Below are 57,465 nucleotides of genomic sequence, written 5' to 3' on the forward strand. Positions count from 1 at the left end.
CAACCTATTACTTCGTACCGGACTTCTAGAACTTCAATCTCCCGAACACCCACCGGACTCTGAAATCGAATCAAATCGCCTTCTCGGGCCTTGATCAAGGCACGGGCAAGAGGCGAAATCCAGCTGATGCGCCCTTGTGCCACATCCGTTTCGTCCACGCCGACAATGGTGTATGTGTTCTCAACGCCGTCGGCCTCGGCGATTGTTACCCGAGCACCAAAGAATATCTGGTCGTTATTGCCTTGACGCAACGGATCTACAACTTCGGCGTTCTCGATACGCTTGGTAAGGAAGCGGATACGGCGATCTATTTCACGCAAGCGCCGCTTGCCATATATATAGTCGCCATTTTCGGAGCGGTCGCCATTCGATGCGGCCCAGGCAACCACTTCAACAACATGCGGGCGCTCACGCTTGACCAGATGCTCGAGCTCGTCTTTCAATCGAGCATGACCCGACGGGGTAATGTAATTACGCGTTCCGGGAGGTAGCTTCAGTGAAGGCGAAACATCTTCTTCATCGTCACTGTCGCTCTCCCGCACAAACGCCTTGTTCATCAATAGCCGATGCTGTAATGCTCGACGTCGACACGGATCAATTCGCGCCCGAGCAGCGCTGCTGTGTTCTTGGCAAACTGCTCAGCCCAAGTACGCTGGTCGCGAAAGCGCTCTTCACCGGCGTATTTGGCGACACTAAGAATGCGGTCTACGGCGAGAATCTTGCCAGTCGGAGTCGCTACGTCGCACTCCAGAACGGTGAACTCATGGTCAAACCACTGGCGCGCCACGTCGGATGGTGCCCCGCCCGGGAATTTGAATTCGAATTCTTTTTCCTTGCCGAACGAGACAATTACATGATGTTGCATTTCTCTCTCCTCCACGAATCGGATCAAGGTATTCTAGCAAAACAACCGAAGCAATCAGGAGTCGAAAATGTCCCTTCATCCGCTGACTGATGCGGAGATCAGCCAGATTCATGCCCAGTTGCATGAACTGCAGGTGGAGCACCGCGACCTGGATCAGGTTATTACGCACCTTATTGAGAACCCGCCACCTGAAGACTTACTCATTCCCCGACTGAAAAAACGAAAGCTTTTGTTAAAAGACCGGATTATTCAACTGGAGGAGATGCTGGTACCCGATATCCCGGCTTAGTCACTATTCGGTGGGATACGGAAGAATATCCAGTAGACGGCGCCAATCACTCCAGCCACTGCCAGCTCCCATAACACGGGAATGGTCCATACGACTCCTGCCAGCACAGCCAGCAGGAGGGTAAAGACAGCAACTTTCAAGATCAAAGAATAATCGAGCCGATATACCAGGCAAGTGCTGCCATGGCCGCACTGCAGGGGATGGTCAGAATCCATGCCCAGACGATCCCGCCTGCCACTCCCCAACGGACAGCCCGAGCGCCACGCGTTGAGCCAACACCGGCAATCGCGCCAGTAATGGTGTGAGTTGTAGAAACGGGGATGCCGAATGCGGTAGCCAAAAACAGCGTGATTGCACCACCGGTATTGGCGCAGAAGCCGCGGGCCTGGTTGAGCTTGGTGATGCGATTACCCATCGTCTTGACGATGCGCCAGCCACCGAACATTGTCCCGAGACCCATTGCGGAATAGCAACAGAGAACGACCCACCCGGGAATCGGGTCGCTGGTCGTCGAGATACCGGCAGCGATCAGCAGCATCCAGATGATGCCGACCGTTTTTTGCGCGTCGTTCCCGCCATGTCCCAAACTGTAGGCTGCCGCCGATATCAACTGGAAGCGGCGAAAATGCTTATCGACCTTGCGTGGCGCCATGTTTCGACAAATCCACGACACGATCACCATCAAGGTGCCGCCGATCATGAAACCGAGGAATGGCGCGACGAAAATGAAGGCGACGATTTTCAGGACGCCGGAAGAAATCAGGCTGCCCACGCCCGCCTTGGCAATGGCGGCGCCAACCAATCCACCCACCAGCGCATGCGACGACGACGACGGAATACCGTAATACCAGGTAATGACATTCCAGATGATAGCGCCGACCAACGCACCAAAGACCACGTAATGATCGACTATCGACGGATCGATGGTGCCTTTCCCGATGGTCGAGGCAACTTTCAGCTGAAACAGGAAATAAGCCAGAAAATTGAACCCTGCAGCCCAGATAACCGCTTGGTGTGGCTTGAGAACGCGGGTGGAGACAATGGTGGCAATTGAATTGGCCGCATCGTGAAAGCCGTTCATGAAGTCGAACAGCAAGGCGACAATCACCAGGGTTACGACGACCCCGAGACTGATATTAAGCGTATCCATGCCGAGCGATCCGCTCAGGAATTTTCGAGGACGATGGCTTCAACCGTACCGGCCACGTCCTTGCAGCGATCGGTCACTGATTCAAGCAATTCGTAGATTTCCTTGAGTTTGACGACTTCACGCACATCCGGTTCTTCGCGGAAGATTTTGGACATGGCGCTACGCAACGAGCGATCGGCTTCAGATTCCAACTCGTCGATTTCATGACAAAACTTGAGGATGGCCGGCGCGTTGTCCATGCTGTGCATCAGCTTGATGACTGACTGCACACAGACGCAGCAGTTCTCGGTGACGATGGCCATGGCCTTGGCATCCGTTGGAACACGGGTGATGTCATACAACGAGATCGACTCGGCGACGTCCTGCATGACGTCGAGAATATCGTCCATGCCATTGATCAGCTGATGGATTTCATCGCGATCAAAAGGCGTGATGAAGGCCGTATGCAATTGCGCCAGCGTATCGTGGGTAATGGCATCCGCCTGGCGTTCGAGGGAGTCGATTTCCTCAGCGAACAGCGTTGCCTGCTCAGGATGGTCGACCAGGGCGGCGATCATGTTGGACAAGGCCTTTCCACCTTGCGCAATCAACTCCGCATGCGCATTGAAAAGATCGAAATACTTGCCCTCCCTGGGCATCAGACGAGCGAACATGACAGTCCTGTTAAGTTTTTATTACAACCGTAGAATTCTATCACTCCGGCCCCCGCCACCAAATGCCCAGTTGGCAACGAATAAAGCTCTTGCCGCTAAAATACCGCATGGACATTCCCCCCCTTCCCGCCGACGCATTTGGTGACCGCTTCTCGCTTGACGAGTTGCCTTTGGCCCGGCCACCGGCCGGCTACGCGGTGCAGATGCTCGACACCGACAAGCTGCTCGATCGGCTGACTGGGGCTTTCCTGCCTGTCCGCTCCGAACAACTTGACGGGCTGTTCGCCAGCTTCGACGCCGCCTACGCCGCGGCGCAAGCCTGGGTGAAAAAACACTGCCAACATCCCGACGACCACCGGCTGGCCATCGTGCCGGCCAGTTTTGATTACCTATTGAACCGCCACGTCCTTATATATGGCGTTCTCTGCGGTCAACCCTGATTTTTGCCCAAATTTGGAGCTACCAATGACACTATTCCAAACACGCCAGCTTGGCCGCAGCGACTTTGTTGTTCCCGAAGTCTGCCTTGGCACCATGACTTTCGGCGAACAAACCAGCGAAACCGATGCCCATGCCCAGCTCGATTTTGCGTTGGCTGCCGGCATCGGCTTCATTGATACCGCCGAGATGTACGCCGTGCCGCCGCGCGCCGAAACCTGCGGCGCCTCGGAAAGCATCGTCGGGCGCTGGCTGAAGCGTCAGCAACGCGATCGGGTCCAGATCGCCACCAAGGTCGCCGGCCCCAGCCGCAACCTGGGCTGGATCCGCAAAGGCCCGCCGGCGCTCGACCGTGCCAATATCCGCGCCGCCCTCGACGGCTCGCTGCAGCGCCTGCAGACAGATTATGTCGATCTCTATCAACTGCACTGGCCGGAACGCAACCAGCCGATGTTCGGCCAGTGGCAATTCGATCCGAAAAACGAACGGGAAGGCACGCCGATCCGCGAGCAGCTCGAAGTGCTTGGCGAACTGGTCAAGGAAGGCAAGATTCGCCAGATCGGCGTCTCCAACGAACACCCGTGGGGCATCATGGAATTCACCCGGCTGGCCGACGAACTCGAACTGCCGCGCATCGTTTCGACGCAAAACGCCTACAGCCTGCTCAACCGGACCTTCGAGACCGGTCTGGCCGAAGTCTGTTATCGCCAACAGGTCGGACTGTTGGTCTATTCGGCCCTGGCCTTCGGCCATCTGACCGGCAAGTATCTGGCCAACCCCAACGCCGCCGGCCGCATCACCCAATGGCCGACGTTCGGCCAGCGTTACAGCAAACCGAACGTCGCCCCCGCCGTCCAGGCCTACGTTGAACTCGCCGACAAACACGGCCTGACGCCGACGCAACTGGCCCTCGGCTTCACGCGTTCGCGTTGGTTCGTCGCCAGCACCATCATTGGCGCCTCCTCGCTGGCGCAACTGAAGGAAACGCTGCCCGCCATGCAGACAACGCTGTCGCCAGAAATACTCGCCGAAATCGACGCCATCCACCTGCGTTACACCAACCCGGCGCCCTGATGGAATCGCTTTTTGCCCGTCTGGCCGAAGCCCTGGCCGCTTCTGAAATTGGCCCAAAAATCCGGTTGACCGTGGCAATCGCCGCCGACTGGCAGGCCGGCCAGCTGAATTGGCATGACAGCACGCCGGTCACGCTGGTTTGCGGCCGGCCAGCCAAGCCCGAACTGCTGCCCCATAAAGATGTACCGAACCGCAACCCGGGCACGCTGGAAGGTCGCGCCCGGTTGCTCCACGCCATCGTGCACATCGAGTTCACGGCGATCAACCTTGCCCTTGACCACGCTGCCCGCTTCCGCGGCCTGCCGCAAGCCTATTACGCCGACTGGATCGGCGTTGCGGCGGAAGAAGCCGAGCATTTCGAACTACTGCGTAGCCGCCTGCAATCGCTCGGCTACGACTACGGCGACTTCCCCGCCCATGCCGGGCTGTGGGACATGGCCGAGAAAACCACCGACGACGCTCTCGTTCGCATGGCGCTCGTCCCGCGCCTGCTCGAAGCGCGCGGCCTCGACGCCACACCGCCGATCCAGATGAAACTCGAGCAGGTTGGCGATCATGAAAGCGCCCGCGTTCTCGACATCATCTTGCGCGACGAAATCGGCCACGTCGGCCTCGGCGATCGCTGGTACCGCCACCTGTGCGCCGAACGCGGGCTCGAGCCGGAAAGCAGCTATCGCGACCTGCTAACGCGCTATCAGGCGCCATGGCCACAGGGAAAAATGAACGAGGCAGCGCGCCTCGCAGCTGGCTTCAGTGCTGGTGAACTGGCGGTCCTCGCAAAAAAAAGGTAGAATAATCAGTTCAATGCGTTGATGTTTCGCCCGCAGTCATTCCGAGCAGCCACCGGTCTCGTAGGTTCTTGTGCAGGATTCACCCCATTGATTCGTTCCCCGGCATGGCTGCGTCGGGGTCACCCAGGCCGCCCGACCATCGGGCCAATCCGTCGCCGGTTATAACAATGTGAATGGCGACGATGAAAGGAAACAGCATCTATGTCGTCTACTCCCGACAGCTTCGCCGATCTCGGCTTAAGCGAAACGCTACTTAAAACCCTCATCGAAATCGGCTACGAAACTCCGTCGCCGATCCAGGCCCAATGTATCCCGGTCCTGCTCGAAGGTCATGACCTCATCGGCATGGCCCAGACCGGCACCGGCAAGACCGCCGCCTTCGCCCTGCCGCTCATGGAACAGATCGACGTCAAGCTGATGAAGCCGCAGGCGCTGATCCTGACGCCGACGCGCGAACTGGCCATCCAGGTTGCCGAAGCCCTGCAAACCTACGCCAAGAACCTGCCTGGTTTCCACGTCCTGCCGATCTACGGCGGACAGAGCTACACCATCCAGCTCAAGCAGTTGTCGCGCGGCGCCCACGTCATCGTCGGCACGCCGGGTCGCGTCATGGACCACCTTGAGCGCAAGACGCTCAACCTCGACAACCTGAAGACTATGGTTCTCGACGAAGCCGACGAAATGCTGCGCATGGGCTTCATCGACGACGTCGAGTGGATTCTCGAACGCACCCCGGCCCAGCACCAGACCGCCCTGTTCTCGGCCACCATGCCGGAACAGATTCGCCGCGTCGCGCAGAAGTACCTGGTCGAGCCGCGCGAAATCAAGATCAAGTCGGCTACTGCCACCGTTGCCGCCATCCGTCAGGTTTACTGGCAGGTTTCCGGCATGCACAAGCTGGACGCCCTGACCCGCATTCTCGAAGTTGAAGAAGACTTCGACGCCGCCATCATCTTCGTCCGCACCAAGACCGCCACCGTCGAACTGGCTGACAAGCTGTCGGCTCGCGGTTACGCTGCCGCCGCCCTGAACGGCGACCTCAACCAGCAGATGCGCGAACGCGTCATCGAGCAGTTGAAGTCCGGCGCGCTCGACATCGTCATCGCCACTGACGTTGCCGCCCGCGGCATTGACGTGCCGCGCGTCAGCCACGTTGTGAACTACGACATCCCGTACGACACCGAAGCCTACGTCCACCGCATCGGCCGTACCGGCCGCGCCGGCCGCACCGGCAACGCCATCCTCTTCGTCGCCCCGCGTGAAATCCGCATGCTGCGCACCATCGAGCGTGCCACCCGTTCGCCGATCGCGCCGCTGACGCTGCCGAGCCGTGCCGACGTGACCAACAAGCGCGTTTCCGACTTCAAGCAAAAAGTCGTTGAAGTGCTCAACGCCGAAGGTCTCGATTTCTTCTCCAACATCGTCTCGCAAATTGCCGAAGAGCAAAACGTCGGCGCCGAAGAAGTCGCTGCCGCGCTGGCCATGATGGCCCAGGAAGGCAAGCCGTTGCAGATCGCCGGCGAAGACCCGCGTCCCGCTCCGGCCCCGTCTTTCGACAGCCGTGACAGCCGTCCGCGTCCGGGCAGCTTTGACCGCGACGAGCGCAAACCGCGTGCCGACCGTGGCGACAAGCCCAGCTTCGAAAGCCGTGGCGAACGTCCGCGTCGCGAAGAACGCCCGACCCGTTCGGCCCCGAGCGGCGACATGGTGCGTTACCGCATCGATGTGGGTCGTGACCACGGCGTTCAGGTCAAGGACATCGTCGGCGCCATCGCCAACGAAGCCGGCATTGAAAGCCGCTTCATCGGCCGCATCGCGTTGTACGACGAGTCGAGCACGGTCGAACTGCCGGCCGGCATGCCGGGCGAAGCCTCCAACGCCCTGAAACGCACCCGCGTCCGCGGCGTGCCGATCAACCTGCGTCCTGATGAAGGCCGTCAGGATGGCGGCGCCAGCGCCGAACGCAAGTTCGACGGCGAACGCAGCTTCAAGAAAAAGAGCTTCGACCGCTAATCACTCCCAAGCGGCAAGACACCCAAGGCCACGGCAAGTCCGTGGCCTTTTTCTTGTCCGGAATTTCCTGAACTGGTGATCTGGCATCGCCAGGAATTTCATTTTTGGCCCTTTTTTCCGGTTGACCGTGGGATTAACCAAAACGCCTATTTGATAACCATTCCTATTTACAAGCACCCAAACACCACCTATGATGAGAACCGTTCTCAACAAAAGGGCATCGACAATGCAAAGCCTGCTGTTCAATACCCTGCTGGCCGGCCTGCTCTTCTGGCTGCTCATTGCCGGCATTTCAAACTGACTTTCCGGCAAGGAGCGATCATGCCAAGCAGCGAACTGTGGGCCGGGGCCTTGAGCCTGGTGCTCATCCATCACGAAACCGGCTGTCAGCAGTCGGCGCTCAACGCCGCCCGTTTGCTCGAACGGATCGGCGACATGACGGATATCGACAGCGAAACCCGAAATCTCTGTGAACGGGCCAGCAATCGTCTCAATTCAGGCAAGGAGCTGCACCATGCTCGCACCGCTTAAAAACCGCCGACAACTCGAACGCGACAGCGCCGACCCGCAGGGCGACCTCAACCTGCCCGCCGCCGAGGAATCGGCCAGCCACATTGCCCGGCTCGAATCGGAAGTTGCCGCGCTCAGCCTGGCCCTGCGCCACGCCCGTCGGGCGCAACGCAAAAGCGCCACCGAGGCGACACGCAAGATCATTGCGCAGGACAACGAAATCAGTCGCCTGAACGAACTCACCGCCAGACTGCGCCAGCGTTTGAGAAAATTCGAGGCGGGCCAGAGCGTCATCGAACTGGGTTGCCAGTTTCAACAGTTGGGCGCCGCCAGCAGCGAACACGACGATGCCCAGCACCGCGTCTGGTTCCTCGAAAAGACTATCCGCGCCGCCCACGCCGAATGCCAGCGCCTGGCCGGCGAACGCGACGCACTGGCGATCAAGTTCAACTGCCCGCTGGCCGACAGCCTGTAGCGCCAACGCCAGAGAGCCTTCCATTCACGCAGAAGCGGCTGACCTTCCACGGTCAACCGGAAAAATGCAGCAAATTTGAAGCAGCCAGCCAACCGGGCGCCCGGCCAGCCAGCGAGTCATCGCCAAGGAGCCCGGACATGCAGGACCATCCTTTTCACGTCGCCGGCGGTTGTTTCAGCGCCGCCCAACCCGCCGCCAGCGAAGCATTTTTTCCGCTGACCAAGGCCAAGCCACCAGCCGACGTAGCCTGCGCGCCGACGGCCGGTTCGCGCCGGCGCAAGCTGTGGGAAATTCCGCACAAATTTCATTGCCCGGTCATCGGCGTCTGTTTTGGCGTCGACGAACTGCGCGGACTGATGGCCAAGGCCCTCGAGTTTCCGCGCGAAACCACCGATTTTGTCCTGCACACGACGGCCGTTGGCGCCTGCGAAACCCGTAGCCGACTGGCCGATTTGCTGCACAAGCAACTGGAAAAACGTTTTCACCTGAGCATCCGCGCCTTTTCCCGCGCCAAGGACGCAAGCGCCTTGGCCCGGCTATGGCGCGAATCGGCCGATTCCGGCTGCGATGTTCCCGGCGCGCTGTGGGCCTGCTGGACGCATCCGGCCTGCGACCCCCTCCTCGAACAGGACATCTACGGCGACATCCACATGCTTCAGCACCAGATCGGCAGCGGCACACGGACCGATCTGGCCACGCTGAAGGCACTGAAATCTGAAAATGGCCAATTGCAACGTTTGCTCGACGAGGCACGCCGCGAGATTGAAAAGCAGCGCGCCGAGAAATCGCTGGAAACGCAGCGGCTCGGTCAGCGTATTACCGAACTGCGCATCGACCTCGCCGGCAAGGACGCCTGTGCCGCCAATCTGGCTGGCCAACTCGACACGCTGCGCCAGAGCCTGCCCGACCTCAAGGAGCGCCAGGCGCTGGCCCGCCGGGCCACCGACGCCGAAGCCCGGGCCTGTGCACTGACAGCGCAGGCCGGCGAACTCGGCCGGGAACTTGAGCACCTGCGGGGATTGGTCAAACAAGCCGATCAAACGATCAAGTTTCTGCTGGCCGACGGCAATGAGCCAGCCGCCGCACCGGACGCCAAGGTGGACGAGGTGTCGGCCCATCTATCGGGCAAATGCATTCTCTGCGTTGGTGGCCGTTCCGGCTCAATCGACGCTTACCGCCAGGTCGTCGAACAGCGCGGCGGCCGATTCCTGCATCACGACGGCGGGCTGGAGGAAAGCCTGCACCGCATCGACGGCTTCCTGGCCGCCGCCGACCTCGTCATCTGCCAGGCCGGCTGCATCAGCCACAACGCCTACTGGCGCGTAAAGGAACAATGCAAACGCACGGGCAAACCCTGTCTGTACATGAAAAACAGCGGCGCCTCGAGCCTTTCCCGGCTGATCGACCTGAATCAGAACGAAGCGCAGCCAAGCAGCCCGGCAGCTTAGCCAAGCTGCTTGTCCAGCCAGTTCAGCAATATCGCGTAGAGAATCTCGGGGTCGACCGGCTTCGGAACAAAATCGTCCATGCCGGCCGCCAGGCAGGCCAGGCGATCCTCCTGGAAGGCGTTGGCGGTCATCGCCAGAATCACCGTGTGCTGCCGCCCCGGCAGTTCCCGAATGGCGCGTGTTGCCTTGAGGCCATCCATGACCGGCATCTGGACATCCATCAGGATCAGGGCGTAATCGGTGGCGCCCGCCATGGCAACGGCCAGCGCGCCGTTTTCAGCAATATCGACCTGCCAGCCAAGCGATTCATGCAGCAACTCAAGGGCAACCACGCGGTTGATCTCGTCATCCTCGACCAACAGGATACGGGCGTTGCCATGCCGGGCTTTCAACTGGCGCTCGGCCTCGGCGCCGGACAGCCTGACAGACGGGCCTTCCACGTTGTCAGCCAGGGTATTCCGGGTCAGACGCAAGGTCAGTGAAAAAATGCTCCCCTCCCCCGGAATGCCCTTCGCAACGACATCGCCCCCCATCAGCCGGGCGAGCCGTCGGCAGATCGCCAGGCCGAGGCCACTGCCGCCATGCTGGCGGGTAGTTGAACTGTCGGCTTGTTCAAAAGGCTCGAAAATACGTTGTACGGCATTGGGTGAAATGCCAATGCCGGTATCGATGACATCAATCGCCACCAGTACATCGCAGGCGCTTTCCTCGGCAATGACCGCGCGAACCGTGACGCCACCCCGCGTAGTGAATTTGATGGCATTGCCGACCAGATTGAGCAGTATCTGCTGGACACGCAAGGAATCGCCGAGCAGCGGGATATCAAGCAACGTTGACTGGATCTCGCGCTTCAGCCACAAGCCCTTGTCCTGGGCGCGCTCGCCGAGCAGGCTGTCGATATTGGCGAACACAGTGCCGAGCCGGAACGGGGCGTTTTCCAGCGCCAGCCGGTCAGCTTCGATTTTCGACAGGTCGAGCACATCGCCAAGCAAGGCCAGAAGATGATTCGCCGCCTGGTTGATCCGCCCCAGGTTTTCGGTCTGGGCCGGATCAACGTTATGGCGGGCCAGCATGTGGGTCAGTCCGATAATCGCGTTCATCGGCGTGCGCACCTCGTGGCTCATGTTGGCCAGAAAAGCGCTTTTCGCCCGGTTGGCCGATTCGGCGACCTCCTTGGCCTGCGAAAGCTCGGCCGTTCGATCGGCCACCAGCGACTCCAGATCATCGCGATGGCGCAACAATTCGGCCCGCGAGGCTTCCCGCTCAGTCGCCCAGCCGGCCGAAATCCAGCCTCCCCAGGCAATACCAGCCAGTCCGATAAGCCAGATGAGCAAATGGCTGAAGCCCAGACTCAAGCGCGAATTGTCAATTTGCTCGAGATAAGGCGCCAAAGGCAGATTGAGCCCGGTAGCGCCGCGCATGTCGCCGGTCTTGTAGCCGAGGATGGCGTGGCACTTGTCACAACCCGGTTCCATCATCATCGCCCGCAGATAACGCAAGTACGGCTTGCCGTTGACCGACTCCACTGCCCAGACCTCTTTTTTATCGCCGCGCACAAAGGCCTCGAGCTGGCTCTTTTCCCAGGCATCCGGGGCATTGCCGGGATTCAGGTAACGGAGCCCGGTAATGCGACCGCGAATACCATAGTCGGTGGCATACAAATCCATCATCTGGCGCAACATCGAGGCCGGATTGAGCAGGGTCAGCTTGCTCCCGTCAGAGGTCGTTACGTCCCGACCCGGCACATGCGACAGCCAGGGTACCGACTTCTGGGTTTCCGTGAGCGGCACATAAACTCCGCCATGCATCGTCCCCCAGCGGCGAAAAGTGATGTCCTTGTTGAGGTTGGCACGCGCCTCGGCGTAGGCCATCCCCATCGCCTGATCCCGGACATTGAGGAAATTCCATACCATCGACAGGGCCAGAACAAACGTCCACATTGCGGCGGCCAACAGCGCAAGGCGAACTGAGCGAGTTTTTTCGGCCATGATGCTATCGAGCTTCGATTCAAGGAATGAAATCGTCTTGAATCTAGCATGAAAACAGCATGACCAAGCAAACTAGGTCACATATGCCAAACAAATTTATGACTCGTCAATCAACACCCAGTGATTATCCACTGCCATTTTTTCCGGCCAGGGCAGCAAGGCCGGCTTGGCGCTCGGGTGCCAGCGAACCAACCCGAGAGCCGTAGACACCAGTACGCCGCCGCCTGGCTGGGGGCCTTCCCAGCCGGTCAGGGCATAGGCTTCCTGCAATTCGACGATGCGCGTCAGTTTGTCCGGCTGGCCGGGGTGCCACAATTGAGCCATGCCGACCTGGTTGCTCGACAGGGCAAAACCGCCGTTGTAAGCCGGGGCGATATCACCAGCATAGCCAGCGCCATCGCTGACCCGGGTTGGAACGGTCAGATCGTCGCCATCGAGTACGGCGAGAATCGGCGCCGCGGCGCGAGCGACCGGGTCGTCATGTTCGGCCTGCATGGCGACGCCGAGCAACTTTCGCCCGCCGGCCGGCCAATGGCTCCAGGCCAGGTGACGCAGGCTCAGGCGGCGGTCGTCCAGCGTCCATTGGCGGAGCAGGCGGCCGCTCTGGCCGTCGAGGCGGACCAGCGAGGCATCCATGCGATGCAGATCGTATTTTTTGTCGGCGGCCGTGCGCGGGATGCCGCCGTTGGCAACCATCAAATGCCCGGCGTCGTCGACCAGCAATTGATGCGGCTCCTGGCCGTGGCTCTGCCATTCGGCCAGCTTCTTCAGGCTTTTGCGGTCACGCACGCCGATCAGGCCGCGGCCAGTCTTGCTGTCGGTTTCTGTCGTATAGATCACGTCGCCACGCGGGCTGACGACCACGTGGCCATTCAGCCGCGCGGCAGAAGACTCCCCGGCGATGTCGATTTGCTGCGCCACTTGTCCATCAGGGCCGATGCGCATGAGCCAGCCGCCGGGACGCACGCCGGTCACCAACAGGCTGCCATCCGCCTCCGGCGTCAGGCCGTGCGGGCGGGTCGGCAAGGCCACGGCGTGGCGGATTTCCAGCTTCTTGCGCGCCCAGTCTGCCGCCATCACACCAGCGTAATAGGTATCGCCGGAATTCGGGCCGCGCCAGGCGGCGGCGATCGAGGCGCCTTGCGGCCCCTGCCCAGCCCAGGCAAAACCGGCCTGCGGCAAGACGGCCAGCGCACCAGCCATTTTCAGAAACTCGCGTCGTGTCGTTTTCATGCTTGATCCATCATTCCTGCGGTCAACCGGAAATTCTGCCCAAAAACAAAATGCCGGCTGGTTCGAAAAAGCCCCGTCCACAGACGGGGCTGCTCAGCCACAACTTAGAACTTGAACTCGCCACTCAGGATGAAACGGCGTGCCTGGCCGGGAACGGTGAAGCCACCGTTGTCGTAGAGCGCGTCGTAATACAGCTTGTCAAAGATGTTCTGGACATTGAACTTGATCGCGTATTTCGGCTGCTCGTAGGTCACCATCGCATCCCAGCGGATGTAGGACGGCACGGTGTTCGGATTGAAAGCCGCCGTGCCGGTCGGTGCGCCGCCGTAGCGCTTGCTCTTGTACTCAGCACCGCCGCCGACCTTGAAGCCCATCGGCAGGCGATAGGTTGTCCACAGGTTGACCGTCCGCTTCGGCGTATTGCGCGGCTCCTGCCCGACAAAGTTCGGGTTGCCGTTACCCGGCGCAACCTGGAGGATTTCTGCGTCGATCAGAGACAGGCCGCCGAAGACCTCCCAGTTGTCGGTGATGCGACCGGCCAGTTCGAGCTCCAGGCCGTCCGACTGACGCTTGCGGGTCAGGATTGAGGCCGTCGATTCCAGATCGGTATTGCGTTCCCACTCCTTGACGGCGTGGTAGAGAGCGGCACGGAAAGCCAGGTTGCCATCGAGCAGCAACCACTTGGCGCCCAGCTCGGTCACTGCCGAGCGCTCGGCCGGATACTGGCTGCCGGAAAGCTGGTACAAATCGGCCGTCGGGCTGAAGGAATCACTCCATCCCAGGTAGTAGTGCGAATCGGCCCGCGGCTGCCAGGACAGGCCAACGCGGTAGCTGTTCTCGCCAAAGTCGCCGGAATACGCCGTCGTCGTCATCGTCGATGTGCCAGTCCGGGCCACCGTCACGTAGTCCGAGCGCATTTCGTCGCGACGAATGCCACCGGTCAGTTTCCAGTCCGGAATGAATTCCACCGCATCCTGGACGTAGGCACTGAAGGTTTCACCCTGATAGGTATTGGCTGGTCGGGTGTCGATCAGTTGGCCAGTCGCGCTATTGGTGAAGCCAACCACGTCCTTGAAAAAGATGCCGTTGTTGCCGACATTCGCCAGCGCCCAGCGCTTGGCCTCTTCCTTCAGATATTCAACGCCGGTGACCAGTTCGTGCTTCATGCCGAGGAGGTTGAAGCGCGTATTGAGATCGCTCTGGATCACCAGGTTGTCGGTATCCGTCTGCCGCGTCTTGGCGCCGCCGCCGGTGGCGAACGAGGCTGCACTGCCCGGCGCCGACGCCCAATATGAACGCTTATAATTGCTCGAACGAAGCACCGTCCGCCACTGGGTATCCGCCGACAGCGTGAACAGGTAGTTGAGCGTCGTGATGTTGGTTTCACTGTCGTCGAAAGTGCCATCAACGCCCCAGAAGGCGCCCGACTTGGCGTAGCCGGAATTCGGGCGCTTGATCGCAGTGTCGAAAGGCACGCCGTAATCGGCCCGGTCCTGGGTGGCCAGATACAAGTGACTCAAGGTCACCTCATGAGCCGTTCCCAAGCCGAAGGCAATGCTCGGCGCAAAACCCTGACGATGGATTTCCGGCGTCGTTCCGGTCACCGGGTTGCTCCGCGAGCTGCCCTCGTCACGCGTCATGAAGTTGATGCGAAACGCCGTGTTATCGCCAATCCGCTGATTCAAATCAGCCTTTGCTTCAAAGTATTCATTGCTGCCGATGCCGATGCTGGCCTTGTTGATGCCATACAGCATCGGCGTCTTGCTCACCTGATTGATCACGCCACCAGCCTGGCCGCGCCCGAACAGCATGGCCGCCGCGCCGCGCAGGACATCGACCTGCTCGGTATTGAACACCTCGCGGTTGTACTGGGCGGTATCGCGAATACCGTCGAGGTACATGTCGCCAAAGGTGTAGAAGCCGCGCAACATCATGTTGTCGCCGGAGCGGCCGCCCTCGGCAGCATTAAAAGACAGGCCGGAGACATTGCGCAGCGCCTCGCGCAGCGAATTCGCCTCCTGCTCTTCCATCAGGGCACGGGTAATGGTCGTGATCGCCTGCGGTACGTCGTGCGGATCCTGCACCACCTTGCCGACGCGCGTCTTGCTGGCCCGGTAACCGTCCTGCTGCTCGGCGGTCGCCTTGACGGTGACCGGCGCCAGGGTCTGCTCCTCGGCTGCGGACGCATCCGCCACGCCGAGCAAACCGGCAACGACAGCCGCCCCCAGCGGCAACAGGCCGGCATGTCGCCCGCCACGGAACGGTGCAGGCGATACCCCACGCACCTGAAACTTCGGATAGTTATTTTTCACAAGCGGTCCTCTGTCGAGTCAGAAATGGCTGGCTGGCATGGAGGCTGGCTTGCCGAACAATAGATGTTCGAGGGGCGAAACAGTCACGCGCCGATAACCGACAAAGCAGTCGGACAAAACCCGCGGAGAAACCCCCTTGAACGCACTTCAAGACATGGCGGGCAGGAAAGCGGCTGGCTAGTCGATCAACGTCGATGCGAATGTATCGCATTTGCAACAACACATCAATACTGTTGCGAATGATTCGCAATAATATTTGACATCAATTCTCATCCACGAGAAGATGCGACCAATTCTTGTTTGCAATAGGCACCTACCATGAACCCGCAGCCCCCCTCTCCCGAGCCCACCCCGCCCGCCGAGAAAACCGAAACCCGCCCGCGGATCGATAGTGAAAAGATTCTCGGCGGCGCCACGACGGTCGAGATCGAACACGCGGGACAGCGCTACCTGCTGCGCGTCACCCGCGAAAACAAACTGATCCTGACCAAATAGTTTCTCTCCGTTGCACCTCTCGTTCCCATAGCCAGCCAGCACAAGCCAGCGAGCCAAGGGTTTTTTCCGAGACAGCCGGCAAAACCTGAAAAATCAACCATGAGCTACACACTATCCCGCCCTTCACCCTTCCAGCGCAGCGGCCTGCTGACCGCAGTGGTTGGCCTGCATGTCGGTGTTTTCCTGCTCATTCTGGCGGCCAAAACGGTGGTACCGCAGATCATGGAAATCCCGCTTGTCGTTGATTTGCTCGAAACGCAGGAAATCAAGAAAGAGCCGGTGGCCAAGCCCTTGCCGATGACCAAACCGGTCGCGGTCAAGACGCCGCAAACGCCGGCCCCGAAGGCCGCCGCGCCGGTCGTCGAGGCCACCGAGAGCAATGTTCCGGCGCCTGCCGCCGTGGTCGCCGCCCCCGCCGAAGCCAAGCCGGTTGCCCCACCGGCCGAGCCAGTCAGTCTCGCCCGTTTCGATGCCGATTACCTCAAGAATCCGGCCCCCGCCTACCCGCCGCTCTCCCGCCGCATGGGCGAGGAAGGCAAGGTCATTCTGCGCGTTTCGGTCAATCCGCAAGGCTCCGCCGACAGCGTCGAAATCAGGACCTCGTCAGGCAGCCAGCGACTCGACGAGTCAGCGCAAAAAACAGTTCGCAACTGGAAATTCATACCGGCCAAGCGTGGCGATATCGCCGTCCAGAGCTGGGTGCTGGTCCCCATTATTTTCAAATTGGAGCAATAAAAATGCAGGAAAACTCGTTCGGTTTCGCACACCTGTGGGCCAGCGGCGACACGATTTCGCACGCCGTCGCCATCATTCTCGCCATCATGTCCATGATCAGCTGGTACCTGATCCTGGCCAAGGCCGTCGATTGGTGGATGGTCCGTCGCGCCGCCAAAGCGCTTGGCGCCTTCTGGTCGGCAAGCAGCGTCAGCGACGGCATTGCCTTGCTCAACCAGGCTGGCAAGGACAGCCCTTACGCCCAGCTGGCGACGCAGGCCAATGGCTGCAACAACGACTGCGAAGCCGTCACCGGCCGCCTCGCCTCGCGCTTCGACCCGGCCGAGCAGATGGAGCGCGCCTTGCGCCAGCAACTTTCCACGACCCAAGCCGGTATGGAAAACGGCCTGACCCTGCTCGCCACGACCGGCGCCACGGCACCTTTCGTCGGCCTGCTCGGCACCGTCTGGGGCATCTATCACGCGCTGGTCGCCATCGGCCTGTCCGGTCAGGCGGCGCTGGAGAAAGTCGCCGGCCCGGTCGGTGAAGCGCTGATCATGACCGCCGCCGGCCTCGCCGTCGCGCTGCCCGCCGTCTTCGCCTACAACGCCTTCACCCGCGCCAACCGCGTCATCCTGGCCGATCTCGATGCCTTCGCCCACGACCTGCATGCCTTCTTCACGGTCGGCAAGCCGTTTGTCGCCAACAGCGCGCAGATCCACCCGATGCGTGCCCGCGTAGCGACGGAGGCGGCATAACATGGCCATGGGCAGCTTCAATTCGCAGAACCACCAGATGCCGACGGCGGAAATCAACATGACGCCGCTCGTTGATGTGATGCTGGTTTTGCTGATCATCTTCATCATCACCGCGCCGCTCATGACGCATCAGGTGCCAGTCGACCTGCCCCGCGCCTCGAGCACGCCAACCCCGGAAAAGCCGCTGACCCTGCAGGTCAGCATCGATGCCGACAACCATGTTTTTGTCGCTGCCGAGGCGGTTGACCAAAGCAGCCTCGAAGCCCGCTTCCGCGATGCCGTGGCGCAGGATGCCAAGGTCGAAATGCACCTGCGTGCCGACCGCGCGACGCGCTACGAAACGGTAGCCGAAACGATGAGCGCGGCGCGTCGGGCCGGGCTGACCAAGATCGGTTTCGTCACGCAGCCAGGCCAGGGAGCGCAATAAGGGCGGCGGCCAGCCAAGTATTTACGGCGATCACCCCAGGTATCGCACGTACTTTTCAAAAACCGCAGGGAGGCGGAAATGAAAATCAAATTACATCTAACACCCTTGGTGGCCGCGCTTTCGCTCGCCTTTTCCGGCGCCGCAATCGCCGACAAGCAATTGGGCGAAGTCACCGTCAGCAGCGGCAAGACAACCGGCGCCAAGCCGGTGCTGCGTGATGAAATCATCGCTACCGAATCGCTGGGCGCCCGTGAGCTGGAAAAAACCGGCGCCACGATGCTGACCGAAGCACTCGACAAGCGCCCCGGCATCTCCATGCAGGTCGAGTGCTCGATCTGCAACGTGCGCAATGTCGTCCTCAACAACCTGCCCGGTCGCTACACCACGCTGCTCATCGACGGCATCCCCATTTTCTCGTCGGTGTCGACGGCCTACGGCCTGGATAGCGTCAGCCTCGGCGGCCTGGAGCGCATCGACATCTCGCGCGGCGCCGGCACCAGCCTGATCGCCCCGGAGGCATTAGCCGGCTCGGTCAATATCGTCACCCGTCGCCCGACCAAGGATGAATTGCTGATCAACCAGCAATTCGGCTCCTATGGCCACCTGAATACCGACCTGTTCGGCGCCAAGGCATTCCAGGGCGGCGCCCTGACTGCCAATTTCAATCACAACCAGCATGACACGGTCGACGGCGACGACAACCGGATTTCCGAATACACCGGCTACAAGCGCAACCTGGGCGGCATCGGCTTCTTCGTCGATGATCTTGGCGGCTTCAAGGTCAGGGGCCGCTTCGACATCGTCGATGAAAAGCGCATGGGCGGCGCCATGGGCACCGATTACAACGGCGTCAAGGCCAACGGCAGTGGCAACCCGTTCGACTGGAGCAAGGGTCAAAATGGTTCGCCCTATGCCGGCGGCTGGATCGTCCCTGATACCGGCCTGACCCAGGACTACACCGACGGCCTGGCCGGCATGTCGGAAATCATTTTCACCGACCGCAAGCAGTTCGTTTCCAGCGCCACCCACAAGCTGGGCGACGGAACCATGCGTTTCGCCGTCGGTTACGCCAAACACAAGCAGGACTCGTTCTACGAAAAGGCCGTCTACAAAGCCGACCAGACCCAGTATTACCTTGAGGCCAGCACCCAGCAACCGCTCGGCGAAACGCTGGTGACGACCGGCGTGACCTATCGTTACGAAGATTTGGCCAGCGTCGGCACCGATGCCAGCGGCACGCCAAACAACGGCATCGACAATTACAAGTACCGCACCCCGGGCGTTTTCCTGCAGGGCTACCACAGCTTTCTGGAGGGTGTGGTCGAGGTCAACGGCTCGGTGCGCTACGACAAGCACAATGTCTTTGGCGGCATCACCAGTCCGCGCTTCAACGTGCTGTGGAACCACAACCACGAACTGAACAGCCGCTTTGCGGTTGGCCGCGGATTCCGTGCCCCCACCTCGTTCTTCGAGCAGGACCACGGCATCCTCGACACCACGCGCATCGTACGTAACATCGACAAGGCTGAAATCTCCGACAACGTTTCCTACGCGCTGTCTTACGCCGAAGACCGGCTGGCCTGGGTGGGCTCCCTGAACTACAACCGGATCAAGAACATGGCCTTGCTCGATTCGGGCCAATGCGACAACGCCGGCGTCATTGGCGCCTGTTCCGGCGCTCCGGGCGAACAGGCCGTCACGCTATTTACCTCGGCCCGGGATAAAGTCACCGTCATTGGCGGCGACCTGACCGTCACCTACAAGCTGACGCCGAACCTCGAAACGACGATCGCCGCCGAGCACTTCAAGTACCAGTTCTCGGAAGCCGGCACGCTCGCCTTCGCCCGGCCGGAAACCAGGGCCTACCTGCGCCTCGACTACGAAAGCGGCCCCCTGACCGGCATGCTGCGCGGCACCTGGACCGGCCCGATGGACCTCGCCAAGTTCTACGACTACGCCAACAACCCGCGCTACAACTTCGACGGCACGCGCAAGATGGACAAGAGCCCGGACTACTGGGTGGTCGACCTGCGTGGCGAATACCGCCTGAACAAACAGTGGTCGGCCTTCCTGGGCGTCGACAACGTCTTCGACTTCAAGCAGTCCGACAAGGAAAGCATGCTGTGGGTCGACGGCAGCGGGGCGATCGACGTCACCCAGATATGGGGCCCGAATCGCGGCCGCTTCATCTACGGCGGTGTAAAGTTCGCCCTGTGACCCTGTTCGAAAAGACCTCTCTCCGGTCAAGCCTCGCCCTCTGGGCAGGGCTTTTGGCCTGTGCTGCGGTCAACGCCGAAAACCAGCCAAATTCGGCACTTGATTTCGAGCTGTCGGATGGACACCGGTTCGTACAGCTATCGCGCCTGCCGGCGCAAACCACGGTCATCAATTTCTGGCGTGCCGACTGCCCACCCTGCCTGAGAGAAATGCCGGCCCTGGCCGCCCTCGCCCGTAGCGGCAAGGTTCGCGTCATCACCATTGCCCTGCAAAAGCCGGTCGAAACACTCGGCGCGCCCAGCGCCATACAGGCCGCATTGACCCCCCCCATGCACGTGCTGCACGGCCCCGGCGAACCACGCGGTTTGCTCGCCCGCTTCGGCAACCGGGTCGGCGCATTGCCGCACACCCTTGTATTGGACGACCAGCGCCGCCCCTGCACCCAGCGCACCGGCGAAATCACCTCCGACTGGCTTGAACAAGCCGTCATCAACTGCACCAAAGCCGAAACAACGTGACCACCTCTGCCTCTGCCTCCGCCGCCAACGCCATCCTGCTCGTCGGCCACCCCAACGTCGGCAAATCCGTCCTCTTTCACCGCCTGACCGGGGCCTACGTCAACGTCTCGAACTATCCCGGGACCACCGTCGAAGTGACCCGGGCCAGCGCCCGCTTCGACCGCGAGGCGATGCTCCTCGACACCCCCGGCGTGCTCGCCCTGCCCTCGCGCAGCGATGATGAACGAGCGACGATGCGCGCCCTGCTCAACGAAGAAACCCGCTGCCTGGTCCAGGTCGGCGACGCCAAGAACCTGCGCCGCACGCTGACCTTGACCGCGCTGCTGGCCGAACTCGGCGTGCCGATGGTCCTGGCTCTCAACATGCACGACGAGGCAGCGGCCCGCGGCGTCGTGGTGAACATCCCGGCGCTGGCCGAAGAACTGGGCATCCCGGTGCTGGCCACCGTCGCCACCGGCGGCGAAGGCATTGGCGAACTGACCAGCAGTCTCGGCCATGCCCGTGCGGCCGGCGCGCTGCTCCGCTACGACCCGGAGATCGAGACCGAAATTTCCGGCATGGCCGAAGCCATCACCCGCCTCGCCCCGCACCCGCAACTGGCGGCGCGCGGGCTGGCCATTCTTTACCTCGGCGGCGATACCGTCGTCGCCGACTGGCTGGCCGAACACGCCGGCGATTCCCACGGTCAACTGGAAATTTTGCGCAAAAACGCAATCGAACGCAGCGATGGCGATCTCCCCGCCCTGCTCGCCCGCGAACGCACCGAAGCCGCCGATGCGCTGGCCGCCAGCGTCATCCAGCGCGCCGTGCGGAGCAGCCCGCTGCTCTCCCAGCGTCTCGGCCAATACGTCGTGCATCCGGTCTGGGGCGTCCCCATCCTGCTTGGCGTGCTCTATCTGATCTACCAGTTTGTCGGTGTATTCGGGGCGACGACCCTGGTTGGCCTGCTCGAAGAAGACCTCTTCGAAGGCATCCTCAACCCGGCCTTCACCGGTCTCGTCGCCAATGTCTTCGGCCCCGGCTGGGTGCAGGAATTGCTGGTCGGCCAGTACGGCCTGTGGACGATGGGCATGACCTACGCGCTGGCGCTCATCCTGCCCATTGTCACGACCTTTTTCATCGCCTTCGGCGTGCTCGAGGATTCGGGCTATTTGCCCCGCCTGACGGTCATCGCCAACCGGCTGTTTTCCTTGATCGGGCTGAATGGCCGGGCGGTGCTGCCGATGGTTCTCGGCCTCGGCTGCGTGACGATGGCGACGCTGACGACGCGCATCCTGCACAGCCAGCGCGAACGGATCATCACCATTTTCCTGCTCGCCCTGGCCATTCCCTGCTCGGCGCAGCTCGGCGTCGTCCTCGGCATGCTCGGCGGCGTCTCCTTCACCGCCGTGCTCATCTGGGCGCTGGCCATGGTCGGCATCCTGCTGCTCTCCGGCTTCCTCGCCGCCAAGCTCATTCCCGGCCGGCGCATCCCGCTGGTCACCGAACTGCCGCCGATGCGCCTGCCGATCTTCGCCAATGTGTTGAAGAAAACCGGCGGCCGACTCAAGTGGTATCTGATCGAAGTCATCCCGCTTTTCCTGCTCGGCACCTTCATCATGTTCTCGCTCGACAAGTCCGGCGCCCTCCCCGCCATCATCGAAGCCGGCGAACCGCTCGTCTCCGGCTGGCTCGGCCTGCCCAAGGAAGCCTCGGCCGCCTTCGTCATGGGCTTCCTGCGCCGCGACTTCGGCGCCACCGGCCTGTTCGCCATGGCCCATACGCTGAGCCCGATCCAGGCCGTCGTCGGCATGATCACCATCACCCTGTTCATCCCCTGCTTCGCCAGCCTCATGATGATGGTCAAGGAGCAAGGCAGCAAAGTCGCCCTCGGCATGGTTGCCATCATCGTCCCCTTCGCCTTCTTCGTCGGCGGCCTGTTCAACATCCTTCTCCACGCCGTCTGGTCATGAGCCCCACCCACGAAGCCCGCCTCCCCCTCGCCTTCATCCCGCCCGGCAGCGAAGTCCGCCTCGCCGCGCTCGGTGACGAAATCGACCCGCTCCAGCGCGAGCAACTGACCGCCTACGGCCTGGCCGAAAATCGCCCGATCAAGGTCCTCCAGCAACGGCCGATGACCGTCATCCTCGCCGACGAGGTCGAACTGGCGCTCGAACACGCTGTGGCCCGGTATATCTGGGTAAACAAGACCCCGTCCGGCGCATAGGCCAGCCAGCCGATCCCACGGTCAACCGGAAAAATCGGGCAAAAATGGAATCATCAAGCCGGGGCCGGGATTGAATCTCTCCGGCTTCGCGGGCGGGAGAGCACAAGCTCACCGCGCCAGACTCCCAACCTAGCCCGGGAGCCTGTGTCCCCGGCGCAGGCCTTCGCCCAACAAGCCGGCCAGCAGGGCCAGTGCCCAGAGCGGGAGCGGCACGTCGCCACTCGTATCCGGCTCGCTGCCCCCGGCTCCGGTCAAAACGATCGAGTAGCTCCCGCTCTGCGCATTGCCATTACCGGAATCGGAAACCACGACCGTATAGTTTCCCGCCAGCGTTAACTGGCGGGACAGCGTTGCCTCGATATCACCCCGAACGCTGGTCAGATAACCGCCACCGGGGCCGTAAAGCGTCATTTTTGGATAAAAAGCGCTGGCGCTCGTATCACTGATCCTGATCTGGATGCTTTCCCCCCCATTGGCGGAAAACGTGTAGGAATCAAGGTCGCCGAGATCGATCGCATCCACCTTGCTTGCACCATCGAACAGCGTTCCGCCTTCGCTGGCACGGGGAGCAATCGCCAGATTGAGCTTATAGTCTCCGGCATGCGTCCCAACGGTGTCTGAAACAACAACCGTATGCACCCCGCTGATCAACGGCGTGTAGGTAACATCACCGACCTGACTGCTGTAGCCGCTGGCAACCCGGGCACCTGCCGGGTCATACAGCGTAACCTTGGGCTGAAAAACGCTGCTTCCGGTGTTGGCGATTCGCATCCAGATGCTCTCACCAGCGTTCGCCGTAAACGTATATGAATCAAGATCGCCCAGATCGATCGTGCCCGCACCGGCACCGCCATTGATCAGTTGCCCGCCCTCGTTCGCCCCTGGTACCCGAACGTGATACAGCGTGTAGGTTCCGGTATGCGTGCCGACCGCATCCGAGACAACAACGGCATGGGTTCCGGAACTGGCAATCGTGAATTCCAGCTTGCCCACATCGCTGTCATAGTCGCTTCCGATCAGTGTTCCACCGGGGCCATACACGGTCATCTTTGGCTGAAAATCGGAGTTCCCAGTATCCACGATGCGCAACCAGACGTTCTCACCGGCGTTCGCCGCAAAGACATGGCTGTCCAGCCCACCTGCCATGCCAATCGCGCCAGACACCGTTCCACCATTTACCAAAGTCGCTGCGTCTGCCGGCAAACTGGCGCAGAGCGCCAGCATCAGGACGCCAAGCCAGCGCATGGCGTGTCGCTGCATAGCGGCTAACACGCATTTGCCGACAATTTGTTTCCGTGTTGCAAGGCAACATATGCGCCCACGCCAATCTGAAATCATTTTTTACCCCCCGTATTTGTCCTGTCAGGGCATGCCAACACGAGCCCCTATTCGATGGGATTTTTATCAACTGCAAGGAGGAAATTTGATGACAGACAAATGATCCAAACGGCTCAATCTCACCAACCGAGAAATGCCGGGATTGCCATGCGATGGCCAGTCGGCCGGATGGCGACGATCTGGACACTAGCTTTCTTCGTTTGGTAATTCACGGTCCAGGCAAATTAGCAAAACTTGCTGCAGCTTTTGAATGGCATAATCGTCCGAATACAAAAGCATAGGGGACGGCCTTGGCTGCGCTGATACCGGCAATCGGCACCTGCGTGTCGAACATGACAGGCGGCGAGCGGCGCCTGGCATACCGCCTCGAGCAAAAGCTCGAAGACGACTGGCTGCTCTGGTACGACGTACCGCTCGGCCCGCGCAACGTGCATCCCGACTTCGTCGTCTTCAACCCGCGCCGCGGCCTGCTGGTGCTCGAGGTCAAGGACTGGAAGCTCGACACCATCCGCGACATCGACCGGCAGAGCGACAGCAACGACAACAGGAGTCCGACAACTATTGTTACGCTCTCACTAACAGCCTCCAGAAAACAGCCAAAAACTTCTAACCAATTACGCGAATAGCACATCAATATGTCCATAAAAGCCTCAAATTTTAAATGTTTCGGGGTTATTGCCCAAGGGTTCGATGAAATAAAACCTATTAATTTGGTTGTTGGGCGAAATAACTCAGGTAAATCATCTCTACTAGACCTTGTTTACTATTCAACAAAGCCAAAAATTGAAATACCAAAGAACCAATGGCACGGACTAGAAGCAAGCAAAGTTATATTTACCTCCGAGTTAACTGACGGCGACATAATTTCAACGTTTCCTTCAAACACAAGCGGAGGCGGCATTCCAGGTCAGAATCATTTTGAATTCGGAAAGCCCCTAATCGGAACGAAAATATCATGGAGCATTGATGCATACAATTCTAGGAGGTTCTTGTCTTTTGACGAGAATGCGGAAAACCATTTCAAAAGAATGAATAGAGAAGTTGTTGGCGGATATAAGGAACGCTTAGCCGGATTAAAACAATCGCCACTTGTTGGTTTTTTACCATTAAGGCTCCATGCAGAAAGAAACATACTGCCAGAACCTGAAAACTTTGAAGACTTAACCATCAACGGTGATGGCAGAGGATGCACCAACTTAATCCAAACTCTCATAAACCATGTTTCACACAGAAGTGATTTGGTAGAAAAGATACTTCTAAACGAAATTAACACAGTACTAAATCCAGATTCAGTGTTTACCGATATTGTTTGTCAAAAACTAACGAATGGCTATTGGGAAATTTATCTTGAAGAAGAGCATAAAGGCAGAATACCTCTATCCGAATCAGGAAGCGGGCTAAAAACCATAATTCTGGTTTTGTGTTTTTTGCATTTAATTCCAGTAGTCACCCCGCAAGAGGGAAAATACATTTTCTGTTTTGAGGAGCTAGAAAATAATCTACACCCTGCAGTAATACGAAGACTTCTTGCCTATCTACGTCAGGCATGCATCGAAAACAATCATATTTTATTTATTACAACGCACTCAAATGTTGCGATCGACGTTTTTGGTAATGACGAGAGCGCTCAAATTATCCATGTCACCCATAACGGCAAAGAGTCATTAGCCAATAAAGTCATTACCTACATTCATAGCAAAAATATTCTAGATGATCTTGATGTTCGCGCAAGCGACCTTCTTCAAGCAAACGGTATAATTTGGGTTGAAGGACCATCTGACCGAATTTATATTAATAAGTTTGTTAGTCTATGGTCTAATGATTCGTTAAAAGAGGGAATGCACTATCAATGTGTTTTTTATGGCGGTCGATTGCTGTCACACCTTTCCGGCGAAACCCCGGATGTAGATAGTCTAGATGACATGCTGGCAATACTTCGGGTGAATAAAAATTCGGCACTTTTAATGGACAGTGACAAGCGAGGAAGATCATCCAAGCTGAATGAAACAAAGGTTCGAATTATTAATGAGCTCGAAAATAGCAATTGTTTATGCTGGGTAACTCGTGGTAAGGAAATTGAAAATTATATACCGAGCACCTTAGTTTCAAATATTGTTGGAACAGATGTAGCAACCAATGTTGGTCAATATGAGTGTTTCTTTGATTACCTTGACTCACACACAGCAGGACTCGGAAAAAAATATTCTACAAAAAAGACGTTATTAGCCGAGCAGCTCACTCAAAAAATGACAAAGGATAATATGCAAAACACTCTTGATTTAAGCGAGAGAGTCGAGACTCTTTGCTCTCAGATCCGAAAATGGAACTCCATTCGATAGCTTCCGGCATAATAGGGGTCAGAGTGAATTTGTTTTTCTGACCCCCACGGTCAACCGGAAAAAACAGCCAAAAACAAAATCAGCCGGGCCTGTCCCGGCTTTTTTGCGCGTAAAAATCAGGCTCTGCCCCCATCCATTTTGCCCGCCGAACGTTTGGACCAGTCGGCTTCGGAGAACCGCTCTTGCCGGTCGCTCGGCAAAATACACCTGCCTTGCCGCGAACGAGCCGCCGGCGTTCAGGTCTACGATGGGTCGGGGTAATTGCGCCCGGTGCGTCGTGCTGCCTCGTGATTCTTTGTGCGGCAGGCGGTCCCGGCCGGGTGGTCCGGTTTTGCGCCACTAAGAGCCAAGGGACTGCGGCAGACGGGTGTGGTTTTTGCTGGTAGTTGGGTGTGAAGCAGGACGAGGGTTCTTGGCCCTCGGCAACGGTTGGAGGCGATATGTCGGTCAATGGAATTAACGGTAACGGTTTCGATATTTCGAAACTCCTGGGCGGCACGGCGACGACGCCGGCGGCGGGTTCGGCTGAGGCGACGGATTTCTTGTCATCGCTGAAGTTGCAGATTGCCAATGTCGAATCGCAGACGGTCGGCTTGCTGGTCTCATCGGCGACGGGTTCGGGCAAGGTGTCGGGCGCGGCGAATTTTGCCGACATTCTCGGTGCCGGCAAAACGGCTGGCACGTCCTCTCTGGATGCCCTGCTGGGCGGTGCCGCGGGCGTGGGTGGCACGAATGGCGTGTCGGCCGCGGGGCGCAACATGGCGCTGTTTGACCCGGAGTCGGCCTACAGGATGATGACGGGCATCAACCGCTTTGCCGTCAATTTCAAGGCGGAATCGTCTGAATTGAGCGACATGAAATCCTACGTGTCGACGCTGCAGCAGGAGGCGGTGAAGCTGGGCAGCACGGCGGTGTCGACCAGCAACGAAGAAATCCGCGGCAGCGTGCAGGCTTTTGCCAATGCCTACAATGGCTGGATGCAACGTTTCGGCAGCGAGTTGCAGGATGGCGGCATGCTGGCGGACTCGCAGGCGGCCAAGGTGTCGCAGTACGAACTGGAGCAGAGTATCGCCAATCCGTTCAATGGCGCGATGAACGGCGTGCATGGCATGGCTGATCTCGGCCTGAGCATCGATCCGGTGACCAAGCTGGCGACCGTCGATAGCGCCCGGCTGGATGCGACGCTGGCCAGCAACAAGACGGCGGCAATCGGCGCGCTGCACCAATTCACGACCAATTTCGCCAAGTCGGCTGAGCTGTTGAACTCGGCCGGCAACTTCATTACCAACCGGCTGGACAATCTGACGCGCGCGATCAGCTACATCGATACCAACATGACGTCCTTGCAGGCCGAATTCGGCCTGGGTGACCCGGCGACACCGACCGGGCAGGTGGCCAAGGCCTTGGCCAACTACAACGCGGTTCACGGCGTTGGATGAACGGGCTGATTTTTGTGTAAAAAGAACCACAAAGAGGCCAGGGTCGAATTAAACGCGGTCGCCAGCGATCATACAGATCGCCCCCTACGTTTAAGCAAACCGGATATGCGGCTGTCACGGCGAATTTTCTGACGATTTGTCTCGCCTTCCGCAGCGTTGCCGAGGTTGCAAATTCACCTATACAAAACCGATTCACCCAACGATAATTCGGCTCCCCTTGGACGCTTGACGTCCGACCGAGCCAGATTGATTCGGGTGGAGGAGACAAACCATCTGAAAAGCCCGCGTTAGACGGGCTTCTTTTTTGTCCTGGCGAATGGTGCCAAAGCGCCCCGGTTCTCTCTGTGAGTCGTTGATCCGGACAAAAAAATGCCCGCTCTAGGCGGGCATAAATCCATTTCTTGGAGGAGATGGAGGAGACAGTTCCTATTGTCGCAGAAAATTGCTGCAATGCAACAAATAATATGTGTCGTTTAAAAAAATACTGCGCGGCCCGCTTGGGGCCGGGGATTTCTCCCCTTTTCAATTTTGGCCATTTTTTCCGGTTGACCGTGGAAACCGCGCCAGCGCGGCACGGCAATCGCCAGAAAAACTGACACCTGGTCTTTTTTGAACGCCCGCCGAGGGGCGAATAGTCAGTGCCCGCAACCGCAGGAGGGGACGTTTTCGCCGCGGTTGCGCATGAATTCGCCGATGCGGACGAATTGCTCGTACAGGGCGGCGCGCAGGGGTTCGTCGGCGACTGACTCGGCGAGCGCGAGCTTCATGCACATGAGCCATTGGTCGCGCTCTTCCGGCCCGATGGCGTAGGGCATGTGGCGCCGTCGGAGCATGGGCGGGCCGTATTTTTCGACGTAGAGCTGCGGGCCGCCGAGCCAGCCGGAGAGGAAATCGACAAACTTGTTGCCTGATTCGGTGAGGTCCTGCGGGTGAATTTTGCGTGCGGTATAGGCTTCGGGTAGCTCGTCCATCAGCTGGTAGAAGCGGTCAACCAGTTTGCGGATGGCGGCCTCGCCGCCGATGCGTTGATAGGGTGTTTCGGTGGTTTGGTCGATTGTTTCCATGTCATTTTCTCAAGTGTCGCGCCTGCCCTTTTGCCATGCCTTGATGGCCGCCGTGGCGCTTCCATCAGGCTCACCGCGAATTTGCCGCGCGATTCGCGACGGGGTGGCTTGAGGGCAAACCAACAGCAACATGCATGCCGGAGCGGCGTCTGTGCTCAAAGTCGGCCCCAGACGGGCGAATGCCGCGAGTTTGTGCGGCGAAACGAGGAAATCCGCTTGATCAGGCTTGCCAGGCGTGACAGCTATTGGCGTGCGCTTTGCCATAAATGACACACCCGGCCTTGTCGGGTGTTTTCGCTGGCGGGCTCGTCATTTCAATTTTGGCCATTTGTCCCGGTTGACCGTGGAAGCCGCCCCTCGATTCGCTCTGCTTCGGACAAACAGGGTAACCAATCATCCGAAGCAACCGAATTTCAGCCTGGCGCCCTATCTCCCGAACAGTTTCTGCAACTCCTTGCCCAGCGCTTCCTTGGCCTTTTCCTTGAGCTGGCTCTTGGCGACTTCGACGAGCAGTTTGTCGAGTTCCAGCGTGTAGGCGATCTGGCTGTACGGGCCGCGCAGGCGGAGCGGTACGGAAATGCCCTTGAGCTGCGCCAGTTCCGAGCCGGGGCCGGTCAGGGAATCGTCTACGCTGACCTTGGCGAGATAGTCGATCCGGTCGTGCCCGATGTCGATGTTGCCCTCGCCGGCCAGGCGCACGACGGGTGATTTCAGCGACAGGTCGTTATTCCGGGCCACTCCGCCGTCTATGTTGAAGCTGGCGGTCAACCCGGAAAAATCGGTCTTTTCCGCTGTATCGGTGGTGCCGCTCACCGCCTGCTTGCCACCGAGCAAGTTCTTGGCGCTGCGCAGCAGTTTCGCCACGTTGATGCCCTTGATGGCGCCGTCACGCAAGTCGAGTGCGGCCTGGCCAGCCAACCCGCGCTTGAGTGCAGACACGGTGTCGCCGCGCGTCGTGACATCCAGCGAGACGTTGCCACGCCCTTCGAGTATGTCCTTGTCGGCCAGATCCTTGAGCAGCGGCGAGATATCAATGCCGCGCAGGTTCTGGCGCAGGGAAAACTGGTTGCTGGCGGCGTTGACTGCAAGCGCTCCGTCAAGCGAGCCGCCGTAGAGGCTGGCGCGCAGCGGCGCGACTTGCAGCCGACCATCGGCCGCCTCGATCTGCACGTCGAGCCCGCTCAGTTTGAGCTTGTGCGCCTGCAGTCGGCCGATCTTGATGGCGCCCTTGAGGTCGAGGCCTTTGAGCGCAGACAGATCGATCTTGGCCTCGGCCCCGGCCGTTTCGGCTTTGGCAGTCGCGCTGCCGCCTGCCCCGGCCTTTTTCGGCGGCAGATAGCGGTCGACGTTGAGCTGGTCGATGCCGAGGGTGAAATCCAGCGCCAGTGGCGAGAAGCGCTCGACCAGCAGCTTGAGGTCCATTTGCGAGTCGTCGAGACGGGTCTTGAGGGCGAAGTCGGCCCGCTGGCGGCCGATGTCGGCGGTCAATCGACCGTCCATCGGCAGCTTGACCTGCTTCATGGGCAACGCCGGGCTGCTCACGTCGAGGCTGCCGGTCAGCTTGGCCAGCGTGACGATCTTGTCCTTGCCATTGACGCTCACCGGCGAGCTCAGATCGGCCTTGAACGCGGCCTCGCCGACTTTGCCGTCGAGCCCGAAAGCGAGGTTGCGGATGGTCAGCGCGTCGAGCGAGCCGGCCAGATCCTGCAGCGAAATTTTCGCCGCCACCTTCTTGCCGGCGCTTTCCAGCGTCGCTGAGAAAGTCACCGTCTCGCCCCTGGCCTCACCTGCCGTCAGCACCACGCCCGGCGTTTCCAGGGCGAGCACGAAATGGTCGGGGCCGGAACTGCCCTGCGTCGCCAACTTGAGTTTTTCGACCGCGAAATGCTTGCTCCCGGTATTGCCGGACAAGGCGCCGGTCGACAGGTCGAGGTCAGAAATTTCGGAGGCCTTGCCGCTCGCCTCGTCGTGCCAACTGATGCGCACATTGCGCAACTCCAGCCCGGCGACGTCGATTTCCAGCGGCTCGCCCGGCTTGCCGGCCGCTGCTTCCGGCGTTGCGCCGGGCGCCGGTTTTTCGCCGGCCAGGTCGTCGATATTGAGCGAGCCGTCCTTGTGCTTGACGAGATTGACGGTCAAACCATCGATTTCAATGCGCCTGACTTCCAGCCGCTTGCTGAGCAGCGGCATGACGGCAACGGCGATGCGAGCCGAGGCCAGTTTGAGAAATTCGCTACGACCGTCGGCTTCGGACAGGCCAACCTGCCCGACGCGAACCGCCACATCGGGCCAGACCGAAAGGCCAAGCTCGCCCCCGATGGTCAGTTGCCGGCCGGTCTTCGCCGCCACCTGCTCGACCAGCTGGCGCTTGATCGCCGCTTCGTCGAACAGCGCGTACAACACGCCGGCCGCGACGACCAGCAAGCCGACCAGCACGGCAACGACGATCCCCAGTTTGCGAACAACGGTCATGCCAAATCACCTCGTTTTTGTTTCGACATTGTTTTCAGACTAGCAGCCCGTGAAAAATACGTTTGGATAAATAGTAAATGAGGGCGCCAACGCCTTGCCACGAATCCCGCGGTCAACCGGATTGACCAGGCGAAAAGCAATTGCGGGCCAAGGCAACTCACGCCCGCTAAGCGCTTGCGCATCGCCGACTAGCGCAACATGATGTGCTGACGCCAAGGCCTCAACCGCCTGCTTCGCTGTCCATGGCCAAAAACCCGGGCTTTCTCCGTCCCCGTCCTTCTGCGAGAATCGGCGCTTTCGCGTTTTCAGCCCAACCATGATCCAAGGCCAATTCCGTTCTTCCATCCTGCAGGTGCCGGCCGATGTCACGGCGCTCAGGTTCCGCGGTTATCTGCGCAAGGAGATCGAGGCGGTGCAGGCATCGGCGCAAAGCGCGGAGGACATCTTCGTGGTCCGCGTTTTTGTGCTGGAAAAGGTGTTGTTCGGGCTGGGTGCGAAGAAGGTGGACAGCATCGTCCAGGGCGTCGTCGGCAAGTGCCCGAACATTCAGCGCATCGAGCTGGAGGCGCTGGTTCGGCCGTTGACGGCTGACGAGATGCAGGAGGCGGCGGCCGATGCGCAGGCAACGCTGCAGGCGTTGAGCGATCGGGTGATGGCTTCGGGCGGCAAGCTGGGTCCGACTTCGGGCGCCGATTAAGCGACGGCGGGCGCCCGGCGCCACGGAAGACGGTAGCTCCCACGGTCAACCGGAAATTTTGCCCAAAAATGAAATGTCCGGCAGGCGCTATTGCGGCCGGTCCGATGGCGGCGGATTGCCTTTCTCCCCGGGGCAGCCATGTGCATGACCGCTCGAGCGTGGAATAACTCTCCAATAGCCACAAAAAATCGAGGGGCAATACGGCCAGTTCTGACAAAATACCGAATACGCCATTTGCCCACTGCCTGAACACATTGCTGCAGCAATATACATGACCGGTTTTCGAAGCATGACGCCAACCCAACGGGCTCGACTTTTTTTGGTTGCCGGGCTGGTCGGCGCCAATCTGCTGGTTTTTGTCCTGGCGTATTTCTCGGTCGAGCGCAGCATGGCGCTTTACGAAGAGCAGCCCCGAACGCAGACGCAAAATGTTGTGCGTTCGCTGGATCAGTCCGTTTCCGGCAGCATTCGCAGCATCGACCTGGTCCTGCACGCCATTGTCGATGAACTGGAGCAGCAGTTGGCGGCGGGCGGGATTGATGAAGCGGCGATCAACAGACTGATTGCGCGCAGCCATGAGCGACTTCCCGAACTTGAAGGGCTGCGCATTGCCGATGCTTCCGGCCTGGTTTTTCTCGGCACTGGCGTGAACAGGAAGGAGGCCGTTTCCTGGGCTGACCGTGATTATTTCAACCACCACAAGAATTATGCTGACGGCGGAATGTATTTTCGCAAGCCCCGCGTGGGGCGGGTCGCCAAGCAATACATCGTCAATTTTTCGCGCCGCTTCAACGACCGGGATGGGCGCTTTGCCGGTGTGGTTTCGGCACCGATTGCCATCAGCTATTTTGCCGACCTTCTGACGCAGTACCAACTCCCCCAGAACAGCGTCTTGATCCTGCGCGACGAGGATCTGGGGATCATCGCGCGTTTCCCGCCGGCCCCCAACCTGCCGGTGGCTCAGTTGGGCAATACCACCGTTTCAGAGGAGCTTCGCTCGCTGCTTGAATCGGGCGTCAAATCCGCCACCTTCCATACCGCCAATTCGTCGGATGGATTCGATAAAACCGCTTCGTTCCGGCTCTTGAAAAATGCCCCCATACTGGCCATCGTCGCCATTCCAAGCGACAGCTACCTGGCCGGCTGGCGCCGGGAAACACTGAAAACCACGGCCATGGCGGCCGGCTTCTTCCTGCTCTCGGCGCTGCTTGGCACCTTCCTGTTCAGGATGCTGGGGCGTTCGGAACAGGACCGGCTGCACCTGACGCTGAGCGAAGGCAGGTTGCGGACAATCATCGAGACCGAGCCGGAATGCGTCAAGCTGTTGGACAAGGATGGACGGCTGGTAGAGATGAATCCGGCCGGTCTGGACATGATCGCCGCCACCTCGCTCGATCAGGTGGCCGGCCATCGAGTTCTCGATCTGGTTGCGCCGGAGGATCGCCAGACTTTCAGCGAACTGCACCAGAAGGTAATAAGCGGCCAGCGTGCCATGTGCGAATTCGCCATCATCGGGATCAATGGGGAACGCCGCATCATGGAGTCGCACGCCGTCCCCATTCAGATGGGCGGTGAAATCGCCCATCTGGCGGTTACCCGCGACATCACGGCACGCAAGCAGTCGGAGCGCGAACTCGACGCCTACCGCAACCATCTGGAGTCACTGGTCGAGGCGCGGACGGCCGAACTCCATGCCGCCAAGGATGCGGCCGAGGCGGCGAGCCGCGCCAAGAGCACCTTCCTCGCCAACATGAGCCACGAGCTGCGCACCCCGCTCAACGGCATCACCGGCATGATCCGGCTGGCCAGCTTCCGGATGACCGATCCGAAAGGCAAGGATCAGCTCGACAAGGCCAGGTTCGCCGCCGACCACCTCCTCTCGGTGATCAACGACATCCTCGACATTTCCAAGATCGAGGCCGACCGGCTCGTTCTCGAGAAAGCCGACTTCACTCTTCAGCCGATCATCGACAGCATTTTCAACCTTCTTGGCGAAAAGGCGCAGGCCAGGGGACTTGAAGTGCAAGCCATTCTGGCACCGGGTCTGGGCAACCTGGTCTTGGTTGGCGATCCCTTGCGCCTCGGGCAAGTGCTGATCAATCTGGCGGCCAACGCCATCAAATTTACCGAACATGGCAGCCTGACCATCCGCGTCACCGAGCGCGAATCGCGTCCGGACAATGCGCTGCTGCGCTTCGAAGTCATCGATACCGGCATCGGTCTGAGCACCGACGACCAGACGCGGCTGTTTTCGCCGTTCGTTCAGGCGGACAACTCGATGACCCGAAAATACGGCGGCACGGGCCTCGGCCTGGCCATCAGCAAACGCCTGATCGGGCTGATGGACGGGAAAATCGGCGTCGACAGCGGGCTTGGGCAAGGCAGCAATTTCTGGTTCGAGATAGGCCTGCCGAAATCCACCAAGGCGGCGGCCAATGCAAGTGAGCCGCTTGCCGAATCGGAGGCGAGCCGGATTCGCCGCGAGCATCGGGGCAAACGCATCCTGCTCGTCGAAGACGAAGCGATCAATCAGGAAGTCGCCCGCGACATACTCGAGGACGTCGGCCTGCTCGTCGATGTTGCCGACAATGGCGAACAGGCCGTTGAGCGGGCCGCTCAGCAGACCTATGCGGCCATCCTGATGGATGTTCAGATGCCGGTCATGAACGGCTTGTCGGCAACCCGGGCAATTCTTGCCGAATCACTCAACCAGCAGACGCCGATCATCGCGATGACGGCCAATGCCTTTACCGAAGACCGGGCAGATTGCCTCAAGGCGGGAATGAAGGACTATCTCGCCAAGCCGGTCCGCCCGGAACGCCTGTACCAGACCTTGCTGAAATGGTTGTCGGCCGGGCGACAGACCTGAGCAGGATTGCTCCCCGGCTGGCCGATTAAAGCAGCGCCTGGATCGCCTCGACCAGCTCTTCCGGCCGGCTGGCCGAGGCATAGCGATGGACCACCTTGCCCTCCCGGTCGACCAGGAATTTGGTGAAATTCCATTTGACCGCCTCGGTCCCCAGAATGCCGGCCGCTTCGTGCTTGAGCCAGGCGTAGAGCGGATGGGCGTGGTCGCCGTTGACATCGACTTTGGCGAAGAGCGGGAAGGTCACATCGAAACGGGTCTGGCAAAACTGGCCGATGGCTTCGGCATCGCCCGGTTCCTGCGCACCGAACTGGTTGCACGGAAAGCCGAGAACAACAAGACCCCGGTCCTTGAAGCGCCGGTAGAGTTCTTCGAGGCCGGCGTATTGTGGCGTGAAGCCGCACTGGCTGGCGGTATTGACGATGAGCAGGACGTTGCCGCGATAGGCGTCGAGGCTTTGCTGATCGCCGTTCAGACGCTGGGCGCTGAAGTCGTAAAGGGTTTGGCTCATGGGAATTGGTCTGGCCTTTCTGCTGGCGCGGTTTGGCGGTTGGGTCAGGTATTCTGAGTGCCGATGGTGACCTTGGTTCGACAATTCATGGCGGGACCCGCGAAATTTCCGGGCGAGGATTGTCGGGCTTGCCTCGGCGAGGCTGTCGCAAAGCCGGCAATTGCCGGCGGCCGCAAAAAACAATAACGCCAAATCAATCACTTGGCTTCGGGCATTTCTCTTGCGTGAGCTTCTTCATGCACGCCCACGCCCATCTCGCCCGACCCGATTTTGCCGCCCAAGCGCCAGGCAAGGCGGCGGCCGGGCTGCTCGACGGCTTCACGCTGCGCGATGTGCCCAAAGGCTACCTGCTGTCGACGCCCGACAGCCCGCACAATCAGGTACTCATGGTGCAATCCGGTCGTTTGCGGGTTTATCTGGCCGGCGACAATCGCGAACTCAACCTGAGTTTTCTCGAAGCCGGCGACATCTACACGACGCATACGCCGACCTATGTCGAAGCTGTGGTGCCGACCAGCATCTGGCTCATCGACACACCGACCTTCACCCGCAAGCTGGCCACCGACCCGTCGGTAACGCCGATCATGATGCGCGTCATGGGTCGCCTGCTGAGCAACGCGGTCGGGCTCATCGAAGACCTCGCCTTTCGCGAAGTGCCGGCCCGGCTCGCCCGCTTTCTCTGCCAACTGGCCGAACGGCGCGGCCTGCGTCAGGAACACGGCTGGCTGGTGCCGCTCGACTTCAGCATGCAGGACATCGCCAGCCTGCTCGGCACGACGCGGCAAAGCATTTCTTCGCTGATCAACCAGTGGGAGCGCGAAGGTGTGCTGCTCCGCCAGAGCCGGCGCAGCCTGCTCGTGCCCTCGCTCGACGCGCTCAAGGCGCGCTGCTCGCCTTTGCCATAAAGTCCCGCCCTGAATCAAAACGTCGGCCAGCCGACGGACAGCCAGCTAGCCATCCAGCTAAAGTTCTTCCCGACAACCTTCAGGGAGAACGCCATGTCTCAACAATGCGCTTGCCGCAAGACCGACCGCTACGTCAGCTTCCAGGACATCGATTGCGCCGGCAATGCCCGCCGGCTCATGGAATATCTCGACCGGCAACTGGCCATCCCGGGCCGCAGCAATGCCTTCTGGGAATACTTCGCCAAAAAACGCGCCGGCAACGCTGTCACCAAGCCGGACGACCTGTTTCTGATCCACTCCAACATCAACCAGTTTCGAGATTTTTTTGAGCACTGGAACGACAGCGAGGCCCTTGGCCTGTTGCTGCAGATCGAGGAAGAGTGCTGCTGAGTTTTCCGCCAGTTCCACGGTCAACCGAAAAAATGCGCCAAAAATGAAATTCCGCTCCCGCTGCGGAACATGACCAGCTCGGCATGGAGCCACACTATCGTTATAAGGCAGAGTTCGGCCAAAAACTGCCAAAAAGCGGTAACGACGACATCATAATTAATTCACACGCGGTAACTACACTTGCCAGCTTATCTCTCTGCGGAAGTAGTTATGGCAAATTTATTCAAGCATCTAGTTGGCGCGGCCATTGTTCTTTCGGTTGCTTCAGGCGTGGCGCAAGCTAGCCCATCTAAATTTAGCTTTGCAGCCACTGTCACATATACGGACGGTTCGTTGTCGGGCGTGAGTGTCGGTAGGCAATTCTCAGGCAGTTTTATCTATGATCCGATGACAACCCCCTCGTATGCCAATTCCACGATGGCCTACTACCAGTTCGGGGCACCAAGTAAGATCGTGGCAAATGTGGCTGGCCACCAAGTGGCATCAACCAGCTTAGGTATCAGGGTAGTCAACAACTTTGGAGGTAACGTCGAAGACGGCATCGATATTTCAGGTGGCTACCCACTTTCGGTCGATGGAACACCTCTGCCAAATGGCAGTTTCGGGTTCGTACTTCACTCCAAGCCTGGGAACACGGGCGTATTGACGAGCACCGATCTACCCTTGATCTACGATGTAGGCGCATTTGACGCGCATTCTTCACTGAACTACGGTTGGCTACAACGGGATGGTGGCCAAACGGGGACAATATTGCAGTTCTCCGTAAGTTCAATTGCTGCATCAGTCCCTGAGCCGGGCACCTATGCCATGATGCTGGCTGGCCTCGGTCTGTTTGGAGGTATCTTTCGTCGTCGTAGCAATTGAAGCTTGCATAACTGAGCCAGAGACGAGCGGGAGCGTTGCCTCCTGTTTCAGTTTTCAGATTTTCGTGCCCGAAGGGCAAATGCGAGCGGCGAACAATGGTCCGCTTTGGGCACCAAGTTGCCGTTCGACCTGGCCCGGTCAAATTGGCTTCTTCGCATGGTCGAAACCGATGCAATTCGGTGGTCATCACAGCAAGACTCCGCTACGGCTACTTTAGTGGCCGAATTTGCACGCCATCTGTCTGACTGAGCAGTGGCCGCTGAGCACCGCCTCGCCTACGATGCTGCTTTGCCAACAATAAGGAGACAGCATGCAGGCCTTTCAGGATTACTACCCGGAGAACCTCGCCCATTGCTACGGTTGCGGCCGCAACAACGAGCACGGGCATCAGATCAAGACCTTCTGGGAGGGCGATGAAACCGTCACCCATTTCCAGCCACGCCCCGAACACACGGCGATCCCCGGTTTTGTCTATGGCGGCCTGCTCGCTTCGCTGATCGACTGCCACGGCACGGGAACAGCGGCCGCCGCGATGTACAAGGCCGAGAACCGGAGCATGGACAGCCTGCCGGCCTTTCGTTTCGTCACCGGCTCGCTGCAGGTCAGTTACCTCAAGCCGACGCCGCTTGGCCCGGTCCTCGAAATTCGCGGCAAGGTGAAGGAAATCAAGGGCCGCAAGGTCGTCGTCGAGGCCACGGTTTACGCCGACGGCGTGGCCACGGCGCGCGGCGAGGTGATCGCCCTGCAGATGCCGGATACTTTTGTGGCGAGCTGATAGCCTGCGCTTTCAGGCAGCGGAGCGGGCTGCCTGAAACGCTTTCATTGAATTATTCGGAGCAACGCGGTCGACGCTATCGCCTGCCGCCCCGGGCAGCGTATCCTTGCCGCCCACGCCGTATTTCCCGCCCCCATGTCCACCACGCTCACCCCCCGTACCGAACGCTTTTTCCTGCTGACCCTGGCCGGTATCCAGTTCAGCCACATTCTTGATTTCATGATCATGATGCCGCTCGGGCCTATCCTCATGGCGGCTTTCGGCATCGGCACGAACGAGTTCGGGCTGCTCGTCGCCTCCTACAGTTTCAGCGCTGCGGTGTCGGGAATTCTGGCGGCAACCTTTGTTGATCTCTTCGAGCGCAAGCGCCTGCTGCTCATCGTGTTCACGCTGTTCGGCGTGGCAACGCTGGCCTGCGGGCTGGCGCCGGGCTATTCGACGCTGATCCTGGCGCGCGGCATGGCCGGCGTCTTCGGCGGCATCATGGGGGCGCTGGTCCAGACGATGATCGCCGACGCCATCCCCTTTTCGCGGCGGGCGCGGGCGAGCGGCGTGGTGTCGAGCGCCTTTTCGATTTCGACCATTGTCGGCGTGCCCCTCTCGCTGTGGCTGGCCAACCACTTCGGCTGGCGCGCGCCCTTCGTGCTGATCGCCGCATTGACCGTCGTTTTCCTCGGCATCGGCCTGCGCTTCCTGCCCGAACTGCGCCACCACATCAGCGAAGAAAAGCGCGCCCATCTGCTCTCGGCGACCTTCAGCGTGCTCGGCGACGCCAACCACCTGCGCGCCCTGCTCTTCTCGGCACTGATCATTTTTTCCGGCTTCACGATCATTCCCTACATCACGGTCTATGCCGTCAATAACGTCGGCATCGCCCAGACCGACATCCCCATCGTCTATCTGGTCGGCGGCTCGGCCACCTTCATCAGCGCCCGGCTGATCGGGCACTGGGCCGACAAGCACGGCAAGGTCGAGGTCTATCGGCTGGTCGCCCTGCTCGCCATGATCCCGACGCTGGTTCTCACCCACGCCGGCGTCCTGCCGCTGTGGGGCTGGCTGATCATCTCGGCCAGCTTCTTCGTGCTCATCTCGGGGCGCATGATCCCGGCCATGGCGATCATCGCCTCGTCGGCCCAGCCCAAACTGCGCGGCACCTTCATGTCGCTCAACGCCACCACGCAGTCGCTGGCCATGGGCCTGGCCACGACGCTGGCCGGCTTCCTCACCTCGCTCGACGCCAGCGGCCGCATCGTCGGCTATGCGCAGGTCGGCTACGTCGCCGTCGCGGCCAATCTGGTCGCCATCTGGTTCGTCTCGCGCATCGACATGCACGGCAAGAACACCTAGCCCGACTTCCACGGTCAACCGGAAAAAACAGCCAAAAATGGAACGCCGCGTCGCTAATCGGGCGCGCCGAAAAAATCGGCCTTGTGCACCTCAAAAATACTGTATAAACTACTGTATATCGTAATCCCGGAGACGCCGCCATGTGCGGATGCTACGAACTCAAGGCCAGGACCAGGGCACTGAACAGGCGCTTTCCGCAACTTCACCTTGGCCACGGCGAACCGCCCCGCAGCGGCGATATGCAGCCGAACGACCCGGTGCTGATGATCACCGCCGGCAGCCCCGGTTTTGTCGGCAGCCTTGCCGGTTGGGGGCTGGTCGGCAGCTTTCTCGACCAGCCCCCGCGCAACCCGCTGCTCACCCTGCCCGCCGAAGGGCTGGCCAGCAAGCCGTTTTACAGCAAGATCCTGAAACGAAACCGCTGCCTCATCCCCGCCACGGCTTTTCACGAATGGCAGACGCTGACCGGTGGAAAACAGAAAATGCGTATCAGCGAGGCCTCTGGCGATCTGTTGATATTCGCCGGCATCTTTGACCACCACCCACTGGCCGGAACTACCTGCGCCATTCTCACCACCGCTGCCGACGCCGCCGTCGGCCTGATTCACCCCCGCATGCCGGTCATTCTTGATCATGACGAATGCAGCTTCTGGCTGAGCGACCACGGCGACTTTCCCGAGGCCGATTTCGCCGCGCTCCTCGACGCCCCATCACAGCACGCGCTGACAATGGAAGCCATCATCGCGGCGCAACCCTCGCCACAGCTGTCGCTCGCCTTCGCCTAGATAGCGGTCTATAAAAAGGTGATGCTCGTTACATAGTTGTATGACTGCACCAAGGAGCGGCTTGCCATGCAGCAGGACACCTACCGATACCATGCAAGGTTCTACGACCTGCTCTACGAACCTGCGGCGCGGATTGTCCGCGACATTGGCCAGCTCATTTACCCGCCGCGGGAAAACATCGCGATCCTCGACGTCGGCTGCGGTACCGGCACCCAGCTTGCCCTCTACCAAAAACCCGGTTGCCGGCTGGTCGGCCTTGACAGCTCACCGGCAATGCTGGCGCAGGCCGCGCACAAGCTGGGCACGGCGGCCGAACTGCAGGTCGGGGAGGCGACGCAAATTCCCTTCGCGGCGGGCAGCTTCGATCTGGTCACAGTCATTTTCGTGCTTCATGAAATGTCACCCGAAGACCGCCCTGCCGTATTGCAGGAGAGCCGACGCGTCGTCAAGCCGGATGGCCGCATCATGCTGATCGACTACCACCCCGGCCCCTACCCCTGGTTGATGGGGCAGGTCTGGCACCACCTGATCAGGCTCATGGAAATCAGTGCAGGCCCCGAGCATTTTGGCAACTATCGCCATTTCATGGCCTCCGGCGGGCTCGACACCGTGGTCGCCGGACAGCCGCTACGCGTCGACCAGCGATACGTTTCGGAACACGGCGTCACGGCCATCCATCTGCTCGGTCCCGAATAGCTGCCAGCGCCGGAAAAAGTCAGTATTCTGGCGACCTGTTTACGGCCATACGAGCGCAGCAGCCCGGCTTGATGATCACGGCCATCCGTTTCTCCCGCCAGCCTCCCGATGAAAGTGCGACGTGGATATCGACTTTTTCCTGAGCAGCCTCAGCAAACTACCCCTGTTCGACAAATGGGCGTGGGGCGCCGTCTCCGTCGCCGTGCTGGCGGCGGCCGGGCTGATCCTGTTTTTCGAGCGCCGCCATTTCGCTGCGCGCGACAAGGGCGGCAGCTGGCTGTCGCTGCGCCTGCTCTCGCTGTTCGTTCTCCTGCCGGTCACGGCGGGGGTCATCGTCATCCCGAGCATGGCGATATCGGGGCCGGAGGCACTGGCCTATTTCTATCTCGCCCTGCTCATCCTTGGCCCGCTCGTCTGGTTCGCCGGCCATTCGCTCTGCGGCCGTCTGCTGCGACCAGCCTTCAGCAAGGGCGAAAGCCGTTTCATGGCGGCCAGCGGCCTGCTCATCCTGTTCCTCCCCTTCGCCGCGGCCACCGTCGCCCAGGGCCCGATTTTCCTCGCCTCGCGCGGCCTGACCGAAAGCGCCTTCCAGGCTGCGCCGGCCGCCGCTTTACCGCATGCCACCGGCCCGGTACAGCGCTTCAACCTGCCGACCGTCGGCCTGATCTACACCCAGTCGCTCATCGCTCCACCCGGCCTCGAACTCGAGCGAATCGACCGCAAGGTGGGCGAAATATGGGCTGACACCGCCACCAGCAGTCGCGACATCTTGTGTCGTGATCAGCAGAACGTACACCTCATGTGGTCGGCCCGCGAGCCGACGCCAGTCCTGCGCCTTTACTGGCGCCTCAACGGCCAGCGCGTGCAGGCCGATTTCTCACCAGTCACCGTCGCCGATTCGGCCGAGCCGCGTGAATTCACCATCACCTTCCGTCCCGACGGCATCGACCCGCCGGTGCCCATTCCCCGTTCACGCGCCTCGATTGCCTATTTTGTCGGCCCTGATCGCCTCTATTTCAACTCGCTGAACCCGCTGCAGCCAGGCGAAACCTTCGCCAACGACTGCATCATGCCCGGCTACAAGCGCGTCGACAGTGAAAAGGAAGGCCCGCCGCAAGCCGTCGCGCTGATGTTTTTCCAGAGCGCCAATGCACCTTACTTGCGCGCCGAGATCAAACGGCCGGCCGAGCCGCAGTCAAACCGGCAGCCATAAGCCGTAAAATTCAGCATCCCGGCGAGCAATTCAGGCCGAAACACGCGGCACCCATTTCAGCAAAGGCAAAAACATGTTCGACAATCTGCTGGGCTTCTTCATCCATTGGGGCATCACCGCCGTGTCCCTGTGGGGCGCCAGCCTGGTCTTCAAGGGCATCCGCTTTTCGAGCACCTCGGCGCTGATCATCTCAGCCCTGCTGCTCGGTTTTGCCAACGCCGTGCTGCGCCCGCTACTCGTTTTCCTGACCCTGCCCCTGACGCTGATCACGCTCGGCCTGTTCGTGCTGGTCATCAACGCGCTGCTGCTCATGCTGGTTGCCAAAATGGTCAGCGGCTTCACCATTTCCAGCTTCTGGACAGCCTTCTTCGCCAGCCTGTTCATTTCCATCCTGAGCATCGCCCTCGGCACCCTGGCGCCGAATGCCGAAACGACGATCTACCGCCTGCCGCCCAACCCGTCGGCACAGACCATTTCCGCCTGAGCCTTGGCCATGAACCAGCCCGCTTACTGGATTCTGCGCTGCGAGCATCGCCTGCTGACGATCAGCGGCGCCGGATCGGTCTTCCCCGCCGGCCTGGCAGCCGATTTCGGCCACCCCGAAAACGCCCTGCACGTTGGCGACCTGAACGGCCAGCCCTGCCACGCCGCCGATGTCGCGCAGTTCCCCGAGATTCCCGGCGGCGAAGCGACGCCGCTGCGCGCCATATTCCAGCTCGCCGGGCCCGACACCTTCGCCCTGGCCGGCCGCGCCACCCAGTTGCTCGACTGGCAGGCCAACCACCGTTTCTGCGGCAAGTGCGGCGCGCCGACAGCGTTGAAGGCTGGCGAACTGGCCATGCACTGCCCGGCCTGCGGCCTGCTCGCCTATCCGCGCATCTCGCCGGCGGTCATGGTCCTCGTGCGCGATGGCGACAAACTGCTGCTCGGTCGCAGCCCGCATTTCAAACCGGGCGTCTTCAGCGCCCTGGCCGGCTTTGTCGAACCGGGTGAAACGCTCGAAGAATGCTCCGCCCGCGAAGTGCGCGAAGAAGTCGGCATCGAGATCGCCAACCTGCGTTATTTCCACAGCCAGCCCTGGCCCTTCCCCAATTCGCTGATGGTCGCCTTCTTCGCCGACTATGCCGGCGGGACGATCACCCCGGACCCCAACGAAATCGAGGAAGCGGGGTGGTTTTCGCCCGATGCCCTGCCCATCCTGCCCGAACCGATCAGCATTTCACGCCGGCTGATCGACGCGGCAGTGGCAGATCGCCAGAAGCAGCCTGATATTTGAATATTGGCCTTTTTTTCCGGTTGACCGTGGATTGCCCTCATACCGGCATTGCCAATGCAGCAGTTGGTCGCTCCATGCCTGGCGAGAAAACAAGCCATGACATTGGCACGAAGCGGAACACACGCTCGAACATGAAGCGGACCGCCGCATTTCGGCGCTCAAGAAAGCGAATGAGAACGGTTCCTAATTAATTGTAATTAAAGAACTTTTTTCACCACTTGCCTTCTAATACCAAGCAAGCCAACTTAAAATCGCCACGGGCAAGCCAGCTGTGGCCCGCCAGCCAGCCCGCTACCCAACGAACCTTACGGAGAAAGCCATGAAGGGCGAGAAGAAAATCATCGACATCCTCAATGACCTGCTGACCGGCGAACTGACCGCTGTCGATCAATACCTGATCCACGGCGAGATGTATGCCGACATGGGTCTGAGCCAGTTGGCCGAGAAATCCATCCATGAGTCCGACCACGAACGCCAGCATGCCCGCGCCCTGATCCAGCGCATTCTCTTCCTCGAAGGCAAGCCGGACCTCAGCAAGCGCGAAGCGCTGAAGATCGGCAAGACCGTGCCGGAAATGCTCAAATCCGACCTCGCCGTCGAATACAAGGTGGTCGGCGACCTCAAAAAGGCCATGGCCGCCTGTGAAAAAGCCCAGGACTACGTCAGCCGTGACATGCTGGCCATTCAGCTTGAAGACACCGAAATGGACCACGCCTACTACCTCGAAAAACAGCTCAAGCTGATCGAACTGGTCGGCCTGCCCAACTACCTGCAGAGCCAGATGGGCTCGGGCACCCCGGCTTAAGGAGCGACGACGATGAAAGGCGACAAAAAAGTCATCGAAGCCCTCAACAAGGTGCTGAAGAACGAGCTGACCTCGATCAACCAGTATTTCCTGCACGCCCGGATGTTCCGCAACTGGGGTCTGGAAAAGCTCAACGACTACCAGTACAAGCAGTCGATCCGCGTCATGAAGGAAGCCGACGAGATCATCGAACGGGTGCTCTTCCTCGAAGGCCTGCCCAACCTGCAAAATCTCGGCAAGCTGATGATCGGCGAGCATGTTGTCGAGTGTCTGCAGGGCGACCTCAAGTACGAGCGTGAAATTCAGCGCCCCCTGCTGATCGAAAGCATCGCCCTGTGCGAAGAGTTACAGGATTACGTCAGCCGCGACCTGCTCGAGGAATTGCTCGAACACTGCGAGGAAGCCATTGATTGGCTGGAAACGCAGCAGACGCTGATCAAGGATGTGACCTTGCCGAACTATCTGCAAGCGCACATGGAGCCGGGCGAAGGCTAGGCCTCTCCGCCCCGCCCCACCCAAAGCCGCAGCCAGTCTGCGGCTTTTTCATTTCTGACTCCATCCAGCGGCAGCTGGCTTGCGAATTGCTCAGTACCATGAGGCTCGGGCTCGGCTGTCGACTATGCGACAAAACCGGGTTGAAGGCCGAATGCAACATAGTTGTTGACAATCATTCGCAACACAATAGAATACGAATTATTCGCATTTACAACCGCATCAGGAGGCAGTCCATGTACGTCTGCGTCTGCAAAGCAGTCACCGACACCCAGATTCGCGAAGCCGCGCAAGATGGTGCTCGCACGCTCAAGGATCTGCGCCGTGATCTCGGCGTCACCCGTGACTGCGGCCGGTGCGCCTCCTGCGCCCACGAATGCCTGCGCGAAGCGCATGGCGAGCAGCCCAAGCCAGGCAAGGTGATGCGCAAGGCTGCCTGAGTTTCACTCTTTTCAACAACAGCAAGCCACCGCCAGCCACCCAGGAAATCCCAGGCAGCCCGCCGGCACCATCCGGGAGTTTCCATGTCGTTCCTGCACACCCTGCCGGCGGTTTTCCGTCAGCGTCCCCTTTTTGCCGTGATCACGGCCCTCCATATCGGCCCGGCCGTTGCCGCCGAGCCGCCGGCCGGCAGCGAAACTGCCCTTCCCGCCATCACCGTGACCGGTAACGCCGACAGCGAAGTAAGCACCGAGAAGACCGGCTTGTACACCACGTCCCGCAGCAGTTCGGCGACCAAAATGAATCTGTCTCTGCGTGAAACGCCACAGACCGTTTCAGTGCTTTCGCGCAGCCAACTCGACGACTTCAAGCTGGACAACGTCAATGACGCGCTGGCTGCATCATCCGGTATCGTCGTCGAGCGTCCGGAAACCGACCGCACCTATTACACCGCGCGTGGCTTCGACGTCACCAATTTCCAGTTCGACGGCATCGGTGTTCCTTTCGTCTACGACATCGTCAACGGCGATATCGATACCGCCATCTACGACCGGATCGAGGCCGTTTATGGCGCCAACGGGCTCATGTCGGCCACTGGCTTCCCTTCAGCCACAGTCAATTTCATCCGCAAGCGGCCGACCGTCGATTTCGCCGCCTCGGCCAGCCTGACCGCCGGCTCCTGGGACAAGTATCGTTTCGATGCCGATGTCTCCGGTGCCCTGATCGACTCCGGGCGGATTCGCGGCCGACTGGTCTTCGCCCACGAGGACAAGAATTCCTATCTCGACCGCTACAGCCGCGAGAAAACGGTGTTCTACGGCATCGTCGAGACCGACCTGGCCGAATCGACACAGCTCGCCATCGGCCACCACACCCAGATCAACAAGCCGAAGAGCCCGATGTGGGGCGCCTTGCCGCTTTACTATTCGGATGGCAGCCCGACCAATTTCGACCGCTCGACGAGCACGGCCGCCGACTGGGCGGTGTGGGATTCGAAGACGCAAAGCACCTTCGTCGAACTGACCCACCATTTCAACGACGACTGGATGGCCAAGGCCGTCGTCACCCGCCAGGAATTCACCAACAACTCATCGCTGTTCTACGTCTACGGCACGCCGGACCGGACGACCGGTCTCGGCCTCTTCAGCTATCCGTCGCAATACGACATGACCAACAAGCAGACCATGGTCGACCTCTACGCCACCGGGCATTTCTCGCTGGCCGGGCGCAAGCACGACGTGAGCATTGGCGCCAGCTGGGCCAAATCGGCACTCAGCGACCTGTCCAGCTACGGTCAAGGCATTGGCACCGCGCTGCCGCCACTCGAGAGCTGGACGGGCAATTACCCGATGCCGACTTTCGACGCCGCCTTTAACGGCAGCGACTTCACCGACACGCGCAAGAGCGCCTTCTTCGCCACCCGCTTCAATCTGCGCGACGACCTCAAGCTGATCGCCGGCGTCCGCGCCACGTCGGTCGATGTCCGCGGCACCTCCTACGGCGGGAGCCGCCAATCCGACACCAGCAAGCTCACCCCGTATTTCGGTGCGATCTACGATCTGCTCCCGGCCCTCTCGGTCTATGGCAGCTACACCGAACTCTTCAATCCGCAGTATCAGGTCGATGCGACCTTGGCGCCGCTTGACCCGGTACGCGGCAACAGCAAGGAGATCGGCCTCAAGAGCGATTTCTTCAACAAGCGTCTGAATGCCTCGCTCGCCTACTTCCAGACCGAGCAGAATGGCTTGGCCGAAGCCGCCGGCTACGTCGGGCCGGTTGCCATCTATCGCGACATCGACGCCGAATCGAGCGGCGTGCAGCTCGACATTTCCGGCGCGCTGACCGAGCGCCTGCAGGTCAATCTCGGCTACACCCAGCTCACGCTGACCGACCCGCAAGGCAACGACGTGCGCACCCATACGCCCCGCCGTCTGCTCCGCCTGAGTGGCACCTACCGCGTGCCGATGATCGAGCAGTTGAAGCTTGGCGCCAACGTCAGCTGGCAGGACGACATCCACCGCGTCGACGTCTACGACTTCGGCACCGGCGCCACCACCCGGACGACCCAGCCGGCCTATGCCCTGGTCAACCTGATGGCACGCTACGACATCAACAAGCATCTCAGCGTAAGCGCCAACCTCAACAATCTGACCGACGAGAAATACTTCACCAGCCTGATGTGGAGCCAGAGCTATTACGGCGCGCCGCGCAACTTCAGCGTCTCGCTCAACTGGAAATACTGAGCAGTGGAAGACCGATGCGTCCGTTTCTTGTCTTGCTGCATCGCTGGTTCGGGCTGTTCGCCGCTCTTTTCCTGTGCGTTTCCGGGCTGACGGGTGCCGTCATCTCGTGGGACCACGAACTCGACGAATGGCTGAACCCGAACCTGTTCGACGCGCCGGGACGGGGCCAGCCCCTCTCGCCGCTCGAACTGGCGAGCCGCCTGGAAAGCGCCGAACCGCGCCTGCAAATCCGCTTCATGCCGCTCGCCGTCGAGCCGGGGCATGCCTTCGGCGTCTTCGTCGATGCCCGTCTCGACCCGGCGACCGGCCAGCCCTACCCGCTCGGCTACAACCAGGTCGCGCTTGATCCGGTGAGCGGCGAGGTACTCGGCCGGCGGGAATGGGGCAAGGTCTCGCTTGACCGCGAAAACCTGCTTCCTTTCCTCTACAAGCTGCACTACAGCATGCACATCCCGGATGCCTTCGGGCTGCAACTCGGCACACTGTTCATGGGTATCGTCGCCCTCGTCTGGGTCTTCGACACCTTGCTTGCACTGTGGATTTCCTTTCCCAGCCGCAACAGCTGGCGGCAATCCTTCGCCTTCCGCTGGCAGGCCGGCGGCCATCGGCTGAACTTCGACCTGCACCGCTCAGGTGGTGTCTGGCTCTTCCTGCTGGTCCTCATGCTGGCCATCACCTCGGTCTCCATGAACCTCAAGGAACAGGTCATGCGGCCGGTCGTCGGCTGGTTTTCCGAACTCTCGCCGTCGCCCTTTGCCGCTGCGGCGAATGCTACGGTCAACCGGAAAAACGGGCCAAAAATGAAAATGGACGAAATCGTCGCCCTCGCCGAACAGGAAGCCCGGCGCCATGGCATCGCGGCGCCGGCCGGCGGCATCTTCCACGAACGCCTGTCGGGCGTTTATGCGATTGGTTTCTTCGAACCTGGCACCAGCCATGGCGATGTCGGCCTCGGCAACCCCTGGTTCCATTTCGATGCCGCGACCGGCACCCCGCTCGGCCGCGACATTCCCGGCACCGGCACGGCTGGGGACATTTTCCTGCAGGCGATGTTCCCGCTGCATTCCGGCCGTATCGCTGGCTTGCCGGGACGTATCCTGATCTCGCTGTGCGGACTGGCCATTGCCGCACTGAGCATCACCGGCGTACTGATCTGGGCCAGAAAAAGACGGGCTCGGCAAGATTCGTCAAAGCGCCGCCAGACCAAACGCGAGCAATCAAGCCCGCCACATCCGGCTGGAGAAATCGGCGGCGATTGCCGAGGTCGTTAAGTCAGGCAAATAGCGAAAAAATCTGTCGTCCCGCACCGGCGCGAATGCCCCATCAACCCGACACGTCAAATAACGTCGATACCCGGCTCGCCTTCGCTAACTTCGCCGATCACGGAAACGTGCGAGAACCCCTGCTGCAGGAACAGTGACAACACTTCCGTCACCGTTTCGGCCGTGCATGAAACAAGCAGACCGCCCGAGGTTTGCGGGTCGGTGACCAGGGTTTTGGCGGCGCTTTCCAGGTTCGCCGCGAGATTGACGCTGGCACCATAACTGGCCCAGTTGCGCCCCGAGGCGCCGGTCAGATGACCGGCATCGACAAACTCGCGGGCGCGGGCGAGCAGCGGCAGGTCGGCGTAATGCACCGTGGCGCGCACATTGCTGCCCTTGCAGACTTCCAGCAGATGCCCGGCCAGACCGAAGCCGGTGACGTCGGTGACGGCATGCACGCCATCCAGACAGGCCAGCATGGGCCCCGGCGTGTTCAATTGGGTGGTGGTTTCGACCATCGCATCGTAGTCGCTGCTGTGGAGTTGATCCTTCTTGAGCGCGGCGCTATAGACGCCGACGCCAAGCTGCTTGCCGAGGATCAGCTTGTCGCCCGGCTTGGCGCCGGAGTTGCGCTTGAGATGGGCCGGATTGACGATACCGATGGCAACCAACCCGTAAATGGGCTCGACCGAGTCGATGGTGTGGCCGCCGGCAATCGGGATGCAGGCGGCACGGCAGACGGCCTCGCCGCCCTGCAGAATCTTGCCGATGGTTTCCAGCGGCAGTGTATTGACCGGCATGCCGACAATGGCCAGCGCGAAGAGCGGCGTGCCGCCCATGGCGTAAACATCGGAAATGGCGTTGGTAGCGGCGATACGGCCAAAATCGTAGGGGTCGTCCACGATCGGCATGAAAAAATCGGTCGTCGCGACGATCGCCTGTTGGGCGTTGATCTGATAAACCGCTGCGTCGTCGCAGGTCTCGGTACCGACCAGCAGTTGCGGCGGGATGATGCCCGACGGAGCACCGGCCAGAATCTGCTGCAAGACGGCGGGTGCGATCTTGCAGCCGCAGCCGCCGCCATGGGAAAGCTGGGTCAATCTGATTTTTTCTTCTGGCACGGCTGTTCTCTCGAAAAACTGTTGTTGTTTGATTTTTATTCTGCGTCGAAGCCTGCATCTTCAATGGCATTGACCAGTGCATCGCGGGTTACCGCCTGCGGATCGAATGCCACTTTAGCCTCGCCCGCCTCGAGCGAGACTTCGGCGCTGGCCACACCCGCCATGCCACTGAGCACGCCGGTAATGTTCTTGACGCAGCCCTGGCAGCTCATGCCACCTACTTTGATAACTGTGTTTTCCATGCCGTTTACCTGTTCATGAAGGGTTGAACGCGAAGGATTTCGGCTATTCCAGCCGCCGATGTCGGACGACTGAAATAATAGCCCTGCGCCATATCGCAGCCCATTTTACGCAATTGCGCCAGCTGCTCGCCAGTTTCGACACCTTCGGCCAGCACCGTCATGCGCAGGCTGCGCCCCATGCTGACGATGGTCGAGGCAATCGCCCAGTCGTCGGGATCGGTTTCCAGATCATTGACGAAGGAGCGGTCGATCTTGAGCTTGCCGACCGGGAAGCGCTTGAGATAGGCGAGCGATGAATAGCCGGTCCCGAAATCATCGAGCGACAATTCGACCCCCATCCGATGGAGCGCTGACAACGTGCCCAGATTGATGTCGGCATCGTGCATGACAGTGCGTTCGGTTAATTCCAGTTCAAGCAAGCTGGCTTCGAGACCTGACGAGGCCAGTGCGCCGGCCACCATTTCGATAAATCCCGGCTGCCTGAACTGAACAGGCGCCACGTTGACGGCCATGACCAGCGACGGCAAACCCTCGTCGCACCAGGCCTTGGCCTGCCGGCAGGCTTCGCAGAGAACCCAGTCGCCAATCGGGTTGATCAGGCCGGTTTCTTCAGCGACATGAATGAAGCTGTCCGGCATGATCGTGCCGAGTTCCGGATGCTGCCAGCGGATCAGCGCCTCAACACCAATCACCATGCCGGTGCGCAGATTGACCAGTGGCTGGTACTGGAGCACAAATTCGTTCTGTGCCAGGGCGCGTCGCAGATTGCTTTCCATCAGCAGGCGGTCGAGCGTCGCCGTGTTCATCTCGGTAGCGTAGAACTGGAAGGTGTTGCGCCCGATATCCTTGGCCCGGTACATCGCCGTATCGGCGTTCTTGAGCAGGGTTTCGAGATCCTGCCCGTCATGCGGATAGATGCTGATGCCCAGCGACGGCGTTACCGTCAGTTCATGCCCCGCCACCTCGAATGGCCGGGTGAAGACATCAATCAGGCGACGTGCCACATCAGCCGCGGCCGCCGTATGAAATCCCGGCATGGCAAAAATGAACTCGTCGCCGCCCAGGCGGGCCAGCGTATCGATGCGCCGCACCACGCTGTCGAGGCGACGCGCCACTTCGACCAGAAGTTCGTCGCCGACACTGTGGCCGAGCGAATCATTTACCCGCTTGAAATGATCAAGGTCGAGAAAGATGACGGCGATTTCCGTCTTGTCCCGTTCCGCCGCGGCCAGCAACTGGACAAAACGTTCGCGCAACAGGCGGCGATTAGGCAATCCGGTCAGCACGTCATAGTCGGCCAACTCGCGGATGCGCTGCTCGGCGGCCTTCTGCCAGGAAATATCGAGCAGGGTTCCAACCGATGCCGGGCGACCATCAAATACCGACGGCGAACCGAAGACCATGGCTGGAAACTCCGAGCCATCCTTGCGCACCGCGGTGATCTCGTAATGATGCCCGCTGATTCCGGCGGCCCTGGCCTGCATCTGGTCGATGACAAAGGCATGCAGCTCGGGCACAACGACATCGAGCGGCCCCATGTGGCCGACCATTTCCTCCGCGGAATAGCCAAAGAGGCGCGTCAAATAGGGATTGACGTATTTGAAACACTGATCCTGCAGAACGAAGATGCCGACCTGTGCCGCCTCCATCGTCGTCCGGAACATCGCCTCCTGCTCCGTCAGCGCCGGCGGATTGCCCACGCCATCGCCGGCTGCCGCCTGCAAAACTGACATCCTTTCGACCCCTGTGGTCATCGAAACCCCTTGTTCTTGCTTCTAGCGCCCCGGCCGCCAGCGCTTCAAAAGTAGCGAGTTGGAGACAACCGATACCGAACTCATCGCCATGGCGGCCCCCGCCACCACTGGATTGAGCCACCCCAGCGCCGCGAGCGGAATTCCCATCACATTGTAAATGAAGGCAAAGAAAAGATTTTGCCGGATTTTCCCCAAGGTGGCCGCCGATAGGTCGATTGCATCGACAACTCCCATCAGGTCGCTGCGAATCAATGTTAAATCCGCTGCCTCCACCGCCGCGTCGGAACCGGCGCCAATGGCAAAGCTGACATCAGCCGCCGCCAGCGCTGGCGCATCGTTGATGCCATCGCCGACCATGGCCACCAAGCCGCCACCGGACTTCAATTCGTTGATCGCCGCCGCCTTGTCGCCCGGCAAAATACCTGCCCGGAACTCGCCAATGCCCGCCTCGGCGGCGATCGCCGCCGCCGTTGCCGCATTATCGCCAGTCAACATGACAACCCGGATACCGCGCTCGCGCAGCCGCTCGACGGCCGCCCGTGAGGTCGGCCGCAAGGCATCGGCAACGGCAAACAAAGCCAGCGTTGTCTGGCCTTCGGCCAGCACCACCACCGTCTTGCCGGCCTGCTGCAAATCACCCACCGCCGGGTCGGCAGCCAGCCTCAGCCAGCTCGGCGAACCCAGGCGCAAGGTCCGGCCGGCCACATCGCCTTCGACGCCATGCCCCGACAGGGATTTGAAATTTGAGGCTTTTTCCCGGTTGACCGTGGAAATGCCTGCAACAGCCGCCGAAACGATCGCCCGCGCCAGCGGATGCTCTGAATTCTCCTCAAGCGCCGCCGCCAGGCCGAGCGCTTCATCGCGCGACAGGCCGTAGGGCACGACATCCGTCACTTGCGGCGTGCCGCAGGTCAGCGTTCCGGTTTTATCCAACGCCAGCACCGTGATTTTCTCGGCTCGCTCGAGCGCCTCGGCATTTTTAACCAGGATGCCGGCCCGCGCCCCCTGCCCGGTGCCGACCATGATCGCCGTCGGCGTCGCCAGGCCAAGCGCGCACGGGCAGGCAATGACCAGCACGGCGACGGCATTGACCAACGCCTCGGCAAAATCGCCGGCGTACCACCACCAGCCGGCAAAGGTGACGAGGGCGATGACGCACACCGTCGGCACGAAAATCGCCGAAATCCGGTCGGCCAGCCGCTGCACCGGCGCCTTCGACCCCTGCGCTTCGCCGACCATGCGGATAATGCCGGCAAGCAGCGTACGTTCGCCAACGCCGGTCGCCCGGCAGCGCATCGCCCCTTGACCGTTGGCCGTCGCGGCAAAAACCTTGTCGCCGGCCCGCTTGCCCACCGGCATGCTTTCGCCGGTCAGCATTGCCTCGTTGACGCTCGATTGACCGTCGATCAACTCGCCATCAACCGGCACGCTTTCGCCCGGCCGAACGAGAAAAACGTCGCCCGGCATCAAGGCTTCGACCGGCATGTCGATCCACTGGCCATCGCGCTCGACGCGTGCCGTCTTCGGCTGCAGGCGGATCAGCGACTCGATGGCCTCCGAGGTCCGCGCCTTGGCCCGCGCTTCGAGCAACTTGCCGAGCAGGACCAGCGTGATGACCGCCGCCCCGCCTTCGAAATAGACATGCTGATCGAGCCCGAACAGCGTCACCACCGTCGAAAAGCCCCAAGCCATACTGGTCCCTAGCGCGACCAGCACATCCATATTGGCGCCGCCGCCACGCAGGGATTTGAAGCCGCCATCGTAGAAACGCCAGCCGATCCAGAACTGCACGGGCGTCGCCAACGCCAGCTGGAACCAGCGCGGCAATTCATTCATGTGGCCGTGTTCGCCGAACATGAAAAACATCTGGCCGACCAGCGGCAAGGTCAGCGCCACCGAAATCCAGAACCGCCGGATTTCGCTGCGGTAGACCAGCAATTTGGCGGCTTTTTCACGTTCGCGCGTTTGCCCGTCGACCACTGCAGCACTGAAACCGGCCTTGGCGACAGCCGCCACCACGGCAGCTTCATCAGCTCCGGCCGCAAGGCGAACTCGCGCCCGTTCGGCCGCCAGATTGACGTTGGCCTGCATGCCAGCCTGGCGGTTGAGTACCTTCTCGAGGCGCGCCGAACAGGCTGCGCAGGTCATGCCACCAATGGCAAACTCGACGACCCGGCCCGTTTCGGACTCAGTCATTTGACCAGCAGAACAGGACAAGGCGCCAGATGCAAAGTCCGGCTCGCCACGGACCCCATGACCAGCCCGGCAATACCGCCCCAGCCATGCGACCCCATGACGATCAGATCACAGGCCAAATCGCCAGCCACCCTGGCAATCACCTCGGCTGGCTGGCCGACGTGAATGTGCGTCGTATGAAAACGCCCGGCCGCGTCCAGCTTTTTCTGGGCCGCGGCCAGATGCTCCTGTCCCTCTTCCAGATAATAGGCATGCAGCGTTTCCTTGCCGACATGGGCTTGCACGCGACCAATCGGAATCGGCGCATGGACGTGCAGCAGGTGAATTTCCGGCACGTCGCGAAACCAGCTGACGTGGGTAATCAGGTGATCAACCGCGCGCAAGGAACATTCGGAACCATCAACCGGCAACAGGATTTTCATGATGTCATTTCCCGACTAAAGCTGGCCTGACAAATAGATCAGGCCGACGAATCCATATAGGCCAAAGCCTAGCACCAACAGGCCGGACAGGGTACGTACGACCGGCCGCCGGACGAATTCGTTCAGTCGCGCCAGGACGATGCCAGCCAACAATAGATTAGGTAGGGTTCCGAGGCCAAACGCCAGCATCATCAGGCCGCCACGCGTCGCCGAACCTGCCGTCAGCGCGCTGGCCAGCGCGCTATAGACCAGACCGCAAGGCAACCAGCCCCAGAGCAGGCCAAGCGGAAAAGCCTGGCCAACATTGCGTGCCGGCAGAAACCGCCGGGTCAGCGGTTGCAGATGGATCCACAGTTTTTGTCCGGCACGTTCGGTGAAAGCCAGCGCCCGCGTTACACCGAGCAGGTAAAGGCCAAGGGCCACCAGCATCAGATTGGCAATGAAATAAAGAATCAGCCGGGCCGGAACCTGCCCCTCCAGGCCCATGCTGGCCGCCCCGAGAGCCCCGGCAATGGCGCCGGCCACGCCATAGGACAGGATGCGCCCACCGTTGTAGGTGAAATGCATCGACCAGCGCGCCGTGACGCCCATCGACAAGGCGCCAACAATGCCGCCACACATGCCGACGCAATGGGTCCCGCCGAGCAGACCAACAAGAAAAAGTGCGAGAAAACCGGAATCAGGCATCGAACAGAATCAACAAAAGCAAAGCGGGCAGTTTAACTGCCCGCTTTGATTGCTGCACACCGCTCAGATAACTTTGGAGTAAGTCGCCCGCTGGCGACCAGCCCGCAGATAGCGGTCGAAGACCATCGAAATGATGCGCACCAGAAGACGTCCCGGCGGCAGGACAGTGATCCATTCGCGGTCGATCTTGAGCAACCCGGCCCGCTCCATTTCCTTCATGTCTTCCAGCTCTGCTGCAAAATACTCGCGGAAGTCGATCAGGTGAGCGCTTTCAATGCTTTCAATGGACAATTCGAAATGGCACATCAGGGCCTGGATGATGGAGCGACGCAGAATGTCGTCAGCCGTCAGTTCGATGCCACGGAACACCGGCAGGGAGCCAGTATCGAGCGCATCGTAGTACTCATCGGCGGTCTTGACATTCTGGTAGTAGCTCGGCCCGACCTTGCTGATCGACGAAATGCCGAAAGACAGCATGTCGCAGTCGGCATACGTCGAATAGCCCTGAAAATTGCGGTGCAGGCGGCCTTGGCGCTGAGCAACAGCCAGTTCATCATCGGGCTTGGCAAAGTGGTCCATGCCGATGAAAACGTAGCCTGCATCGGTCAGTTTCTTGATGGCCAGCGCCAGAATCTGCAACTTGGTATCGGCCGACGGCAGATCGGCATCGTTGATCCGGCGCTGCGGCTTGAACATGCTCGGCATGTGCGCGTAGTTGTAGATCGACAGGCGATCCGGATCCATCGCCAATACCCGCTCGATGGTCCGGTTGAAACCCATGACAGTCTGGTGCGGCAAGCCGTAGATCAGGTCCACAGAAACCGATTTGAAACCGTTGGCCCGTGCATCGCGGATCACGCTGTAGGTTTCTTCCTCGCTCTGCACGCGATTGACAGCGACCTGGACTTTTTCATCGAAATCCTGGACACCAACGCTCATCCGGTTGAAGCCGAGTTCGCCGAGTAGCGCAACGGTCGCCGTATCGACCTTGCGCGGATCGACTTCGATAGAGTATTCGCCGCCCTCAAGCAGCTTGAAGTGCTTGCGCGTTTCACCCATCAGTTGGCGCATTTCATCGTGCGACAGGAAGGTTGGTGTACCGCCACCCCAATGCAGCTGGATAACTTCGTGCTCACCATCGCGACCTTCCAGCGCCGCAGCCTGGATATCCAGCTCCTTTGCCAGATACCGGAGATATTTCGCGCTACGCCCGTGATCCTTGGTGATAATTTTGTTACACGCGCAGTAGTAGCAAATAGTGTTACAGAAAGGTATGTGGAAGTATAATGAGAGAGGTCGGCTTATGCCGCCGATATTCCGTTTGCCAAGCCAGACTTTCGCTGCCTCAGAATCGAAGGCCTCGACAAAGCGATCGGCCGTCGGATAAGACGTGTAACGGGGGCCGTTGACATCAAAACGGCGGATGATCTGGGGATCGAATACGAGGTTTTCAGTTGCGAAATTCATTAGGCCAGCCACTAAAAGTAGGTCTGATTATGTTCGGAAGGTTCGATTTTATGGTTGACTTGGATCAAGCGAATGCAGGTTGCGAATGGCTCAAACACACCCGTTAAATCAGGAAGTCACGCTGTCTGTTATCAAGACAGCCTGTTCCAATTGTAACCTGCGCGAACTGTGCCTGCCGTACGGTCTCAGCCTCGAAGAACTGGAACGTCTTGATGATCTGGTATCGACCCGCCGTCGGATCAAGCGCGGCGACCACCTCTACCGTGCCGGCGAAGTTTTTGATGCCATCTATGCGATTCGCAGCGGCTTCTTCAAGACCGATGTGCTGCTTGAAGATGGACGCGACCAGGTAACCGGCTTCCAGATGGCCGGCGAATTGCTCGGCCTCGATGGCATCAGTACCGAACACCACACCTGCAATGCCATCGCGCTCGAAGACAGCGAGATTTGCGCCATTCCGTTCTCGCGCCTGGAAGGCCTGTCGCGGGAGATCCACACGCTGCAGCATCATTTCCACAAGGTGATGAGCCGGGAAATCGTCCGCGACCACGGCGTCATGATGTTGCTTGGCACGATGCGCGCCGAGGAACGACTGGCTGCCTTCCTGCTCAATCTGTCACAGCGCTTCACGGCGCGCGGCTTTTCGCACGCCGAGTTTTACCTGCGAATGACGCGCGAGGAAATCGGCAGCTACCTCGGCCTCAAGCTCGAAACGGTGTCTCGCGCTTTCTCCCGCTTCCAGGAAGAAGGCCATATCGCCGTTCAGCAGAAACACATTCGCA

The 57,465-nt window shown here is 60.2% G+C and carries 55 protein-coding genes (1 of these 55 only partly in view); 37 read left to right on the forward strand and 18 right to left on the reverse strand.

Annotated elements, in window-relative coordinates; genetic code table 11:
* Both greB and AC07TV_RS11355 read right to left on the reverse strand, forming a co-directional pair.
* Positions 1 to 557, reverse strand: a 557-nt coding sequence (greB, locus tag AC07TV_RS11350; protein ID WP_494648468.1) for a transcription elongation factor GreB, incomplete at its 3' end; no start/stop codon positions are given.
* On the reverse strand, positions 557 to 865 hold the full coding sequence (locus tag AC07TV_RS11355) for a hypothetical protein (RefSeq protein ID WP_494648469.1): 309 nt from the start codon (positions 863 to 865) through the stop codon (positions 557 to 559). The genes AC07TV_RS11355 and greB, both read right to left, overlap by 1 nt.
* A gap of 67 nt (positions 866 to 932) precedes the next feature.
* Between AC07TV_RS11355 and AC07TV_RS11360 the strand changes: the two genes are divergently transcribed.
* Positions 933 to 1,154, forward strand: a complete 222-nt coding sequence (locus AC07TV_RS11360) for a YdcH family protein (RefSeq protein WP_494648470.1) — start codon at positions 933 to 935, stop codon at positions 1,152 to 1,154.
* Positions 1,155 to 1,296: 142 nt separating this feature from the next.
* Here the strand turns inward: AC07TV_RS11360 and AC07TV_RS11365 are convergent, their stop codons facing one another.
* Positions 1,297 to 2,250 carry an inorganic phosphate transporter gene (locus AC07TV_RS11365; RefSeq protein ID WP_494648471.1) on the reverse strand — a complete coding sequence of 318 codons (954 nt, stop codon included), beginning with the start codon at positions 2,248 to 2,250 and terminating at the stop codon, positions 1,297 to 1,299.
* A 68-nt stretch (positions 2,251 to 2,318) separates the two neighbouring features.
* Positions 2,319 to 2,957, reverse strand: a complete 639-nt coding sequence (locus AC07TV_RS11370) for a DUF47 domain-containing protein (RefSeq protein ID WP_494648472.1) — start codon at positions 2,955 to 2,957, stop codon at positions 2,319 to 2,321.
* Positions 2,958 to 3,064: 107 nt separating this feature from the next.
* Between AC07TV_RS11370 and AC07TV_RS11375 the strand changes: the two genes are divergently transcribed.
* The 7 genes from AC07TV_RS11375 (at position 3,065) to AC07TV_RS11405 (ending at position 9,706) form a co-directional block, all read left to right on the forward strand.
* Complete coding sequence (locus AC07TV_RS11375) at positions 3,065 to 3,397, forward strand: hypothetical protein (protein WP_494648473.1); 333 nt, start codon at positions 3,065 to 3,067, stop codon at positions 3,395 to 3,397.
* 25 nt (positions 3,398 to 3,422) lie between these two features.
* Positions 3,423 to 4,469 (forward strand): aldo/keto reductase, encoded by a 1,047-nt coding sequence (locus AC07TV_RS11380; protein WP_494648474.1) that lies wholly within the window; start codon positions 3,423 to 3,425, stop codon positions 4,467 to 4,469.
* Positions 4,469 to 5,260, forward strand: coding sequence for a ferritin-like domain-containing protein (locus AC07TV_RS11385; RefSeq protein ID WP_494648475.1), 792 nt, complete (start codon positions 4,469 to 4,471; stop codon positions 5,258 to 5,260). The genes AC07TV_RS11380 and AC07TV_RS11385 overlap by 1 nt, the downstream gene beginning before the upstream one ends.
* Before the next feature lie 201 nt (positions 5,261 to 5,461).
* Entirely contained in the window at positions 5,462 to 7,273 is a 1,812-nt protein-coding gene (locus AC07TV_RS11390) for a DEAD/DEAH box helicase (protein WP_494648476.1), read from the forward strand.
* 75 nt (positions 7,274 to 7,348) lie between these two features.
* The gene (locus AC07TV_RS11395; RefSeq protein ID WP_494648477.1) at positions 7,349 to 7,804 is read left to right on the forward strand and encodes a hypothetical protein; all 456 of its coding nucleotides are present in this window, start codon (positions 7,349 to 7,351) and stop codon (positions 7,802 to 7,804) included.
* A complete protein-coding gene (locus AC07TV_RS11400) occupies positions 7,788 to 8,258 on the forward strand; it encodes a hypothetical protein (RefSeq protein ID WP_494648478.1) in 471 nt (156 codons plus the stop codon). The genes AC07TV_RS11395 and AC07TV_RS11400 overlap by 17 nt, the downstream gene beginning before the upstream one ends.
* A gap of 137 nt (positions 8,259 to 8,395) precedes the next feature.
* Positions 8,396 to 9,706: a DUF2325 domain-containing protein gene (locus tag AC07TV_RS11405; protein ID WP_494648479.1), complete on the forward strand. Its 1,311-nt coding sequence runs from the start codon at positions 8,396 to 8,398 to the stop codon at positions 9,704 to 9,706.
* Here AC07TV_RS11405 and AC07TV_RS11410 read toward each other — a convergent pair.
* The 3 genes from AC07TV_RS11410 to AC07TV_RS11420 form a co-directional block, all read right to left on the reverse strand.
* Complete coding sequence (locus tag AC07TV_RS11410; RefSeq protein ID WP_494648480.1) at positions 9,703 to 11,694, reverse strand: ATP-binding protein; 1,992 nt, start codon at positions 11,692 to 11,694, stop codon at positions 9,703 to 9,705. The two genes, AC07TV_RS11405 and AC07TV_RS11410, sit on opposite strands and share 4 nt — an antisense overlap.
* A 96-nt stretch (positions 11,695 to 11,790) precedes the next feature.
* The gene (locus AC07TV_RS11415; RefSeq protein WP_494648481.1) at positions 11,791 to 12,927 is read right to left on the reverse strand and encodes a DUF1513 domain-containing protein; all 1,137 of its coding nucleotides are present in this window, start codon (positions 12,925 to 12,927) and stop codon (positions 11,791 to 11,793) included.
* A 104-nt stretch (positions 12,928 to 13,031) separates the two neighbouring features.
* Positions 13,032 to 15,239 carry a TonB-dependent receptor gene (locus AC07TV_RS11420; protein WP_494648482.1) on the reverse strand — a complete coding sequence of 736 codons (2,208 nt, stop codon included), beginning with the start codon at positions 15,237 to 15,239 and terminating at the stop codon, positions 13,032 to 13,034.
* Between the two features lie 318 nt (positions 15,240 to 15,557).
* On the opposite strand from AC07TV_RS11420, the gene hemP reads away from it, so the two are divergent.
* From hemP to AC07TV_RS11460, 8 genes are all read left to right on the forward strand, one after another.
* Positions 15,558 to 15,734, forward strand: coding sequence for a hemin uptake protein HemP (gene hemP / locus AC07TV_RS11425; RefSeq protein WP_494648483.1), 177 nt, complete (start codon positions 15,558 to 15,560; stop codon positions 15,732 to 15,734).
* A gap of 99 nt (positions 15,735 to 15,833) precedes the next feature.
* On the forward strand, positions 15,834 to 16,469 hold the full coding sequence (locus tag AC07TV_RS11430; protein ID WP_494648484.1) for an energy transducer TonB: 636 nt from the start codon (positions 15,834 to 15,836) through the stop codon (positions 16,467 to 16,469).
* A gap of 2 nt (positions 16,470 to 16,471) precedes the next feature.
* A complete protein-coding gene (locus AC07TV_RS11435) occupies positions 16,472 to 17,206 on the forward strand; it encodes a MotA/TolQ/ExbB proton channel family protein (RefSeq protein ID WP_494648485.1) in 735 nt (244 codons plus the stop codon).
* A 1-nt stretch (position 17,207) separates the two neighbouring features.
* Entirely contained in the window at positions 17,208 to 17,633 is a 426-nt protein-coding gene (locus AC07TV_RS11440; RefSeq protein ID WP_494648486.1) for an ExbD/TolR family protein, read from the forward strand.
* Positions 17,634 to 17,711: 78 nt separating this feature from the next.
* A complete protein-coding gene (locus tag AC07TV_RS11445) occupies positions 17,712 to 19,850 on the forward strand; it encodes a TonB-dependent receptor plug domain-containing protein (RefSeq protein WP_494648487.1) in 2,139 nt (712 codons plus the stop codon).
* Entirely contained in the window at positions 19,847 to 20,368 is a 522-nt protein-coding gene (locus AC07TV_RS11450) for a TlpA family protein disulfide reductase (protein ID WP_494648488.1), read from the forward strand. Before AC07TV_RS11445 ends, AC07TV_RS11450 begins: the two co-directional genes overlap by 4 nt.
* Positions 20,365 to 22,320, forward strand: coding sequence for a ferrous iron transport protein B (gene feoB / locus AC07TV_RS11455; RefSeq protein ID WP_494648489.1), 1,956 nt, complete (start codon positions 20,365 to 20,367; stop codon positions 22,318 to 22,320). The genes AC07TV_RS11450 and feoB overlap by 4 nt, the downstream gene beginning before the upstream one ends.
* Positions 22,317 to 22,574, forward strand: coding sequence for a ferrous iron transport protein A (locus tag AC07TV_RS11460; protein WP_494648490.1), 258 nt, complete (start codon positions 22,317 to 22,319; stop codon positions 22,572 to 22,574). The genes feoB and AC07TV_RS11460 overlap by 4 nt, the downstream gene beginning before the upstream one ends.
* 129 nt (positions 22,575 to 22,703) lie before the next feature.
* Here the strand turns inward: AC07TV_RS11460 and AC07TV_RS11465 are convergent, their stop codons facing one another.
* Positions 22,704 to 23,819, reverse strand: coding sequence for a hypothetical protein (locus AC07TV_RS11465; RefSeq protein WP_494648491.1), 1,116 nt, complete (start codon positions 23,817 to 23,819; stop codon positions 22,704 to 22,706).
* A gap of 383 nt (positions 23,820 to 24,202) precedes the next feature.
* Here AC07TV_RS11465 and AC07TV_RS11470 point away from each other — a divergent pair, with 383 nt between their 5' ends.
* The 3 genes from AC07TV_RS11470 (at position 24,203) to fliD (ending at position 27,690) form a co-directional block, all read left to right on the forward strand.
* Positions 24,203 to 24,538, forward strand: coding sequence for a nuclease-related domain-containing protein (locus tag AC07TV_RS11470; protein WP_494648492.1), 336 nt, complete (start codon positions 24,203 to 24,205; stop codon positions 24,536 to 24,538).
* 9 nt (positions 24,539 to 24,547) lie between these two features.
* Entirely contained in the window at positions 24,548 to 26,251 is a 1,704-nt protein-coding gene (locus AC07TV_RS11475; protein ID WP_494648493.1) for an ATP-dependent nuclease, read from the forward strand.
* Between the two features lie 440 nt (positions 26,252 to 26,691).
* Positions 26,692 to 27,690 (forward strand): flagellar filament capping protein FliD, encoded by a 999-nt coding sequence (fliD, locus tag AC07TV_RS11480; protein WP_494648494.1) that lies wholly within the window; start codon positions 26,692 to 26,694, stop codon positions 27,688 to 27,690.
* A gap of 635 nt (positions 27,691 to 28,325) precedes the next feature.
* On the opposite strand, the gene AC07TV_RS11485 is transcribed toward fliD, so the two are convergent.
* Complete coding sequence (locus AC07TV_RS11485; protein WP_494648495.1) at positions 28,326 to 28,754, reverse strand: group II truncated hemoglobin; 429 nt, start codon at positions 28,752 to 28,754, stop codon at positions 28,326 to 28,328.
* A gap of 426 nt (positions 28,755 to 29,180) precedes the next feature.
* The gene (locus AC07TV_RS11490) at positions 29,181 to 31,226 is read right to left on the reverse strand and encodes an AsmA family protein (protein WP_494648496.1); all 2,046 of its coding nucleotides are present in this window, start codon (positions 31,224 to 31,226) and stop codon (positions 29,181 to 29,183) included.
* A 316-nt stretch (positions 31,227 to 31,542) separates the two neighbouring features.
* Between AC07TV_RS11490 and AC07TV_RS11495 the strand changes: the two genes are divergently transcribed.
* A complete protein-coding gene (locus tag AC07TV_RS11495; protein WP_494648497.1) occupies positions 31,543 to 31,923 on the forward strand; it encodes a hypothetical protein in 381 nt (126 codons plus the stop codon).
* A 271-nt stretch (positions 31,924 to 32,194) separates the two neighbouring features.
* Positions 32,195 to 34,792 carry a response regulator gene (locus AC07TV_RS11500; RefSeq protein WP_494648498.1) on the forward strand — a complete coding sequence of 866 codons (2,598 nt, stop codon included), beginning with the start codon at positions 32,195 to 32,197 and terminating at the stop codon, positions 34,790 to 34,792.
* Between the two features lie 25 nt (positions 34,793 to 34,817).
* Here AC07TV_RS11500 and AC07TV_RS11505 read toward each other — a convergent pair whose 3' ends face one another.
* The gene (locus AC07TV_RS11505) at positions 34,818 to 35,300 is read right to left on the reverse strand and encodes a glutathione peroxidase (protein WP_494648499.1); all 483 of its coding nucleotides are present in this window, start codon (positions 35,298 to 35,300) and stop codon (positions 34,818 to 34,820) included.
* A gap of 224 nt (positions 35,301 to 35,524) precedes the next feature.
* Here AC07TV_RS11505 and AC07TV_RS11510 point away from each other — a divergent pair, with 224 nt between their 5' ends.
* The 15 genes from AC07TV_RS11510 (at position 35,525) to AC07TV_RS11580 (ending at position 48,803) form a co-directional block, all read left to right on the forward strand.
* Complete coding sequence (locus tag AC07TV_RS11510; protein ID WP_494648500.1) at positions 35,525 to 36,205, forward strand: Crp/Fnr family transcriptional regulator; 681 nt, start codon at positions 35,525 to 35,527, stop codon at positions 36,203 to 36,205.
* A gap of 93 nt (positions 36,206 to 36,298) precedes the next feature.
* Positions 36,299 to 36,595, forward strand: coding sequence for a N(2)-fixation sustaining protein CowN (cowN, locus tag AC07TV_RS11515; RefSeq protein ID WP_226497657.1), 297 nt, complete (start codon positions 36,299 to 36,301; stop codon positions 36,593 to 36,595).
* Between the two features lie 210 nt (positions 36,596 to 36,805).
* Positions 36,806 to 37,459, forward strand: coding sequence for a PEP-CTERM sorting domain-containing protein (locus AC07TV_RS11520; protein ID WP_494648501.1), 654 nt, complete (start codon positions 36,806 to 36,808; stop codon positions 37,457 to 37,459).
* A gap of 310 nt (positions 37,460 to 37,769) precedes the next feature.
* Positions 37,770 to 38,234 (forward strand): PaaI family thioesterase, encoded by a 465-nt coding sequence (locus tag AC07TV_RS11525; protein ID WP_494648502.1) that lies wholly within the window; start codon positions 37,770 to 37,772, stop codon positions 38,232 to 38,234.
* A gap of 135 nt (positions 38,235 to 38,369) precedes the next feature.
* Entirely contained in the window at positions 38,370 to 39,581 is a 1,212-nt protein-coding gene (locus tag AC07TV_RS11530; RefSeq protein WP_494648503.1) for an MFS transporter, read from the forward strand.
* Between the two features lie 140 nt (positions 39,582 to 39,721).
* Entirely contained in the window at positions 39,722 to 40,366 is a 645-nt protein-coding gene (locus tag AC07TV_RS11535; protein ID WP_494648504.1) for an SOS response-associated peptidase, read from the forward strand.
* 66 nt (positions 40,367 to 40,432) lie between these two features.
* Entirely contained in the window at positions 40,433 to 41,062 is a 630-nt protein-coding gene (locus AC07TV_RS11540) for a class I SAM-dependent methyltransferase (protein WP_494648505.1), read from the forward strand.
* Between the two features lie 121 nt (positions 41,063 to 41,183).
* Positions 41,184 to 42,275 (forward strand): hypothetical protein, encoded by a 1,092-nt coding sequence (locus tag AC07TV_RS11545; protein ID WP_494648506.1) that lies wholly within the window; start codon positions 41,184 to 41,186, stop codon positions 42,273 to 42,275.
* 73 nt (positions 42,276 to 42,348) lie between these two features.
* Positions 42,349 to 42,759 carry a phage holin family protein gene (locus AC07TV_RS11550; protein WP_494648507.1) on the forward strand — a complete coding sequence of 137 codons (411 nt, stop codon included), beginning with the start codon at positions 42,349 to 42,351 and terminating at the stop codon, positions 42,757 to 42,759.
* A gap of 9 nt (positions 42,760 to 42,768) precedes the next feature.
* Positions 42,769 to 43,551, forward strand: a complete 783-nt coding sequence (nudC, locus tag AC07TV_RS11555) for an NAD(+) diphosphatase (RefSeq protein WP_494648508.1) — start codon at positions 42,769 to 42,771, stop codon at positions 43,549 to 43,551.
* A gap of 319 nt (positions 43,552 to 43,870) precedes the next feature.
* On the forward strand, positions 43,871 to 44,356 hold the full coding sequence (gene bfr, locus AC07TV_RS11560) for a bacterioferritin (protein WP_494648509.1): 486 nt from the start codon (positions 43,871 to 43,873) through the stop codon (positions 44,354 to 44,356).
* Between the two features lie 12 nt (positions 44,357 to 44,368).
* Positions 44,369 to 44,851: a bacterioferritin gene (gene bfr / locus AC07TV_RS11565; protein WP_494648510.1), complete on the forward strand. Its 483-nt coding sequence runs from the start codon at positions 44,369 to 44,371 to the stop codon at positions 44,849 to 44,851.
* A gap of 233 nt (positions 44,852 to 45,084) precedes the next feature.
* Positions 45,085 to 45,288 carry a (2Fe-2S)-binding protein gene (locus AC07TV_RS11570; protein WP_494648511.1) on the forward strand — a complete coding sequence of 68 codons (204 nt, stop codon included), beginning with the start codon at positions 45,085 to 45,087 and terminating at the stop codon, positions 45,286 to 45,288.
* 84 nt (positions 45,289 to 45,372) lie between these two features.
* Positions 45,373 to 47,532 (forward strand): TonB-dependent siderophore receptor, encoded by a 2,160-nt coding sequence (locus tag AC07TV_RS11575; protein ID WP_494648512.1) that lies wholly within the window; start codon positions 45,373 to 45,375, stop codon positions 47,530 to 47,532.
* A gap of 14 nt (positions 47,533 to 47,546) precedes the next feature.
* Positions 47,547 to 48,803 carry a PepSY-associated TM helix domain-containing protein gene (locus tag AC07TV_RS11580; protein WP_494648513.1) on the forward strand — a complete coding sequence of 419 codons (1,257 nt, stop codon included), beginning with the start codon at positions 47,547 to 47,549 and terminating at the stop codon, positions 48,801 to 48,803.
* Positions 48,804 to 48,868: 65 nt separating this feature from the next.
* Here the strand turns inward: AC07TV_RS11580 and selD are convergent, their stop codons facing one another.
* From selD to hemN, 7 genes are all read right to left on the reverse strand, one after another.
* A complete protein-coding gene (gene selD, locus AC07TV_RS11585; protein ID WP_494648514.1) occupies positions 48,869 to 49,915 on the reverse strand; it encodes a selenide, water dikinase SelD in 1,047 nt (348 codons plus the stop codon).
* Between the two features lie 35 nt (positions 49,916 to 49,950).
* Positions 49,951 to 50,157 (reverse strand): heavy-metal-associated domain-containing protein, encoded by a 207-nt coding sequence (locus AC07TV_RS11590; protein ID WP_494648515.1) that lies wholly within the window; start codon positions 50,155 to 50,157, stop codon positions 49,951 to 49,953.
* A 5-nt stretch (positions 50,158 to 50,162) separates the two neighbouring features.
* Positions 50,163 to 51,890 (reverse strand): putative bifunctional diguanylate cyclase/phosphodiesterase, encoded by a 1,728-nt coding sequence (locus AC07TV_RS11595; RefSeq protein WP_494648516.1) that lies wholly within the window; start codon positions 51,888 to 51,890, stop codon positions 50,163 to 50,165.
* A 42-nt stretch (positions 51,891 to 51,932) separates the two neighbouring features.
* Positions 51,933 to 54,107: a heavy metal translocating P-type ATPase gene (locus tag AC07TV_RS11600; protein WP_494648517.1), complete on the reverse strand. Its 2,175-nt coding sequence runs from the start codon at positions 54,105 to 54,107 to the stop codon at positions 51,933 to 51,935.
* Complete coding sequence (locus AC07TV_RS11605; protein WP_494648518.1) at positions 54,104 to 54,529, reverse strand: universal stress protein; 426 nt, start codon at positions 54,527 to 54,529, stop codon at positions 54,104 to 54,106. Before AC07TV_RS11605 ends, AC07TV_RS11600 begins: the two co-directional genes overlap by 4 nt.
* Before the next feature lie 15 nt (positions 54,530 to 54,544).
* Positions 54,545 to 55,216: a sulfite exporter TauE/SafE family protein gene (locus AC07TV_RS11610; RefSeq protein ID WP_494648519.1), complete on the reverse strand. Its 672-nt coding sequence runs from the start codon at positions 55,214 to 55,216 to the stop codon at positions 54,545 to 54,547.
* A gap of 63 nt (positions 55,217 to 55,279) precedes the next feature.
* Entirely contained in the window at positions 55,280 to 56,683 is a 1,404-nt protein-coding gene (gene hemN, locus AC07TV_RS11615) for an oxygen-independent coproporphyrinogen III oxidase (protein ID WP_494648520.1), read from the reverse strand.
* A gap of 85 nt (positions 56,684 to 56,768) precedes the next feature.
* Here hemN and fnr point away from each other — a divergent pair, with 85 nt between their 5' ends.
* Positions 56,769 to 57,465, forward strand: the 5' portion of a protein-coding gene (gene fnr, locus AC07TV_RS11620; protein ID WP_494648521.1) for a fumarate/nitrate reduction transcriptional regulator Fnr. Its footprint extends 50 nt past the window's final position; 697 of the gene's 747 nt are visible here — the first part of the coding sequence; its start codon is at positions 56,769 to 56,771; the stop codon falls past the right edge of the window.

This window comes from Azonexus sp. GW821-FHT04F04 (genome assembly GCF_059420025.1).

Bases quoted from the DNA above. Each gene is read 5' to 3' on its own strand.
- AC07TV_RS11355 (WP_494648469.1), bottom strand. From the start codon at position 865: ATGCAACATCATGTAATTGTCTCGTTCGGCAAGGAAAAAGAATTCGAA.
- AC07TV_RS11360 (WP_494648470.1), top strand. From the start codon at position 933: ATGTCCCTTCATCCGCTGACTGATGCGGAGATCAGCCAGATTCATGCC.
- AC07TV_RS11370 (WP_494648472.1), bottom strand. From the start codon at position 2,957: ATGTTCGCTCGTCTGATGCCCAGGGAGGGCAAGTATTTCGATCTTTTC.
- AC07TV_RS11375 (WP_494648473.1), top strand. From the start codon at position 3,065: ATGGACATTCCCCCCCTTCCCGCCGACGCATTTGGTGACCGCTTCTCG.
- AC07TV_RS11380 (WP_494648474.1), top strand. From the start codon at position 3,423: ATGACACTATTCCAAACACGCCAGCTTGGCCGCAGCGACTTTGTTGTT.
- AC07TV_RS11385 (WP_494648475.1), top strand. From the start codon at position 4,469: ATGGAATCGCTTTTTGCCCGTCTGGCCGAAGCCCTGGCCGCTTCTGAA.
- AC07TV_RS11390 (WP_494648476.1), top strand. From the start codon at position 5,462: ATGTCGTCTACTCCCGACAGCTTCGCCGATCTCGGCTTAAGCGAAACG.
- AC07TV_RS11400 (WP_494648478.1), top strand. From the start codon at position 7,788: ATGCTCGCACCGCTTAAAAACCGCCGACAACTCGAACGCGACAGCGCC.
- AC07TV_RS11405 (WP_494648479.1), top strand. From the start codon at position 8,396: ATGCAGGACCATCCTTTTCACGTCGCCGGCGGTTGTTTCAGCGCCGCC.
- AC07TV_RS11410 (WP_494648480.1), bottom strand. From the start codon at position 11,694: ATGGCCGAAAAAACTCGCTCAGTTCGCCTTGCGCTGTTGGCCGCCGCA.
- AC07TV_RS11415 (WP_494648481.1), bottom strand. From the start codon at position 12,927: ATGAAAACGACACGACGCGAGTTTCTGAAAATGGCTGGTGCGCTGGCC.
- hemP (WP_494648483.1), top strand. From the start codon at position 15,558: ATGAACCCGCAGCCCCCCTCTCCCGAGCCCACCCCGCCCGCCGAGAAA.
- AC07TV_RS11430 (WP_494648484.1), top strand. From the start codon at position 15,834: ATGAGCTACACACTATCCCGCCCTTCACCCTTCCAGCGCAGCGGCCTG.
- AC07TV_RS11435 (WP_494648485.1), top strand. From the start codon at position 16,472: ATGCAGGAAAACTCGTTCGGTTTCGCACACCTGTGGGCCAGCGGCGAC.
- AC07TV_RS11440 (WP_494648486.1), top strand. From the start codon at position 17,208: ATGGCCATGGGCAGCTTCAATTCGCAGAACCACCAGATGCCGACGGCG.
- AC07TV_RS11445 (WP_494648487.1), top strand. From the start codon at position 17,712: ATGAAAATCAAATTACATCTAACACCCTTGGTGGCCGCGCTTTCGCTC.
- AC07TV_RS11460 (WP_494648490.1), top strand. From the start codon at position 22,317: ATGAGCCCCACCCACGAAGCCCGCCTCCCCCTCGCCTTCATCCCGCCC.
- AC07TV_RS11465 (WP_494648491.1), bottom strand. From the start codon at position 23,819: ATGCGCTGGCTTGGCGTCCTGATGCTGGCGCTCTGCGCCAGTTTGCCG.
- AC07TV_RS11475 (WP_494648493.1), top strand. From the start codon at position 24,548: ATGTCCATAAAAGCCTCAAATTTTAAATGTTTCGGGGTTATTGCCCAA.
- fliD (WP_494648494.1), top strand. From the start codon at position 26,692: ATGTCGGTCAATGGAATTAACGGTAACGGTTTCGATATTTCGAAACTC.
- AC07TV_RS11485 (WP_494648495.1), bottom strand. From the start codon at position 28,754: ATGGAAACAATCGACCAAACCACCGAAACACCCTATCAACGCATCGGC.
- AC07TV_RS11490 (WP_494648496.1), bottom strand. From the start codon at position 31,226: ATGACCGTTGTTCGCAAACTGGGGATCGTCGTTGCCGTGCTGGTCGGC.
- AC07TV_RS11495 (WP_494648497.1), top strand. From the start codon at position 31,543: ATGATCCAAGGCCAATTCCGTTCTTCCATCCTGCAGGTGCCGGCCGAT.
- AC07TV_RS11500 (WP_494648498.1), top strand. From the start codon at position 32,195: ATGACCGGTTTTCGAAGCATGACGCCAACCCAACGGGCTCGACTTTTT.
- AC07TV_RS11505 (WP_494648499.1), bottom strand. From the start codon at position 35,300: ATGAGCCAAACCCTTTACGACTTCAGCGCCCAGCGTCTGAACGGCGAT.
- cowN (WP_226497657.1), top strand. From the start codon at position 36,299: ATGTCTCAACAATGCGCTTGCCGCAAGACCGACCGCTACGTCAGCTTC.
- AC07TV_RS11520 (WP_494648501.1), top strand. From the start codon at position 36,806: ATGGCAAATTTATTCAAGCATCTAGTTGGCGCGGCCATTGTTCTTTCG.
- AC07TV_RS11525 (WP_494648502.1), top strand. From the start codon at position 37,770: ATGCAGGCCTTTCAGGATTACTACCCGGAGAACCTCGCCCATTGCTAC.
- AC07TV_RS11530 (WP_494648503.1), top strand. From the start codon at position 38,370: ATGTCCACCACGCTCACCCCCCGTACCGAACGCTTTTTCCTGCTGACC.
- AC07TV_RS11535 (WP_494648504.1), top strand. From the start codon at position 39,722: ATGTGCGGATGCTACGAACTCAAGGCCAGGACCAGGGCACTGAACAGG.
- AC07TV_RS11540 (WP_494648505.1), top strand. From the start codon at position 40,433: ATGCAGCAGGACACCTACCGATACCATGCAAGGTTCTACGACCTGCTC.
- AC07TV_RS11550 (WP_494648507.1), top strand. From the start codon at position 42,349: ATGTTCGACAATCTGCTGGGCTTCTTCATCCATTGGGGCATCACCGCC.
- nudC (WP_494648508.1), top strand. From the start codon at position 42,769: ATGAACCAGCCCGCTTACTGGATTCTGCGCTGCGAGCATCGCCTGCTG.
- bfr (WP_494648509.1), top strand. From the start codon at position 43,871: ATGAAGGGCGAGAAGAAAATCATCGACATCCTCAATGACCTGCTGACC.
- bfr (WP_494648510.1), top strand. From the start codon at position 44,369: ATGAAAGGCGACAAAAAAGTCATCGAAGCCCTCAACAAGGTGCTGAAG.
- AC07TV_RS11570 (WP_494648511.1), top strand. From the start codon at position 45,085: ATGTACGTCTGCGTCTGCAAAGCAGTCACCGACACCCAGATTCGCGAA.
- AC07TV_RS11575 (WP_494648512.1), top strand. From the start codon at position 45,373: ATGTCGTTCCTGCACACCCTGCCGGCGGTTTTCCGTCAGCGTCCCCTT.
- AC07TV_RS11580 (WP_494648513.1), top strand. From the start codon at position 47,547: ATGCGTCCGTTTCTTGTCTTGCTGCATCGCTGGTTCGGGCTGTTCGCC.
- AC07TV_RS11590 (WP_494648515.1), bottom strand. From the start codon at position 50,157: ATGGAAAACACAGTTATCAAAGTAGGTGGCATGAGCTGCCAGGGCTGC.
- AC07TV_RS11595 (WP_494648516.1), bottom strand. From the start codon at position 51,890: ATGTCAGTTTTGCAGGCGGCAGCCGGCGATGGCGTGGGCAATCCGCCG.
- AC07TV_RS11600 (WP_494648517.1), bottom strand. From the start codon at position 54,107: ATGACTGAGTCCGAAACGGGCCGGGTCGTCGAGTTTGCCATTGGTGGC.
- AC07TV_RS11605 (WP_494648518.1), bottom strand. From the start codon at position 54,529: ATGAAAATCCTGTTGCCGGTTGATGGTTCCGAATGTTCCTTGCGCGCG.
- AC07TV_RS11610 (WP_494648519.1), bottom strand. From the start codon at position 55,216: ATGCCTGATTCCGGTTTTCTCGCACTTTTTCTTGTTGGTCTGCTCGGC.
- hemN (WP_494648520.1), bottom strand. From the start codon at position 56,683: ATGAATTTCGCAACTGAAAACCTCGTATTCGATCCCCAGATCATCCGC.